The sequence below is a fragment of the Vibrio sp. 10N.261.54.A5 genome (genome assembly GCF_041471145.1).
In the GTDB taxonomy this organism is placed as follows: domain Bacteria; phylum Pseudomonadota; class Gammaproteobacteria; order Enterobacterales; family Vibrionaceae; genus Vibrio; species Vibrio crassostreae_C.
In genome coordinates, this window is sequence record NZ_JBFRNU010000019.1 from 1 (window position 1) to 57,671 (window position 57,671).

Genomic DNA, 57,671 nt, shown 5'->3' on the forward strand with positions numbered 1-57,671 from the left:
AAAGATCAACACGCCCTAGTCAATCACCCGAATAAAAAAAGGCTCACATTTCTGTGAGCCTTTGTCGTATTTAGGAGGGTCCAAATCAATGGACTGTGTCATGGCTAATGTCAAGCAAGCGGTAAGTCTGCAACCACCTGGTTGAACGTGATACGAGCATTCTGAGCTTGCTCAGATAACTCGATCTTTTTCGCTTGTGCGGCACTAAGATTACTCTCGGCCTGCTCAAGTGCTTGTTGTAGATTCTCTGGTAACTCGTGAGTTTCCATTTGTGAACCTTGTTCTAACACATAAGCGCGAATTTCTTTCTTCACTGCGGCAAGTTCTGTGTAAGCAACACGCTCAAGTTCTGCGGCTTCTTGCGCAGCATCTTTTTCTTTCTCAAATTGAGCCAGTGCCATACCTTCAGCAGACCAAGGGTCCATGTCTGGCAGTTCTTCGATGTTGATCGTTGGCTCGATATACGCATCTTGATGGCGTAGGTCGAGGTTAGTCGCACGAACCGCTGAAATCATCAGCATCACAGAGATAGCAAGCAGTGGTAAGCCACCAACAATCGCCGCCGTTTGTAGCGTACTTAGACCGCCTAAGAACATTAGAATCGTTGGTAAGAACGACAGAGTAAATGCCCAGAACATACGGTTCCAGCGCATTGGCTCTTCGGTCACGTTGTTTTGTACAACAGACGCTAGGATGTATGAGATAGAGTCAAATGTTGTTGCCGTGAAAATGATACACAGCATTGTAAATACAGCGATAACCAGCGTGCTCATTGGCAATTGTGCAAGCATCGAGAAGATAGCTTTGGTTGCGCCTTCCGCATTCAAAATGGCAACGACATCTAGCTCACCAGAAAGCTGCAGTGATAGGCCGTAGTTACCTAAGATCATGAAGAACAGGAAACAACCTAGAGAACCAAAGAAGATCGACCCTGACACCATTTGTTTGATGGTTCTGCCGCGAGAGATACGCGCAACAAACAGACCCATACTCGGTGCAAATACTAGCCACCATGCCCAGTAGAAAATCGTCCAGTCTTGTGGGAAGTGAGTGTTTTCGAATGTACCGTAACCACCAAATGGTTCAGCCCACGTTGCCATCACGAAGAAGTTAGACAGTAGACGACCAATTGAGTCTAAGCCTGTTTCTAACATGAAGATTGTTGGACCCGCGATCAGAACGAAAGCCAGTAGACCCATCGCACCCCAGAAGTTGATGTTACTTAGGATCTTGATGCCTTTTTCCAATCCAGCATAAGATGAGTAAGCAAAAATCGCAGTACACACTAAAAGCACCATCACTTGCGTTAGGTTATTTTTAGGTAGACCAAATAGGTGATTTAGACCTTCAGTGATCAGAGGAGCGGCTAAACCTAATGTTGTTGCAGCGCCGCCTAATAGACCGAAAATGAATAGGATATCAACGATCTTTCCTGGTACGCCTTTACTACGGTGTTCACCAAGAACAGGCATTAATGCGCTTGAAATCTTTAGAACAGGTTGTTTACGTACGTAGAAGAAGTAAGCGATAGGAATTGCCGGGATTAGGTAGATAGACCATGCGATTGGTCCCCAGTGGAATAGGCCGTAGGTCGCAGCCCAGCGTACTGCTTCTTCACTGCCAGGTTCTAGTTGGAAAGGCGGTGATTGGTAGTAGTAAGCCCACTCAATACAGCCCCAATACAAGATACTTGCACCGATACCGCCACAAAATAGCATGGCAGCCCATGATGCAGTTTTAAACTCAGGCTCTTCATCAGCTTCGCCCAGTTTAATTTGTCCCATATCACTGAATACTACGTACACCATAAATGCACAGGCTGCGAGACCTAGAGCAAGATACAGGAATCCGAGTTGATCAGTCATGAATGTTTTCGCAACCGCAATCCAGTCTGCGCCCTGTGCAGGGAACAAAATGAGCGGGAAAACTATCGTGAGTAGGAGTGCTATAGCACCAAAAAAGGTTGGCTTATCGATAAGCTCAAAAGTGTTTTTCACGAGTATTATTCCATTAAAATGAGAGCGGAATTATGGAATGAACTCGTTTTTTAGACCTAATCGGGTCTATTGTCGTAACGATAAATCGCTTTTATTCTAGAGAATGCGATAGGTTGGCAAGGCTAAATGAGTGCGAGAAGAATACCGCCTACGGTTGCCGCTGCGGACAGGTATTGCCCCGCTGAATAAGAACTATCATCTTCTTCTTCAATCTTATCTGGGTGATCCATACCCAAGGCACCATGAGCGAATGACTCAACTTTATCGGTAACTGTCGCGTTTTCTGCTTCGACTTTCTTCGCTTCTTTATCAATTTCTTTTAGGGCAGATAAGAGTGCTTTGCCTTCATCAGAAAGCCTAACCGTATTTTGCTCAACCTTAAGCGGTGTAGGCTTTTCAGCTTCGTTAGCTGAACTCTTAGCGTTCATCTGCGAAGGCGAATACAGCTGAGTATTACTCGTTCCTACTGGCGTCATATAGCTCTCCTTACCTATCCTTAAATATAGTATCGGCAGAGGTGTGAAAAACTTGTGCAATTAATCATCGATAGTGATGTTTTTTTATTCGCACATTACATTTTCGTCTGCTTGGTTAAATCGTCTATTTACTAAGCAAGTCTTGTGCCGATAAGAATGTTTGATTTTAGATAGAGTTAGGATGAATGACGGGAACGTGATCAAGTTGTGACGATGGGCTAATTATCTAGGATTAGCCCATCGACTCTTTAGCTTAGAAGAGTGGATCAACAGATCCTACTCACACTCTAGGCTAGCGCTACGTTTTGACAGATGCTTGTATGCCTTCATTCGGTTCTCTTTCTTTACAAAGCGAGCCGGCGGCGAAAGCACTTCAAGCTGATAATCACCGCTATCCGATGACATCGCTTCAACCGGGCTGATGATGGCGATTTTTAAATCAGGGTTACGACGTAGAATTGATGCCGCCGTCCCTAAACCACCCTCGGTGTGGAACTTGCCAGCCACGTGAATCACTTGTTTATCAGGGTTTGATGCTAGGTAATCCACAATCGACTCAGCCATGGTTTCGTCCCAGGTAACCTGAGCGGCAAACTGCTTTTCTGTTTGCTCTGGCGTACCGTGATGCATAGAAGCCATGAACTTTTCTTTGTAAGGGCTATCGCCAGTATCCACTTCGGCAGCAATCCATTGGCGTTGCTCGGTCGATAATTGGTCTAGGTAAGGCAATCCTTTACGGCCAATACACTGCACGAATGGCTTTGGTGCATTTGCCGCAATAACATCGACGTCGTTGGCTTTTGCGAACTCAACTAACGCGCGGTAATCACTTTCGTAATTTGGCCAAGCTGCCGCTTGAGACATGAGAATTTGTTCGCCAATTTCGCCGTTTAAGTATTGGTCAAGTGTGGCTTGGTGCTCTCGAGTGAACTGTTCCATTGAAAGCGCAATGTTTGATGTTGCGTTGCGGCGCGCTTTTAAGAAGTCGGTTTGGAAGCGGTGAATGGCAGAATGCGTGTGCCATTCGCCAATTAGAACCACATCAGCGTCAATCAGCTGCTCGGGTAATGCATCGAGAGAAAGTGTTTCGCCTTGTGGAGAAGCGAACTGGTAGTCATAGAATGTGGAAACGGATTCCGTTTGAGCCACTTTTTGAGAAGTGTCTTTTGCAGGTTGACTAGCACAAGCCGTGAGAAGAGTAGCTAATCCGATAAGAATAATACGTTGCATGAAATGCCTCCTTGAAGAACACGCATACTAAAGGAGGCAAGATAAGATTTCAATGCAAACGATAATCAATATCAATTAAATTTGTTTGCGGTACACTCGCAGCATAAAGTCAGCTTCACAGTTGAATTGCTCTACCTCGGTGAGTTGTAGTTTAAACTCTTCACTCGCCTTCCAAGCAAACGGCGTCATCTGTAGCAGGTCGAATGCATCTGACCCCGATAGTTCCATCATATAGTTTAGTTGCTCTTGATGCTCAAGCGTAAAACCTTCGATCACTTCTGGATCTTCGTCGTGCAAGCGAACGCCATCATAAATTGCATCACGCAGTTGATACAGGTGTCGGCTAGCTGGTGTCACGGTGATCACCACACCATTATCTTTGATGGTGCGTTGTAACTCTTCAGCCTTGCAAGGCGCGTAAATGCGTAGAATTCCGTCTAAGCTGTTTTCAGCAAAGGGTAGGCGATGGCTTGATGCAACTGAGAAGTCGACAGCAGGGTAGCGTTTAGCGGCGTATTTGATAGCAATCTTAGAAATGTCTAGGCCAAAAGTAGCCCCTTTCTTTTCTTGAAGATTCACAGCAATTTCGTTGGTGTAATAACCTTCGCCACAACCAATATCCAATAGGCTAGGCGTCTCTTCTGGTAGATAGCGAGAACACAACGTCACCACCGCTTGGCGCATTGGGTCATAGTGGTTACCTTCAAGGAAGCGACGACGTGCCTGCATCATCTCTTTGTTGTCACCTGGATCTTTTGAGCGTTTGTGGTGCGCAGGCATCAAATTGACGTAGCCTTCTTTCGCTAGGTCGAACTGATGGTTCTTTTCACACTTAAACGTACGATCGTTTTGAGATAAAGGTTGGTGACACAAAGGGCATTGGTAAGTCATGGAGACCTCTAAAGGAGAATAGACAGCGCAAGTGTAACGAGCTAAAACCAAAAAGTAAAAGAGCGACATAAAGCCGCTCAAAAATCGTTTTTTATAACTGTATTTATACGGTTATTGGGCACTAATCACCGTAATCAGTTGGTGGCTTTCGCCAGGCTGTAGCGTTTTGCCTGCTTCTAGGCTTGGTGCGTGCAGTGTTGATTCTACACACATCATGGTTAGGTAACCGTCGTCTTGCATGTCGCCCATAGCTGTTGCGCCTTCCGCCCACGGGTTCCACAATACTGCAGAGTTATGACCGTGGTTTTCAACGGTTAGCGTGCGATCCAGCTTTTTGTCAGCAACAAAGATTTGCGCTTCTGGTTGCGTGTAAACGCGGTCAATTGTGTCAGTCAGTGCTAGCTCAGAACCACCTTGGCAGATCTTGCCACCTTGCAGGCTATCAATGTACTCAGCACCCATACCGGTTGTGGTTGTGTTGTGAATATCGCCAACATTTAGGTAAGTGTGTAGTGCACCAGAGAAAGTCCATGGCTGAGAATCAGTGTTCTTCACGTCCAGCGTTACTTTTAGTTGTTCGCCGATCTCAACATTCAAGCGAGCATCAAACTGATGAGGCCATACTGCTAGCGTCTCTTCGCTTGGCTTCAGACCTAAGCTAACAATCACGCCAGCTTCGCTTTCACGGTGTTCAACCAATTGCCATTCACTTGAACGGGCAAAACCATGTGCTGGTGCTGCAATGCGACCAAACCAAGGCCAACATACTGGAATACCACCACGCAGAGCCGTTTTACCATCGAACTTAGCTTGTTGGCTCATCCAAATTAGGTCTTCTTGACCTTGCGGTTGGAATGACACCACATGGCCGCCAAACAGTGAAATCGCTGCGTTTGCTTTATCGTGGATAACGCGAACCAGTTTTACACCTTCGTGTTCAACGATAGTGACGTTGTCAGAAAGTACCGCCAGTGCAGGTAGAGTAGATAAATCCATTACATGATCCTTCTAAGGAAATTGAATTCAAATGCTGACTAGAGTGATGCTTGTGTTTTCATGAGTAACAAGCAGAGTCAGTATTAGAATTGAATTTTGCGTTTGGGCTATCTTGATGAGCTTAGACAGACGCGGTTTAAAAGATAGCAGGCATTAAAAAGGCGACACTAAGGTCGCCTTTTTCAAAGTCTGCTCAAAACAGTCTTCGCTAATGCTTATCTAAAGCGATTTCTAAAAAGAAATTACTTAGAGATGTGAGCGATTAGGTCAAGAACTTTGTTTGAGTAACCGATTTCGTTGTCGTACCAAGATACAACTTTAACGAATTTGTCAGTTAGAGCAACACCAGCTTTAGCATCGAATACTGAAGTTTGAACTTCACCGATGAAATCTTGTGATACTACTTGGTCTTCAGTGTAACCAAGAACGCCAGCCATTTCGCCTTCAGAAGCTTCTTTCATTGCAGCACAAATTTCTTCGTAAGATGCAGCTTCTTTTAGGTTAACTGTTAGGTCAACTACAGATACGTTAGCAGTTGGTACACGGAAAGCCATACCAGTTAGAAGGCCGTTTAGTTCTGGAAGAACAACGCCTACAGCTTTAGCAGCACCAGTTGAAGATGGGATGATGTTTTGAGAAGCACCACGGCCACCGCGCCAGTCTTTAGCAGAAGGGCCATCTACAGTTTTTTGAGTTGCTGTAGTAGCGTGAACTGTAGTCATAAGACCAGACTCAATGCCCCACTTATCGTTAAGTACTTTAGCGATAGGTGCAAGACAGTTAGTAGTACAAGAAGCGTTAGAAACGATGTCTTGACCAGCGTAAGATGCTTGGTTAACGCCCATTACGAACATTGGAGTTGCATCTTTAGAAGGACCAGTAAGAACTACTTTCTTAGCGCCAGCAGTGATGTGCTTACGTGCAGTCTCGTCAGTTAGGAAAAGACCAGTTGCTTCAGCAACTACGTCTACGTCGATAGCATCCCACTTAAGGTCTTCTGGGTTACGCTCAGCTGTAACACGTACAGTTTTACCGTTAACGATTAGGTTACCGCCTTCAACTTCAACAGTACCGTTGAAACGGCCGTGAGTTGAGTCGTACTTAAGCATGTATGCCATGTACTCTACGTCGATTAGATCGTTAATACCTACTACTTCGATGTCTGCACGCTCTTGAGCTGCGCGGAATACGAAACGGCCGATACGGCCAAAACCGTTAATACCTACTTTGATAGTCATTGTAGTTGCTCCACAACTTAATTTCTGATTAAAGATAACTGGTAGTAAAATTACAGAATCCAGTATACATCTGCAATAGATAATCCGACTTAACTTGTTTAATGTCAAAAAAAAGCGACGCTTTTCTTAACAATTGGGTGTAAGTGATTGAAAATTGACCATTGCAAGTGGCTCTGTACCCTTCCAGTTGGGTAAAATACCCCTAAATGATGATTCACTTATGAGTGTATATGTACAATGTTTCCTGGTGAGAAAGTATGTGCTACAAAACGACTCATATGCAAGCCTTTATAGAAAAAAGTAAATATAATAACTGAGAATGTGGAGAGATATTAACGTGATTCAAAAGGGAGGAAATATGATAAAGCCTGATGAATACTGGCGTGAGCGCCTAACGGACGACGAATTTTCAGTGTGTCGTGAGCGTGGTACTGAAGCCCCATATAGCGGCAAGTTACTGCACAACCATAAGACTGGCGTCTATAGCTGCACATGCTGTGAAAGCCCTTTGTTTCTGTCGGATAACAAATATGACTCTGGGTGTGGTTGGCCAAGCTTTGATGCCCCAGTGAATGATGAAGCAGTACGCTATATAGAAGATCTAAGTCACGGAATGAAGCGTGTAGAGATCCGTTGTACCGCCTGTGATAGCCATTTAGGTCACGTTTTTCCAGATGGCCCGAAGACCACAGGTGAACGGTTCTGTGTTAATTCAGTGTCGTTAATTTTCAACAAAAATGACGAAAGTACGAAATAACTTGTAACTATTGTCTAATCCTTACAGGTCGCATTTGTCGATTTAGGAATGCTGAAACGCCCAAGATTTCAGATTTAACTCTAGTACAAATAAAAACAGCTACCAAAAAGGTAGCTGTTTTTATTTGAAAGCAGGTGAATAAGAAGCTTAAGTAAGAACACTATAAATGAAGCGATCAGTAACTCGGGACGATTGAAGGGCTGTAAATTCCATCCTCAATCGCTTCGACGATGTTATCTGCGTCTTTATTTAGCTTCTTATAGGTTGCCTTGTCGAAATGGTACAACACCGTGAGCTCGGCTTCAGAAGCAATCGGCACGTCAAAGTCTTTGGCAACCATTGCCCAAACGTACGCTTTTTCCATATGTCCCAGGCTGTGGTTGATACTGGCCATCGACTTGAAGATTTCAGTGTTGGCTACCGAGCCATTAGAAAGCGTTAGCGCATTATTGAGTAGCTTAAGTGTCTTTATATGATTGCGGGTGGTATAGAAGGTTGCCAAGGCATATTGCATCTCAGCTGTGTTTAACGCTTCAGAGCCTTCTAGTTGTAGGAAACTGCGTCTGGCATTGGTGTCCCCAGTTTGCGACCACAAGAAGTAAAGCGTTTCCGGTGTATCAGATTTCGATAGCTCATCAACAATGCGCTCAGACTCTTCGATACTGTGCATTAAAGAGGTAAAGCGACGCTCTTGCAGCTTAGATTGATCGATCGTTTCGATCTGTGCCGCGAGCTCTAGGCACTTTTTGTAGGCAGTGACTAATTCGAATTCTTTAATTTTGTTGATTTCGGTGGGTTGCTTCTGAACTTCAAATCGATGCCAGATGAGGTCGGTACGTGCGACACGACATTGCCCATCGCTCATGTTCAATTGTTCACACTGAAGACCCGGATTGCTTTGGCACAGTTGATCGGTATTTTTGTTCCCTTCAAGACACCCAACCAGAGTGAAAGGCAATAGGCTAATCGCCAACCATTTCATAATTTTCATATTCCTTCACTTGTGATCAGATGCACTTATTATCGGTCAGGTTCTTGACTCAATTCTGTTACGGGTTATTTTCTGGTGAAAATTGTTAAAACTAAGGCTTTACCATGGATGCAGAACAACTTCTTAGCGCAATGACACCCGAGGTCTACGAACGTTTAACCTACGCAGTTGAAACGGGTAAATGGCCAGAAGGTACGGCGCTCTCAAAAGAACAGCGCGACTCGTGTATGCAAGCGGTTATGTTATACCAATCTAAACATAACTCTGAAGCTCAACATATGACAATTGCAGCTGGTGGTGAGATTAGCTTTAAATCTAAGTCTGAACTAAAGAAACAGTTTAAGTCAGATCAAGAAGACATTGTGAGAGTTAACCCGAATCATTAAGCTTAAATTACAACAAAGGGGTGGCAATGTGCCACCCCTTTTAGTTTAACTCGTTTATTTATAAGCAATAAAACGATTTAGTTCACGTTAAGCCGCCGTTACTTTCATAGAATAACTGGCTTTAACGTGAATCCTTGAACAGGTTATAAGCTCATCTCACCGCGCAATACTTGTTGCATCTGAGCCTTCACTTCTTCGTAGCCTAGGTTTTGGCTTAATAGATAATGCAACTTCGCCAGTGCCGCTTCTGGTGTCATATCGTAACCACTCACCACGCCCGCTTCTGCTAGTGCACAACCTGTCGCGTAACCACCCATGTTGACTTTACCAGCCAAACATTGAGTTAGGTTCACCACAATAACACCGCGCTCTGAGGCATCTTTCAGGTGCTGAAGCAGTTCTGGGTTTTGTGGTGCGTTACCCACACCGAAAGTAAGCAGAATCATCGCGTTAACAGGTTGTAATAGCGTGTTACGGATAACTTCGTGTGAGATGCCTGGGTACATTGTGATTACGCCGATAGGTTGCGGAGTAATGTTATGAACCTTGAAAGCACCTTTAGGTTGTTCGTTTACCTTTACGTTATTGCTAAGTTGGATATTGATACCCGCTTCTAGCAATGGATTCAGGTTTGGAGACGTAAACGCATTGAAGCCATCTGCGTGTGATTTTGTGCTGCGGTTACCACGCATCAACTTGTTGTTGAAGAACAGTGTCACTTCGTTGATAGGGTAGTTTGCGGCAATGTGTAGCGCATTCAGCAGGTTTGCTTGTCCGTCTGAACGAAGCTCTGCTAGTGGGATCTGAGAGCCCGTAACAATCACAGGTTTGCCGAGGTTTTCAAGCATGAAAGACAGTGCAGAAGCAGTGTAAGCCATAGTGTCTGTGCCATGCAGGATAACGAAACCATCGTACTTATCGTAGTTCGCGCGAATGTCATCAGCGATAGTCTGCCAATCAAGTGGCGTCATATCTGAAGAGTCCATTAATGGAGAGTATTCGTGAATGGTGTACTTAGGCATCTCTGGGCGATGGAATTCAGGCATGCCAGCTAGCTGCTTATCCATGAAACCTGCGACTGGAACATAGCCGTGGTCAATAGACTTCTGCATGCCAATTGTGCCGCCGGTGTACGCGATATAGATGTGTTTTCTTTCCATGGCGATTAATACTTAGTGTGATGTAGGGAACAGGGGGGCGATTATAGCGAATTATCATGCAATAAAAAGAGGCACCTCACACAGAGGTACCCCTTAGTCATTGAGTTATTGGCTCAACTTATTGAACTTGGCAATTTAAGCAGAAAGCGTATCGGCCTTGTGGGTCGTTAAAGCTGCCTAACAGCTGGCTATCTTGAGCTAACTGCTGAGTAACAGGCTGTAAACTGCTTGGTATCATCGATTGAATATCTAGGCCTATCGACATCTGAACTTGGTTCATAAATTCTTGAATAAATTGTTCAGTGGCCGAAAGTGGCTCTTCTACCCAGTAGATGTTGTAGCTTTCAAGCTCTGCAAGTGAAGCCGCAGCTGCAACCGCATCATCGAAATCACCAATCTCATCGACTAAGCCTTTCTGAATCGCATCTTGACCTGTCCAAACTCGACCTTGAGCAATCTTGTCGACAGCATCGACTTCCAGACCGCGATTTTCTCCAACTAGGCTGATGAATCGGCGGTATCCGTTTTCAATGCCCATTTGGAACGCGTCTTTCGCGCCATCGCTAAGTCCAGTTGTAATACCAAGACCTGAGAAAGGTGAGGTGCCAACGCCATCAGTGTAAACACCAATATCGTTCAACCCTTTTTCGAAGGTGGTGATAACACTGAAGATACCAATTGAACCCGTTAGTGTGGTTGGCTGAGCTAGGATCTTATCCGCACCCATCGAGATCCAGTAACCACCCGAAGCAGCAAGGCTCGACATCGACACAACAACCGGTTTACCCGCTTGCTTGATCGCTTCTATTTCATTACGGATAACTTCAGAAGCAAAGGCACTGCCACCTGGGCTATCGACACGAAGTACAACCGCTTTCACTTTATCGTCGTTACGTGCTTGGCGCAGTAGGGCTGCTGTGGTATCGCCGCCAACGGTGCCACGTGGTTGCTTGCCATCCATAATTGCGCCGCTCGCTACAATCACGGCAACGTCGTGTGATTCACTAGTCATGTTTGGAAGCATGGTTGTACGGTATTCGTAGTAACCAAACGCGTTGTAGCTGTCTTGGCCGTCACTGCCGAAAACATCGGCAAGCTCTAGTCGAACTTGCTGGCGTGTCGCTAGCTCATCCACTAAGCCAAGTTTCTCGGCCAGTTTTGCAATGTCACCGTCCACAGACTCAAGTTCTTTCAAGAAGGTGTCCATGCTTGGGTTCAGTGTCTTAGCGTCTATTTGACGGTTGTTGCTGACGTCATCAACGTACGCACCCCATAGTTGGCTTAACCAACGAGAAGCGGACTCTTTCGCTGCGTCTGACATGTCATCACGAATGAAAGGCTCAATAGCTGACTTATAAGTGCCCACACGGAACACGTGCGTGTTTACGTCTAGTTTCTCTAACAACGTTTTGTAGTAAAGCGAGTAAGCGCTATAGCCTTTAAGAAGAACCCCACCATCTGGTGATAGGAAGACCTTAGTTGCGTAGCTGGCTAGGTAGTATTGGCTTTGGTTGTAAAAGTCACCCACCGCATAAATCGGTTTGCCTGTTGCTTTGAACTCATTCAATGCTTTAGCAATGTAGCGTAGCTTGGTCAGGTTGGTTTCTGGCAGCTCTTTGAGAGCTAAAACGATACCAGTAACCTTGTCATCGTCTTTTGCGTAGCGAATCGTTTCAACGATATCAAACAGGATGTTCTCTTTTGGAAGGTCTTTGCCAAGTAGTGAACCTGTGACCGAATCCATCGGATTGATATAGCGGCTTTGTTCCACAATAGGGCCAGACAGATTAAGCACTAAAGCCGAATCCTGAGGAACCGTCGGTTGAGCCGTATCTGAATGGAAGTACACAAAGTAGATGATGGCGATACTGAGTAAAAAGACTAGGTTAACCAGCGCAAGACGTACAAACGTAATGAGCTTCCAAATCCCTTTAAAGAACATGCCTATAAATTTGAATATTTTTTTCATTCTGTCTCCGCAGTGAGATCACGTCGCTTTAACAAGCCGTAGTACCATTAATCTCAATAATATGAACTGCTTAGTATCCTACGATAATTCCCAAGCTCAAACTACACCAAGAATTGTTAATCGATATATATTCTCATTAAGTGTAGTCAAATTAAGGGCTTCTGAACGATTAATACGTGCAGCATTATGATCGGTGTTACAAAAATGTAAACGGTTGTTTGAACTTTTGGTAATTGAACTATACTGTGGTCAGACCACAAGGATAAAATAATAGAAGTGATGTCTGCCATGTACCCACATTTACTTGAACCACTCGATCTTGGATTTACCCAGTTACGTAACCGTGTATTGATGGGATCAATGCATACAGGTTTAGAAGAAAATAAAGAAGGTCTCCACAAACTCGCCGCGTTTTATGAAGAGCGAGCAAAAGGAGGCGTTGGCCTTATTGTTACTGGTGGTTTCTCTCCTAATTTACGTGGCAGATTAACCCCATTCAGTGCTGAATTCAGTAAAGTAAAGCACGCTAAAGCGCACCAAGTTGTTACCGAAGCCGTCCACAAGCACGGCGGTAAAATTGCGCTTCAATTGTTGCATGCAGGTCGTTATGCGATGCACCCATTTGCGCAAAGTGCGTCTGGCATTAAAGCGCCTATCGCTAAGTTCGCTCCAAGTGAGATGAGCCCTCGTCAGATTAAAAAGACCATTGGTGCCTTTGCCAACAGTGCCGAACTCGCCCAAGTCGCGGGTTACGACGGCATTGAGATTATGGGATCTGAAGGTTACTTGATTAACCAATTCATCTGTAAACGTACCAATATGCGTTACGACGAATGGGGCGGTTCTTATGAGAAGCGCATGCGTTTCCCGCTGGAGATTGTTAAATCGATTCGCGAAGCAGTGGGTGACGACTTCATTATTATTTTCCGACTGTCGATGCTGGATTTGGTTGAGCAAGGCAGCACCTTTGAAGATGTTGTTCTATTGGCTCAAAAGCTAGAAGAAGCAGGCGTGACTATTATCAATACCGGCATCGGTTGGCATGAAGCGCGTGTTCCGACTATCGCGACACAAGTACCACGTGGTGCATTCTCTTGGGTGACGGAAAAAGTGAAACCATACGTGTCGATCCCAGTGGTGACATGTAACCGAATTAATACGCCAGAAGAGGCCGAACGTATTCTTAGCTCTGGGCAGGCTGATATGGTGTCTATGGCGCGTCCATTCTTGGCAGACCCGGATTTTGTTAATAAAGCAGCTCAAGACCAAGCTCAGTTCATCAATACCTGTATCGGTTGTAACCAAGCTTGCCTTGATAACGTGTTTAAAGGTAAACGTGCGAGCTGTTTGGTGAACCCACGCGCTTGTTACGAGACTGAAATTGTTGTTCAGCCAGCGCAAGCGACTAAGACCATTGCGGTTGTCGGCGCAGGCCCAGCCGGTTTAGCCTGTGCAACGACTTTAGCTCAGCGTGGGCATAAGGTTGACTTGATTGAGAAAAATGACCGTATCGGCGGTCAGTTTAGATTGGCAATGCAGATTCCGGGTAAAGAAGAATTCAGAGAAACGATTCGCTACTTTGCTAACCAAATCGACGCATCAGGCGTGAACCTGAAACTGGATACTGAGGCAACGTTTGAGATGTTGTTGAAGTACGATGAAGTCGTGATGGCGGCTGGCGTAGAGCCAAGAAAGCTCGATATTGAGGGCATTGACCAAGAAAACGTGGTCGATTACCAAACCTTGATTCGCGAAAAGACACCAGTAGGCGAAAAGGTCGCGATTGTTGGTGCTGGTGGTATCGGTGTCGATGTGGCAACCATGCTGACTGAGCCAACTTCACACAGCTTAGACGATTGGCTGCATGAGTGGGGCATTGATAAGAATATGGAACACCCAGGCGGACTTTACCCTTACCCTGATTCATTCAGCGATAAAACGGTTTGGGTGATGCAGCGTAAAGCGGGTCGTGTTGGTAAAGGTCCGGGCAAAACTACGGGCTGGATTCACAAACGCACACTAGAAAAACGCGGTGTTAATCTACTGGGTGGCGTGAGCTACAACAAGATTGATGACCAAGGTCTACATATCAGCGTTGGTAAGCAAGATCAGGTACTTGATGCCGATTCTGTAATTGTGTGTGCAGGCCAAGTGTCCGTTCGTCCATTCGAAGACATGTGGCAAGAGTTTGGTGGCAAACTGCATGTGATAGGCGGCGCCGATTACGCGGGTGAATTGGATGCAGTACGCGCAATTCGTCAAGGTGTTGAGCTAGCGATTAAGTTATAGAATCAGCTATCAAACTGTAATCTTATCAGTAGATATTGTTACTTAATTTGCTGAGTTAGATTTTGAACAAGGCTCCTAAGTCATAGATTTAGGAGCCTTTATTGTTTCTAATCTAGCCTAAATGGACAGCCGTTGAGATTTATTATCGTTTGTATTCTGTGCTAAAGTTCAAGTATACAAATAATAAAGAAATAGTAAGGACTTCAAATGGATGCTTTGGATCTATTGCTCAACAGACGCTCAATCGCAAAACTCTCTGATCCGGCACCTGAAGGTGTGGCGTTAGAAAACATCATCAAAGCAGGGCTGCGTGCTCCAGACCACGGTGCACTAACACCATGGCGCTTTGTTATCGCGCAAGGTTCAGGCCTACAAAAGCTTTCAGACATCTTGGTGCGCGCCGCTGAAGCGGATGACAGCGAAGAAGCGGTTATCGAGAAAGTAAAAAAAGCGCCGTTCCGAGCTCCGATGGTGATTACTGTGATTGCCAAAGTAACTGAGCACGAGAAAGTGCCTGCTATCGAACAACATCTGTCTGCGGGTTGTGCTGCACAGGCGATGCAAATGGCCGCAGTCGCACAAGGTTTCCAAGGCTTTTGGCGCTCAGGTAAATGGATGTTCCACCCAGAAGTACACCAAGCATTTGGCCTAGAAGGCGACGATGAAATTGTTGGCTTCCTATACCTAGGCACTCCAGGCTGTACACCAATGAAAGTGCCAGAGCGCGACTTCTCTAAGTTCGTTGAGTTTTTATAAGTGAGCAAAAGCAGCCCAAGATAGGGCTGCCCAACTAAATCTAAAAACTAAATCTGGTGATAAAAGCCATAATAGCTGTAGGTAGTTGAAAGTCTTCAGCAACTAAGAAGTCGATAATCGCTAAAACTGATTCTATTACATCTAGTAAAGAGTTTAACTTTTGAAACATGCCCATATACTCGTTTAAGTAAGTTTAGCACGTTGTTTTTTACATAGACTTTGATATGATTCGCCGTGAAACAAGCCATCATAATCGTTGTCTTAAAGTTTAAAGTCTTCTCCTACAAAGACTTTGAACTCTGCTTATTACAACGTGAGTGATACAGATAAATTAGCCCGCTTTGAGTGGGCTTTTTTATTGCTTAGAATAAGTCATGTTACCTCCCTAAATTCGATTTGTCCTTAGACTACATATAGCCTTAACTTGCACTTCTAATACAACATATTGTGCCCAATTAAACGAGAACCACCAACTTTGAGTATTGATTTAGGTCAATAAAAGCCCCAAGCTGACTAAGATCAATTCATTATTATTACGTTAGTTCTCTCTTTAGGAAAAAATAAACAAAACCAATTATATAGTGTCAAAATCGTTGCTTTTTCTAGAGCCATTGCAGGCAGTGGCCGCGTAGTTATTGGGAGATACAAAACAAGGCAGCTAGTTACGAAAGCTTGTATCAGGCATGTTTTAGTCGTGCATATTTAGTAGTCAGTAGTTTTTTGAATGCTAACTGTATAAACAACCAGTTTTTCTTGATTTATTAGAGCCACATTAGATAATGTGGCTCTAATTGTTTGTAGCATCTGGAAAAACATGTCTCGCCTTATTATTGCTGAAAAACCAAGCCTCGGCCGCGCGATCGCCGCTGCACTACCTAATCCACAAAAGAAAGACCAAGGGTTTATCAAATGTGGCAATGGGGATGTGGTGACTTGGTGTATTGGACACTTATTGGAGCAGGTTGAGCCGGATGCTTATGACGACCGTTATAAGAAGTGGAATTTAGCCGATCTTCCTATCGTGCCGGAGCAATGGCAGCTAAGACCGCGTAAGACTTCAAGCAAACAGCTCACGGTGATCCGAAAGCTATTGAAGGACGCCACTCAAATTGTTCACGCCGGAGACCCGGATAGAGAAGGGCAGTTGCTGGTTGATGAAGTGATTGATTACTGCAAAGTCTCTAAGGCTAAGAAAGAGTCGATGGACAGGCTACTGATCAGCGACTTGAACTTACCTGCCGTAAAACGTGCACTTTCTCAAATGCGCAGCAACCGTGACTTTATTCCGCTTTCTATTTCCGCATTAGCGCGCTCTAGAGCCGATTGGCTGTATGGCATGAACATGACTCGTGCTTATACCTTACTCGGTCAAAAGGCTGGCTACCAAGGTGTGTTGTCGGTCGGGCGAGTACAAACGCCTGTACTTGGTTTGGTGGTAAGGCGCGATGAAGAGATCGAAAACTTTATTCCGAAAGATTACTTCACTTTGCACGCTTTGATCCCTTATCAAAATCACGGCCAGAGCTTTGATATTCGTGCGCGTTGGAAGCCAAGCGAAGCATGTAAACCATGGCAAGATGAAGAAGGGCGCGTGCTCAATCGAAAGCTGGTTGAGAATGTGGCTAACCGAATTGCGAATCAACCCGCGACGGTGACGGAATCAGAGCAAAAGCAAAGTAAACAAGCTGCGCCACTGCCTTACTCGCTGTCAGCCTTGCAGATTGATGCGTCTAAGCGTTTTGGTATGAGTGCTCAACAGGTGTTAGATACGTGTCAGTCATTGTACGAGAAACACAAACTCATCACTTACCCACGTTCTGATAGCCGCTATCTACCTAAAGAGCACTACTCGCAGCGAGAATCGATCGTTGATGCTATCGCTAACAATGCGAAAGAGCTGCAAAGTGGCGCTCAAGGTGCGGACCTTTCTCTTAAATCAAAAGCATGGAACGACAGTAAGGTCGATGCTCACCACGCGATTATTCCTACTCCGAAGAAGTCATCGGTGAACGGCCTGTCTGCCAACGAGATGAAAATCTATCAGCAAATCGCTCGTCAGTATCTAATGCAGTTTTACCCACCTGCGGTTTTTGCTGATGCTAAGCTGGTCTTTGATATCGCTGGTGGCGTGTTCATCGCAAAAGGGCGTCAGCTTATCAACCCGGGTTGGAAGGTGTTGATGGGTAAAACGGATACCGAAGAAAAAGGGGATGGCACGGATACGGTTCCTCCATTGGATAAAGGTACGGTGTTTACGTGCCGTGAAGGCGTGATTGGTGATAAGAAAACTGAGCCACCAAAACACTTCACGGAAGCGACATTGCTTCAAGCGATGACAGGTATCGCGCGTTTTGTTGCGAACAAAGATCTCAAAGCCATTTTGAAAGAAACCGATGGCATTGGCACAGAAGCAACCCGTGCGGGTATTCTAGATACTCTATTCAAAAGGCAGCTGCTAACGCGCCAAGGTAAGAGTATTCACAGTAGCCCTGCGGGCAGAGGCTTGATTCATGCATTACCTGAGGATTCTACCTTCCCAGACATGACGGCACATTGGGAGCACCAGCTGCAAGGCATGGCAGAACGAAATCAAGCGTATCAGCCTTTCATGCAAGCGTTAGAAAGCAAGATTGATGGTTTAATGGGTAAAGTAAAAACGGGAGAAGTTCCTGAATCACTCCGCCACCTTCCTAAAGTCGAGAGACCTGCCTTCAAACGCCGTAAAGGCGGTGGGGCGAAGAAGTCTTATGCCAAGACAGGTTCGTATGCTAAGAATGGTTCGTACGCTAAGAAAGGTACTTCCGCTAAAAAGAGCACTAAAAGCTAAGACTTATTGAGGTTAGGATTAGCGACCGACTTTACGGCCACAACGTTTAAACAGTTGCTGCCAATAGTCAACATGGCGACGAGTGGATGATCGAAAGGCTTGATGTGCATCTTGGATGGGAAAGTAATAACTGTGCAGTTCAGGTTGCGCGTCAAACATTCCTAGTTGCGGGGCTATGTGCTGATAGTAGCCATCCAGTTGCGCCATGTAAGGCTGAACCTTACCTATGTATTGTTGCTCGAACACATTGTTGAGATAGCGGAACTTAGTGGTGTCTCGTTGTTTACCACAGATGATCTTGTCATCAAAAGTTGTCAGCTGTTTGGTGATGGTATCAAGCTCAACTGACGCCCGAGCGAGCGAGTAGTATAAATCCCCAAGGGTCGAACTCTTCTCTAATACTTCTTGAACCTCAGTGGTTTTGCCGGAAACGAGCGATGTGTTTAACGCTTGATTGATGTGTTCTAACGCATCACTGATTTGTCGTACCTGATCGCCTATATCAGCGCGTAACCACTGACTACCCCGCATTTGTGACTGCATAGCATCGCTGGCATAGATGAGATTCCATTGATGCAGTGGAAACTGTGCGAGTTTCTGTTGCTCAATTTCTCTTAGTAATTCTACGATCTCTGGGTCTAATTCATTACTGGATAAACATTTACCCACGCCTTCAAGTAGCGCGACTTGATAATCGTAATTACGAAACTCATCCGCGACCTTGCCCAGAACCGAATTTCTTTCTGCAATCAGATTGAACAATCCACACTGACGAAGCTGGTAGCTGTCGATGAGGCCGATAGAGAGTGAGGGCACGTCAAGCAGCAGTTCTCGTTTTCTCGGTAGGCTTTCAAATTCCCATTCCTCGATTATCTCGTCAGCATCTTGTACTCTGGCTATCTTTGTTTGATAGTCGTCGAACAAGTCGCCGGGGCCATCACTGAAACAGCCAGCTAGCATCACTGTTAGACAAAACAGCGTTGAGTGCTTAACTAGGTTTGAGAGATGCCCTGCATTCATCTGTGGATTACCAGTCAATTTCGCTGCCATCGAAATTGAAGAAGTGACCACTCACTTCGGTATTCGCTGACTCGATGACTTCAATCAGGCCGGAAGCTGAAGTGTCGGTGTCGATCAGAGCATTAGGGCCACCCATTTCAGTCTGCACCCAACCTGGATGCAGTGCTAACACCGTAAAGCCATCATCGGTTAAGTCGTTGCTTAGGCTCTTCACCACGGAGTTTAGAGCGGCTTTAGAGGAGCGATAGATGTAACCGCCGCCTGAGGTGTTCTCTGACATACTGCCGACTCTAGAGGATAAACAAGCGACCTTTTTGATATCGCTGTCTTTGAGTAAAGGCAATAGCGTTTCGACAAGCTTTAGTGGAGCGATGGTGTTGACTTCGAATACACGACGCCACTCTTCAACATCGGTATTACCCAGCCCGTAGCCTTTAGGGCCATAGTAGCCAGCGTTGTTGATCAAGATATCAATCGACTTTATTTGCGAAGGGAGTTGGCTTACTGCTTGGTAATCGGTTATCTCTAATTGAATACAGGTAAGGTTGGTGTTGTGGTCTGCGAGTGAGAGCAGTTCTTTTGCTGAATTGTCATCACGATAAGTCGCGTACACCTTGTGATTACTTTCCAAGTATTGTCGAGTCAGGCTTAAGCCAATGCCGCGGTTCGCTCCAGTAATAAAAATAACGCTCATGGTGATTCCTTTTCAGTTCAATTAGTTAAGTTTGATGGCTTAACACGAGAAAATCAACGCTCCACCAACTGGCCATTAGCATTCCTACAAAAATCATTACTGCTGCCGCTGAGCCGCAGATCACCCCAAAGATGAGTATTACGTTTTTCATTATGGTCTCTACTTTATAATTAATAACAATGATAACCATTATCATTAATTAAGGTTGTCGCCAAGTTTGAGGCTGTTATGATTTTGAGAAAGATACGCAATTAGCCTGATTATGATTCCTTTAATTTACCACCCAATCTATTCACAGTTACCTTTACCAGAAGGCCATCGCTACCCAATCAACAAATATCAGTTGTTGCATAGTGCTGTTGAGGCGCTGATGAATAGCGAACCTCGATGGAAGTGCAAGTTTGAAGTGTGCCAACCAACGCCGGTTTCGGTTGAGCAAGTAAAACAGGTACATGATAGCGAATATGTTGATTTGCTCGTGTCTGGTAAGTTACCTGCAGCAAAGATGAGACGTATCGGTTTCCCGTGGAGCGAGCAACTTATCGAAAGAACACTCTACTCAAGTGGTGGAACCTGCTTGGCCGCTGAAATGGCAATAGAGACTGGTTTAGCGATTCATTTGAGTGGTGGTTATCATCATGCGCATCATGATTTTGGCAGTGGCTTTTGTTTGTTGAACGATTTGGTTTTAGCGGCAAAACACGCGCTGACCTTTGAACATATCGATAAAGTGCTGATCGTTGATAGCGACGTTCATCATGGTGATGGCACAGCAACTCTTTGCCAAGACAACGACGACATCATTACTCTGTCGTTCCACTGCGATAAAAACTTCCCTGCACGAAAGCCGCTATCCGATTTAGATGTGCCATTAAGTCGTGAAACAGAAGATGAAGAGTTCCTACGTTGTTTTGAACAAGTCACTAAGTTAGCGATTGCTCACCATCAACCTGATCTGATTATTTATGATGCGGGGATAGATATTCATCAAGACGATGAACTGGGTTATTTGAATGTCTCGACACAAGGGATATTTGAGCGCGACTGTTTCATGATTGAATTAGCGAAATCAGAGTCTATTCCGATGGCTTGCGTAGTCGGTGGCGGGTACCGCACTAAACACCAAGACCTGGTGCCGATTCACATGCAGCTGTTAAAAGCGGCCTATCATGTTCACGGTTAACCTCTCAAATTAGCGGCTGATAGTTCATTGAAATGATGGTGTGAAATAAGGCCTCTTGCACCATAAAAGACACGATTGCACCATTGTGATTCATATAAAGTACTTTTTTATTAATTAGTTACGTATTTGTGTGATTAATTGTGGTCTGTAAATTGCTTTACCCATGTGTCTATAAAAACACAAGGGATAAAAATGAACCTGACGGACAAGGAACGCAGTTGGCTTAATTGGTTTGGCGCAACAGGAAAACTGGCTATGCGCAGAGCTTGTTTCCTCAATCGAAGTAGGACGGAAGAGCTTGAACAAGCTTTTGAAAGCATTGCTCACACGCGAGTTCAACTTCTGCATAATTGGGTCAAGAATCAATGGGATTTTTTAGAAGACTCTGCGGTTTATTTAGCAAGTCGAACGGAAGAGCAAGCACAGGGGACGTTAGCTAGCCTTCTTAAACGCAGTACGGATTTTTCTGAGTTAGCGATCGTTGATGTTAAGGGGATCGCACAAGCATCGAGTTATCATGAACATGTAGGGGTTAATCTTGGAGACAAGAAGGCTTTAGTTGAAGGAGCTTCAAAGCGTTATCTTCATGGGCCGTATATGGATCCACGCACGTTGAACGTAGGGGCGTCGAGTTCATCGTTTCATGACCAAGTGACGCTGATGTTTTATGTCCCCTTTTCTCGGGATGAAGGTGCCCAGCAATTCCTATGTGGTCGTGTTCCTAATGATGTTATTGGTGACATTATTCAGAGAGAAGCGGGGCATATTTATAGCGAGTCGGGTGATAACTATATCTTTATGGTCGACTCCATTCATGATCCTCATACTCAGCCGGGGGTTGCGCTCTCTCGTTCTCGCTTTGAAGATAATACCTTTTCACACGGAGAGAACTTAAAGCAAGGGATTCATACTGATTGGGGAACGGTTAAGATTCAGCACCACACCGAATTTGAGATTCGCTTTACAGACCCAGCCACTAATCAGCTTCACCCAGGCGTAAGAGAAACCATTAAAAATGGCAGTAACCTGTTTATAGGTTATCCGGGGTATTCCGACTATCGCCACATACCGGTTATTGGTAAAGGTATCACCTTTCAATTGGATGGTTCACCAGATACCTTTGGCATGATGTGTGAGTCCGATTTAGAAGAGGTCTACAGAGACCGAAGCCTAAGTTATACCTTATCTAAACACTTCATCAGCTGCATGCTACTGCCTCTATTTATTCCATTACTGTTTGCCAACCTTTATACACTCACACCTTTTATGCAGAGTGGCATTATGTTCGCTTGCGCGTTGATCTCATTGGGCTTATTCCGTTTAGTTAGCGCCAAACCACTAGCGAAGAAGATTCACGAAATGACCGGGGTAATGCAGACCTTAGCCGAAGGTGATGGCAACTTAAGTCGGAGGCTTGATCCCACAACATTCAGTCATAATGAACTTGGCAACCTAGGGCGTTGGACTAATAGTTTTATCGACAATTTAGATAACACGGTGAGTGAGTTGATCCATGCGAGTCACGAAGTTAGAGAGGTTTCGGAATCGATGTTTCGTCGCAGTGTCGTGATGAAGCAAACCAGTGATGATGCATCACAAGCGTTAAGCAATATGCTTCAGTTGAGTCAGTATCAACAGAGCGAAATTACTCATGCGAGTGTCTCAGCAACGCAAATGGACACGGTGATGAAACAAGCCGTTCTGAGTGCGGAGAAGGAATACAATCAGTCCGTCGAAGGCATGGAGATTGTTCGCAATATCGTAGAAAGCTCGGCGCATAGCGTGAATGAGGTGAATAATGAAATGACTAAGGTGTCTGACATTATAGATATCATTACTGACATTACCGCGCAGACTAACCTTTTGGCCTTGAATGCCGCCATTGAGTCGGCAAGAGCAGGTGAACACGGGAGAGGGTTCTCTGTCGTCGCTTCTGAAGTAAGAACTCTGGCTGACCGAACTTCACAAGCTGCTAACCATATTAGTGACCTAATGAAAGAGCTGCATAGTAAGTCTCGCAGTGCTGTTGAGTCCATGGAGCGAGGTGTCGAGAATGTGAGTAAAGGAAACTTAACAGTCGACTCAAATGCTCGCAGTGAGCAAATTCAATCAGCGGTGAGTGACCTCTTTACCACGATGTCTAACTTAGATGAAAACAGTCAGAAAAATGGACAAACGGCAGATAAAGCCCAACGTTCAATATCTGACTTACAACTGTCTACTAAGCAACTCGCACGTCGAGTGTCCTTGATGGGCAATGCATTGAGCCGTTTAGACCAATTGATTGGGCGTTTTGAAGTGAGCCGAAAGGTGGCGTAGTGGAAAATACGTAAGTTCTTTACGCAAACGCCAGATACAAAAAAGCCGCTGATTTCTCAGCGGCTTTCTTTAATGTGGTGGAGGGATAGGGATTTGAACCCTAGAACCGCTATTAACGGTTGCCGGTTTTCAAGACCGGTGCTTTCGACCACTCAGCCATCCCTCCAATGGCGCGTATAATATAAGGGTGGCTTTCGCTTGTAAATACCCTTATTAACTGACTGCTTTTTTTATGAACGCTTTTTGGTGTTTTTGTTCTGAATGATTATTTATTGTTCGGTTTATTAAGAAGCCGACAAAATCTAATATTCAATAAGCCAAGTATTCCCAACTTTTGTTATACGTGAAGTGTTTCTGTGCTATTAAAAAAGAAAGTATCTAATTGGCTTGCAGGTAAAGTTATGAGGGGAGTGGCTTAGGCGCATGAACTTTTAGTTTAGAACGGTGAGATCGGAATTTAAAACTAGGTATAAAGTGAATGGGTTTGAAACTGGGACTGTAGAGAGTTTTGTTAGATGAGCTTTATATTTTAAAAAGCTTCAGATGCAAAAAAGCCGCTGATTTCTCAGCGGCTTTCTTTAAAGTGGTGGAGGGATAGGGATTTGAACCCTAGAACCGCTATTAACGGTTGCCGGTTTTCAAGACCGGTGCTTTCGACCACTCAGCCATCCCTCCAGTGGCGTGAATAATATAAGGGGTGGAGGATCTTGTAAACCCTTAATTTTCATAATTTTGTTTTGTTGCTTGTTTTCTAATCATTCACGGCAATAAAAAAGGGAAGCCATTGGCTTCCCTTTGCTGTTTGCTGATTATTTAGTCATTTTTTGTGTAGAAACGCTGTAGCTCTGTCAGGCCTTGCATCAACACAGGTAAGCGAGGGCTTACGTTTTTCAGGCGCTTGTAATTTTGGTCGTACAATTTGTAGTTACCAAATTTATCCAACACCGTTGTTTGCTGGTCAGTAACAAGAGCAAGTTCACGAGAGTCGCCCGCGAGAATCCACTTTCTGTTACGTTCATTAAACAGGCTGCGACCACTACTGAAATCTGTTGGGTTCGAAGATACACCCAATAGCTCTTGCATCAGTGTTACTGACACGTCTAGATGACTAGAACGGTGGGTGTATTCAGAAGCAGACTTGCCAGGCCAGCTGATAAACAGTGGTACTTGTAACTGATAACGACTGTAGTTGGAGTTTGCACCCCAGCTGTTGGTTTTGGTTTCGTTAAACTCAGTACCGTGGTTAGAGGTAATGATAACCACCGTGTTATCGGCAAGCTCTAAGCGTTCCAGTTCAGCGTAGATAGTTGCTAGCTGAGCATCGGCCGCTGTCGCCGACTTTTGATAGTCTGCTGCAAAACGCTCTGCTGTCGTTAGCGTAGAGTCCGACTCTGAACTTGAATCGTAGCTGGCGAAGTTATCCAGTGTGGTTAATTCAATAAAGTTAAACCAAGGGCGTTTAGCTTGCGGTGATTGAATCCAGTTAGACCAAGCTTTTATGGCACTCTGGTCATCATAAGTTGCTTGCTCTGGCATCACATCACGGCCTCGGAAGATGATATCCGAGTAAAGTGCATCGCTAAAGTTGTCGCCACTGAAAGCAGCGAACTTGTAATCGTGATTCTCTAAAACATCGAGCAATACTGCGCTTGACCCCTGAGCTTCAATGCTGCTTGCGTAGCTGCTCGGTAGGCCGTAGAACAAGCCGAAAATACCAAACATATCGTTACTTGAACTGTAGTGGTTGGTGAAGTTGATCGACTGTTGTGCGTAGGCATAGCTGTTTGGCATAGCTGTCGCATTAAGTGCGTCAGAGCGAAGGTTGTTCACACTCACCATCAGGATATTAAGATCATCACTGCGGCGGTTGTATTGAATTTTTTCTAGCGGGTAGCTAACTAGGTTTACGTTCTCTTTGTTCGCTTCTAAACGCTCAAGGTACTCTTCACGGTCTAATAGGCCATGTTTTTCCATAAAGCTTTTCGCTGTCATTGGATAAGACAGTGGGAAGTTCGCTTTCTGGCTAGTAATTGGGTTATAGAAGTACGCATCAGCCCACATGTAGGTCAAGTGGCTGCTGATGAAACACAAGAAGAAGACGGCAGTAATCGGACGGCCAATGTGTTTATGAGACAGTTTACGCTGCTTACGCCAAACCCACTCAGACAGACCAAGCTGTAGTAAGAAGATAAATGGCATAACAATGAAGAGGTGCTGCAAATCAGACGTGAATGCAGATTCCTCTCCACTGAATAAAACCTCCCACACGACAGGCGTCAGGTGGAGGTTTATATTTTGATACGTTTGGGTATCAATCAGTAGGACAGTTAAACCTATGGTCGCGAAGATAACGGCAACCAAACGTAATAACTTCCTCGACGGAAGAATAAAAGTGAGCGGGAACAGCACTAATAGATAGAGCGCGAACACTAAAAAACCAAAATGACCAACCCACGATGCAGCCAAATAGAATTGGCCTAGCAAGGTTTCTGGCCAAGCAGATTGAGTAATATAACGAGTACCAATCAACATCGCAGCAATGATGTTGAAAAATGCAAACCAGTGACCCCAACCAACCAGTCGAGATACACGATCGCTATATGAGTTTGCGCTGTCTACCATTTATAATTCTTTTATCCGTCAATCAAATTTAGTGAGACTTTTTATCTTCAAGAGAAGAAATTAAAGCCTCGGCAAATTTTTCAGCAATTCCTTTGCGTTGTGAAGCAGCAACATTCTGATTTAAGACATTGGTTGCGATATTTCCAGCGATCATCAGTGAAAGTTCTGGCGAAGCTTTGTGCTTAGTTAGTACAGCACCTACTTCAGCTAGGATTTTTTCAACTTGATCATCTGTGTATTTAGATATAATCGGCATAAGGACTCTAATAATGATAGTAAAAGCGGCTTATGATAACCTACTATGCACGACAACTGAAACCTGAACGGTAATATTTTCACTATGAGCCTTCACCTTTCCAACGTAATTTTACACCAGCTGAGCAAGAACGATCAGGATGAGCTGATTGTTAACTATCGTGCTGAATCTCTAGAAAACGATGCTTCATCTGAAAGCCTAGTTGCTGAACTTCACCGTGTTTTTAATTCAAAAGCAGGCAAAGGGTTTGGTTCTTTCAAATCTGACAGCGAATTCCAGCAGTGGTTGCATCAACTTCGTGCTGGTGAGACAAACTTTTACGATTTTTCTCAAAAGAGTGCGCAACGTCTAAAAGACGAACTATCAAAGTACCCATTCGCTGACGAAGGTATCTTGGTAATGGCTGAATATCAGTCACTTGCAACAGATTACCTTTTCATTGGTTTATTGCCTTCAAACCAAAGCCTAAAGGTAACTGAAGGGCTTGATATTAGTGCGACTGACTACCTTGATATCTCAAAAATGGATATCGCGGCTCGCCTAGACCTTTCTACTTATGAGACTGATAAAGAGTCAAACCGTTACTTAACTTATATTAAAGGACGTGTTGGCCGTAAAGTCGCGGATTTCTTCTTAGATTTCTTACAAGCTGAAGTCGGTTTGGATGCGAAACAGCAGAACCAAGTACTGATGCAAGCGGTAGAAGACTTCGTTTCTGACTCTAAATTAGAGAAAGAAGAAGCGATCAGCTACAAAAAGCAGGTTGCGGATTACTGTAACGAGCAGCTTAAAGCGGGCGATGAAGTACAAGTTCGTGAACTTTCTGGTGAGTTGCCAGCAAGCACAGATGGCACAAGCTTCTTTGACTATACTAGTGAGCAAGGCTACGAGTTAGAAGACAGCTTCCCAGCCGATCGCGCAACTATGCGTAAACTAACAAAATTTGTTGGTGCTGGTGGCGGTTTGAATGTTAGTTTTGATAGTCTGCTTCTAGGCGAACGTATCTTTTACGATCCGGAGACAGACACGCTAACGATTAAAGGCACTCCACCGAACTTACGTGACCAACTGACTCGCAATAAGTCATAGTCCGAAGTTAACGGATAAAAGCGGCAGCAGGACGTTGTCGCTTATTTTGTGCTTAATCTTTTAGCTACGGTCATGGCTTCAAGTTAACACGCACAAGGAATATAGATGGAACAATCAGTAGCAAAGCCCAAACGCTTTAAAAAACCAGCCACCTTTTTGGTTGTGCTCTTGGCTCTGTGGTTACTTCCTTCATTGGCTCTTCTTAATCTAAGCCGTTCCTACACCAATTCTCTAGCTCAAATCGAAGAGCTCGGTATTCGAGTCAACGAATTGAGGCAATCGCTTTATTTCTCAGAACCGCTTCGAGTCTCTCGTATCAATGATCTCGCACTCGATGCTCAGTTGGTTTATTCGATCCGACTGCAGATTGAATCTGATTTCCAACACGCCTTGTTTCGTCCTGATGTCAACCAACTGTTGTACGTAGCTGATCAGTTCCTAGAAAAGTTCGATGAGTTCATTCCAATAGAAAGCCAAGTTCAAGACATCGTTGATAACATTAAGATCTTGCGTGCTGATAAAGAGCTTTCCCCTCAGCTAAAACCGCTCCTCAACGAATTCGGTGTTGTGGTATTTGAAGCCATGTATTCTGAAAATCAAAGTTCGTCAGCGACTTATCGCGCCTTTGATTCCATTCTAGAAAAATCTTATTCCTTAGAAAACGAAGAACAAGATGCACTCCAACAACTACTGGCTGATGCGTCAGCATTGTTGAGTGATTACGCTCAGCTTAACTATTTGGTTGATAAGATTAAGAAAAACTCAGTAAATGAACAGATCATAAAACTCGAAGCTGAGTTCCATGATCGTCAATTCAACCTATTGTTGGTGATGCTAGGCTTAAGCTTGGTGGCGATGAGCGGGATAGTGTTTTGGGGCGTTAGGTCCACAAAAACGATGAAAGAAGCAGACCAAGAACTCAGCTCTGAACTAGAAATTAATTCAAGTAAGGAAGACGCTTCTTATAGCGATGTTGTTTCCTCAGCAGTGAAACAAGCAGATATTGACGCTTATGTATCCGAGAACAGGCCAACGCGCCAGTCTTCCGACTCTCAACCTCCGCAGAGCGTTAACGTTACAAGCCAACCCGTTGTACCGCAATACTCTATTCAGCAAGTCCCTGAACAGGCGCCAGTAGTAGAGAAACACGTTGCCAGTGTCACAGATTCAAAGCCTGCGATTGATATCGAAGACATGTTAGAAACGCTCGATGGTGATGCTGAGTCTGTCGAACTCTTGCTTGGTGTGTTTGTACAAGACCACGCAGGTGACTACGAGAAGTTTAAGTCTTTGTTGACCAAAGATGAAACCTCCGCGGCTCGCATTGTACATAGCTTAAAAGGCGTGGCTGGCAGTATTAAAGCGTCTCGGTTAGCCATCATTGCCGCAACCATTGAAATGACAATGAAGCAGTCCAGTGCGATCAGTGAACATGATTTAGCTGAACTAGAGCAGGCTATAAAAGCCTCTGTGGATTCTGCTCATGAATATTTAGACAGTCAGCGTTAACTTTTACAGGATTTTTGACAATACTCTGACGAAGCGCTCATACAATCAGCGCCCTTAGTCTTTGTCAGAGGTTTATATGTTACGAGTTTCGAGTCGAAGTTGGATGGTGTTGGTGCTTAGCATTGTGCTAAGTGGTTGTTCTCTCTTAGAAGTTAAGTTAGATAGTCAAACGACGCCTCTCACTCAACAAGAGTTAAATGCTCGGCTCATGACGCGTGAATACGCCAAGATGTTTTTTACACGAGTAGAAGACTCGGCTGATTTAATCGCGCAATTTTATCCTGCTGATGACACTTTACATCAATCTTATGTGTTGCTTTGGAAGATCCATGCAGAGCAGGGATTACAACAAGCGGCTTACCAAACTTCCCCTATGTCTGCGTTAATTGACTCGTGGGTTTTCACTGCCCAAATGAATCAGTTTTATAGCCAAGGCGACGGCGCGGATCTGTTCGCGACGGATGATGCAGTAGAGACCGCTCGTTTTCTTGATCAAGAAGCCGAGAAGCTGGCAAAGGGTGTATTGAGCTCGAGTGATTTCAAAAACAGCAAAGCGTTCGTTGCGCAGTTTTCTGCTAGCCACCCATTTAAAGACCTCACATTCAGAAGCACACCTGCTTACCGTGAATGGCTAAATTACCTTGGTAAAGACGAATCGCAAATCGTCCAGAGTTTAGGCACCATGCCAGAAGCAATGAGTGACGCATCTGATCGTTTAAGCCTTATGGCTGACCAGACACCAAAACTGATGTCGTGGAAGGCGGAGTTGGTTGCATTGAATAGCTCACTAACGGGTGAAGACCTATCGATGACGCTGGAAAGCCTTCGTCAAACATCAGCAAGCATGCAAGACTTCATTGAGAACAATCCGGAGTACATGCAAACACTGGCTTCTATTATGTCGACAGAAATGCAACCATTGCTCAACGACCTCAGTGATAAAACCGACCAAAAATTAGCGATGCTGAGTGATGAACGTGTGGCATTAGAAAAAATGGTGACACGTGAGAGAGAAGCTCTAGTAGAGATGATTGCGAAAGAGCGCATCGAGATTGCCGGCATTGTGACTTCAGAAAGAGAACTGTTCACGCAAGACCTTGATCGCGTCTCTCAAGAGGTGGTGGTACTGGCGATTGATAAGCTAATGGAGTTAATCAAAGGTGTGATTATCTACTTCATCCTGTTTATCTTAGTAGTGTTCTTTGCACCGTTAGGCATCGGTTACTGGTTGGGTAAACGAACCGCCAATAAATAGATAAATAAGTAAATCAGCAGATCAAAAAAGAGCGCTCTAGGGCGCTCTTTTTGCATTTATTCATTAACGTTTTGAGTTACGTTCGAAAGCGTTAGCTCCTGAACTTAAGCTTGTTGCTTGCTTAACTCTGTTGCTTCTTCAGCTTCAAACGCTGGTGCTGTTGGTTCACACTTATCAACGAACCAACCCATGTAAGATGTCACGATAGTCACGATGATACAGATGAAGCTTAACCACATGAAGGGTGCGTAAGACAGCGTCGCAACACCAAGAATACTCGCCATGTAGATACCGTTATCACTCCAGGGAACCATACCCGACGTTAGCGTGCCACCAAACTCAGCATTACGAGATAGGTTCTTACGCTTGTAGCCTAAACGGTCGTAGTTTTTCGCACAGATTTTTGGTGTAAGGATTAACGATACGTACATTGCAGAACCGAATACGTTACCCATGAAAGCCGTACCAATTGTGCTCGTCGCTAGTGAACCTGCGCTGTTTACGCGGCGCTCAAACACCTTAGCGATTGTCTCTAGTACGCCCACTTTATCCAGTAAGCCACCAAAACCTAGACCAAATACGATAACCGCCACTGAACCCAGCATTGAAGACATGCCGCCACGGTTAAGAATCGAATCAATAAACTCTACGCCAGATGAGATTGAGAACGGTGCCCAAGCCGTGTTGAATGCCGTTAGGAAGTCGATATCTTGGATCATGACTGCCCAGATAATACCCAGCAGAGAACCAAAACTGATGACCGGGAATGAAGGCATACGGAAAGCCAACAGACCAAGCACGATAAGTACCGGAACGAATGAGTAAGGCGTGATGTAGAACTGAACTTCCATTGCTTTGATTACAGAGTCTACTTGGCTCATGTCAACGTTGCCCGCGTAGTGGAAACCAAACGCAGTAAACATGATGCCTGTAATCACGTAGCTGATTAACGCAACTGGAAGCATGCCCTTGATGTGTTCAACCACTTCAACCCCAGACATTGAAGAAGCCAGAATCACTGAATCAGAAAGAGGAGACATCTTGTCACCGAAGTAACAGCCTGACAGCACGGCACCTGCAGTAATCGGTGCTGGAACACCTAGGCCTTGGCCGATACCCATCATCGCGATACCTGCTGTACCCGCAGCACCCCAAGAAGTACCGGTCGCCAATGCAGTTAGAGAACAGATGATCATGGTCGCTAAAAGGAAGATAGAAGGGTGGATAGCTTTCAGACCATAGTAAATGATAGTAGGTACGATCCCGCCTGAGATCCAAGTACCAACAAGAGCGCCAACGGCTAAAAGTATTAAAACCGCGCCTAAGCCATTGGATATTCCTTTGAGTGCTGCTTTTTCTAAGTCTTTGTATTGGTGTCCAAGACGAATACCAAGAACCATGATAATGAACCAGCCAATATACAAGGCAAGTTGAATTGGAAGGTCAAGCTTTGCAGTAAAGGAAAAAGCAAGGGATAGAAATAGTCCTAACGCGATGAATACCTGCAATAGGTTCGGTAGGCGAGTTTTACTCTGCTTCATAAAAGCCTCTTGTGATTTCGAGCATTTATAGTGCTTCGTTATAGTGTGTGGTGCAAAACGGACACTACAGTAATTAGTTTATTATATCGAAAAAATACGCCCAAGTTGTGATATTTGACTGTTAACTCAATCAATTGTGGTTTCATAATCTAAATTTTTGTTACATTCATGATTGTTACATGTTGAAATCTGTCGCACGTTGTTTTCGTTTTGTAAAATAAAACTCTGATTAACCTTGGTTTAAAAGAGGGATTTACTGTTTGTGATGAGCGTCGATTGAATCGACTTTGGCGATGTGAATGTTTGAATTTGACGATAATGGACGCTTAATCAATGAGGTGGAGATGGAATGTCGATACAGAGATAACTGCACGATTCATTACGTTCACTTAAAAGAAACGAAAAAGTTACACTTTTTGACAAAAAGCACTTGAGTTCTGTTTCTGAAAAACTTATAGATGGGGGAGAGCAATTTTTAATTTATACATGGAGAGTGAGCGATGAGAGTAGGTCTAGTTGGTTGGCGCGGTATGGTTGGTTCTGTACTGATGCAACGTATGGTTGAAGAGAAAGACTTCGACTTGATTGAGCCTGTTTATTACAGCACATCTCAGATTGGTATTCCTGCCCCTGTTTTAGGTGGTAAAGATGCGGGTCTACTTCAAGACGCTTTTGATATTGATAGCCTAAAACAGCTTGATGCTGTGATTACCTGTCAAGGCGGCGATTACACATCAAAAGTATACCCAGCACTGCGTCAAGCAGGTTGGAAAGGTTACTGGATTGATGCAGCATCTACTCTGCGTATGGATGCTGATTCAATCATCACTCTTGATCCTGTTAACTTGGCTCAAATCCAGCAAGGCATTCACAGCGGCACCAACACGTTCGTTGGCGGTAACTGTACTGTGAGCTTAATGCTTATGGCTCTAGGTGGTCTGTACGAGAAAGGCATGGTTGAGTGGATGAGTGCCATGACTTACCAAGCAGCTTCTGGTGCGGGTGCTAAGAACATGCGTGAGCTGATCTCACAAATGGGTGTGATCAACGACAGCGTAAGTTCTGAGTTAGCAAACCCTTCAAGCTCAATTCTTGATATCGATAAGAAAGTGGCTGATACGATTCGTTCATCTTCATTCCCAACAAACCAATTTGGTGCTCCGCTTGCAGGCTCACTGATTCCTTGGATCGATGTGAAGCGTGAAAACGGTCAGAGTAAAGAAGAGTGGAAAGCCGGTGTTGAAGCGAACAAGATTCTTGGTCTAGATGGTCAGCCAATCCCAATTGATGGTACTTGTGTACGAATCGGTGCAATGCGTTGTCACGCTCAAGCACTAACGATCAAGCTTAAGCAAGACGTGCCAATGGACGAGATCGAAGAGATCATCGCAACGCACAATGATTGGGTTAAAGTGATTCCTAATGACCGCGACATCACGGCACAGGAGCTAACACCAGCGAAAGTAACAGGCACAATGTCTGTACCTGTCGGTCGTCTGCGTAAGATGTCGATGGGTAACGACTTCCTAAACGCCTTCACGGTTGGTGACCAACTACTTTGGGGTGCTGCAGAACCACTACGTCGTACTCTGCGCATTATCCTTGCTGAGAAATCGTAATAGGCAAGATTGCTTAAATTCTATTAGCTGATAAACCGAAAGGGTTGACGACAAACGTCAACCCTTTTTAGTTTATTGCTACCTCGTTATTCGGCCCTCGAAACTGCCCTTAAATCTCTTCGCATCTCGCTACTCGAATCTCGTGTCTGCTTTTATTTCTCGTCGGTGACGACACGCTTGTCTGGATCCGCTAATTCGCTAGCACAGTGCTTGCAATACATGGCGTCTGAATCATGACCCGCTCGGTTACAGTTCGGGCACTTAACCAATTCTTTGTGCGAGTTCATCTCATTACTGAGTTCTGCAGTAATGATCCCGGTTGGCACTGCTAAGATAGAGTAACCCAATAGCATGGTCAGTGATGCTATGGCTTTACCAAGCGCGGTCTGCGGCACCATGTCACCATAACCTACCGTAGTGATAGTCACGATGGCCCAATAGATACTGTGAGGAATACTGGTGAAGCCATTGTCAGGACCTTCAATAACAAAGATCAAGGCGCCAAAGATAACCACCAAGATGCCGACGGTGCTAAAGAAGATCAGTATCTTTCGTCGTGCCATTAATAGTGAGCGCAACAGAATATTGGAATCTTGCAGGTAGCGAACCAGCTTTAGAATTCGGAAGATACGCATCACACGCAGCAGTCTCACCACACCCATAAATGAAGCGCCTGGGAAGATGATTGCTAGGTAGGTCGGAAGAATCGCCAATAGGTCAACGACACCATAAAAACTGGTGGCGTAAGATTTTGGCTTTGGGGAGCAATAGAGCCTTAACAAATACTCAAGAGTGAAGAGTGCAGTGAAGGTGTATTCGATATAACGCAGCTGTTGTGACCATTCGGTCATCACATTAGGGATGGATTCTAAGATCAGAACCAACAGCGAAGCCAAGATTGCAACGATCAGAGTTATATCAAATGCACGTCCGGCTGGCGTGTGAGTACCAAAGATAATGACGTACAAATGATGCTTGAGTGGCTTGCGTGACATAAGGAGAGGTTCGTCTTCTGTTAAATGCATTAACAGTCATTATACAAGCTTCATAATAACGAGGCGAGTGAAAGCCCAATTGCTTTACTCGCCTCATCTATATTTCAATATTGTTGCCCTTTATAGAGCAACCGAAATGTTGTTAAACGTTATGCCAAGCCTGGGAACAGATTACGTAGGCCATTGGCGATGAACTCGATGCCCAATGCGCCAAGAATCAGACCCATGATACGAGTGATCACGTTGATACCCGTTTGACCTAAAAAGCGAACGATAACCGGCGCTGAACGGAACAAAAGCCAAGAGCACGTTGCGAATGCGATGATGCTAATGCCGATGCCGACCGTATCAATAGCAGCAGGGTAGCGAGAACCATAAACAATGGTCGAGCTGATTGCACCTGGGCCTGCCATTAGCGGCATAGCAAGTGGAACAACGCCGATCTGCTCTTTGCTGATGTATTCAGACTTCTCTTGTTTGTTCTGCTTATCTTCACCGAGCTTACCGCTCATCATCGAAAATGCGATGCTCAATAACAGTAAGCCACCAGCAACGCGGAATGAATCCAACGAGATGCTAAACATATCAAGAAGCATTTGCCCGGCAACAAGTGACATAATCAAGATCACGGCAACAGCAATATTTGCTTGTAAGGCTGTCCTGTTCCTCTCTTCTGGCGGCATATGAGCAGTAAGAGAAACAAAAACAGGCATGATGCCGATTGGGTTTACGGCAGCAACAAGCCCAAGGAAGAATTGCATAAAAATTGCGAGTTCTAAGCCTTGCATGAGAGCGATCTCCAGTTAGCGTACTTAAGGTTGAAGGGTTGATCTGTGAATAGTTTAGGCGCGTAATGTAAGGGACAAACTCAATTTACGCGAATGAAAAAAACTAACTTGAAATGGGTGATTCTTTTTAGAAAAACTAATTGAATCTCACTTTTGTTTTAAGCCTGTTGCAAGCTAGCTGGTAGTGTTTCATTTTGTAATTTATTATTGAGTAACTGTTAACCGACGCACGAAATTAATAAAAATTATGTCAGAATCTAGCCCGTACAACGCTATGGATATACTCTCAGTAGCACGAATATAGCTGTATACATGTAATTTAACGGACTAAAAATGAAACTTTTTTACAGTTTATTACGCTATGTAGAAAAAAGTTGTCTGTTTGCTTGTTTTTTGCGCGAACGAAAAGTGTGAGTTTAATCTATATAAATCATGCTCTTAAGTTCATTTTTGCGATTGCCTTACTACTTTCTGGTTAATTCTTTTTGGGTAACTGATCTGGGTCAATTTTTTTCACACAGTGAAATAATATACTCAGCCCTGAAAGCAATTTACTAAGAACGCTGGTGTTTAAGGTTAACGGCAAGCAGCGAATTTAATAAAAAGTTTTTAATATTTATTATTTTAGGAGATCCACCATGCCTGTAACTAACTTAGCGGAACTTGATGCTCTAGTAGCTCGCGTTAAAGCAGCACAAGAAGAGTTTGCAACATTCTCTCAAGAGAAAGTAGACGCAATCTTCCGCGCAGCTTCTCTTGCTGCTAACCACGCTCGTATTCCACTTGCTCAACAAGCAGTTGCTGAATCTGGAATGGGTATTGTTGAAGATAAGGTTATCAAAAACCACTTTGCATCTGAATTTATCTACAACAAATACAAAGACGAAAAAACATGTGGCATCTTAGAAGAAGATGACAACCTAGGCACAATGACTATCGCTGAGCCTGTAGGTATCATCTGTGGTATCGTTCCAACAACGAACCCAACTTCTACAGCAATCTTCAAATCTCTAATTTCTCTTAAGACACGTAACGGCATCATCTTCTCGCCACACCCACGTGCAAAGAACTCAACTAACGACGCAGCGAAACTAGTTCTAGACGCAGCTGTTGCAGCTGGTGCTCCAAGAGACATCATCGGTTGGATCGACCAACCATCTGTAGAGCTTTCTAACGCGCTTATGAAGCACGACGGTATCGCACTTATCCTTGCTACTGGTGGTCCAGGCATGGTTAAAGCAGCATACTCTTCAGGTAAGCCTGCTATCGGTGTTGGTGCTGGTAACGTTCCTGTCGTTATCGATGAAACAGCTGACATCAAACGTGCTGTAGCATCTATCCTTATGTCTAAGACTTTCGATAACGGCGTAGTATGTGCTTCTGAGCAAGCTGCAATCGTAGTTAGCGAAGTATATGACGAAGTTAAAGAGCGTTTCGCTTCTCACAAAGCTCACGTTCTATCTAAAGCTGACGCTGATAAAGTACGTAAAGTTCTGCTTATCGACGGCAACCTAAACGCTAAAATCGTAGGTCAACCTGCTCCAGCAATCGCTGAAATGGCTGGTGTTAAAGTTCCTGCTGATACAAAAGTACTTGTAGGTGAAGGTCTTGGTAAAGTTTCTTACGATGACGAATTCGCTCACGAGAAACTATCTCCAACTCTAGGTCTATTCCGCGCAGATGACTTCGAAGACGCAGTTGCTCAAGCGGTAACTATGGTTGAAATCGGTGGTATCGGTCACACATCTGGTCTTTACACTAACCAAGATACTAACGCAGACCGCATCCGTTACTTCGGTGACAAGATGAAGACTGCTCGTATCCTAATCAACATCCCGACTACTCACGGTGGTATCGGTGACCTGTACAACTTCAACGTTGCACCTTCTCTAACTCTAGGTTGTGGTTCATGGGGTGGTAACTCTATCTCTGAGAACGTAGGTCCTAAGCACCTTATCAACAAGAAAACTGTAGCGAAGCGAGCTGAAAACATGTTGTGGCACAAACTACCTAAGTCTATCTACTTCCGTCGTGGTAGCCTTCCAATCGCAATGAGCGACCTAGAAGGTAAGAAACGCGCATTCCTAGTAACTGACCGTTTCCTATTCAACAACGGTTACGCAGATGACGTAGTTAGCTTGCTTAAAGCACAAGGCATCGAAGTTCAAACTTTCTTCGACGTAGAAGCGGATCCAACGCTATCTGTTGTTGAGAAAGGCGCTGAAGCAATGAAGAGCTTCCAACCTGACGTAATCCTTGCTCTAGGTGGCGGTTCTCCAATGGATGCTGCTAAGATCATGTGGGTTATGTACGAGCACCCAGAAACTCACTTCGAAGAACTAGCAATGCGCTTTATGGACATCCGTAAACGTATCTACAAGTTCCCTAAAATGGGTCAAAAAGCTGAGCTTGTATGTATCACTACAACTTCAGGTACAGGTTCAGAGGTTACTCCATTCGCTGTTGTTACTGACGACAAGACTGGTGCTAAATACCCACTAGCTGATTACGAAATCACGCCAAACATGGCTATCGTTGATGCGAACCTAGTAATGAACATGCCTAAGTCTCTAACAGCGTTCGGTGGTTACGATGCAGTAACTCACGCTCTTGAAGCTTACGTATCTGTTCTAGCGAACGAGTACTCAGACGGTCAAGCTCTTCAAGCTCTTAAGATGCTTAAAGAATACCTACCATCAAGCTACAAAAATGGTGCGGCTGACCCAATAGCTCGTGAGAAAGTACACAACGCAGCAACTATCGCTGGTGTAGCATTTGCGAACGCATTCCTAGGTGTGTGTCACTCAATGGCTCACAAAATTGGTGCTGAGTTCCACCTACCACACGGTCTTGCTAACGCACTACTTATCTCAAACGTTGTACGTTACAACGCGAACGATAACCCAACTAAGCAGACTGCATTCTCTCAGTACGACCGTCCACAAGCACGTCGTCGTTACGCTGAAGTTGCTGACCACCTAGGCCTAAGCCAAGCTGGTGACCGTACAGCTCAGAAGATTGAACGTCTACTGACTTGGTTAGAAGAGCTTAAAGTTGACCTAGACATCCCACTATCTATCCAAGCTGCGGGTGTTAACGAGTCTGACTTCATCGCTAAACTAGACGAGCTAGCTGTTGAAGCGTTCGATGACCAGTGTACAGGTGCTAACCCACGTTACCCTCTAATCACTGAGCTAAAAGAAGTTCTAACAACTTCTTACTTCGGCCAACCATACGTTGAAGGCGAAACTTTCGAAGGTACTACAGTTATCCTTAAGAAAGCAGACCAAAAGCCAGCTGAAGCGAAAGCGCCAAAAGCTAAAAAAGAAAAAGCTAACGCATAATAAGTAAGCATTAGTTTTGAGATAAGTTTTCGCTAGCACGATACTTATCTATCGGGAAAAGATGAAAGCCCCAGTCGAGAGACTGGGGCTTTTTTTATGTTTGGTTCGTTTGTAAAACGGATTGAGAGGTAATAGCTCTGCTACTTAATATGAGCTGAGCCAGTCATGTTCAATTGGAATAGGGAGTTAAACCTCTGCCGCGACAACTCGCCCACTGAAGTAGTCATTCGAGACAATGTATTCGGTTGTTCTGGTCAGCTCGTCTTGCAGCTGCGCCCAGTGACATCGGTTGAGCTTGCCATCGGAGTTATGAACGGCGGGAACAACGCCACCGACTCGAATGCCAAAGGGAGTCAGCTCTTTCGCCCAACTATGGGTAAAGCCAGTGATCATTGAGTTTGCGCTCTCTAAGCCAGACACATCGTGAAAGTCATCATGAGATATCACATTCACAATCACGCCTTCCTTATCTTCCTCTCGCAATCTCTCAGCACTGATTTGCCCAAATGCGAACAGGGTCGATGCCATCGATGAGAGATCATTAATAAAGCTGCTCACAGGCTGATCGCCAATTAGGCTAGGCATTGGGGAGCTTATCCAGTTATTGACCAGCACATCGGGTGTCGTGTTGAAGGTGGTTTGAATAAAATCATATACGCTGAGAATCGCTTGGCTGTCATTGCCTTTGAGCGTGTAGTGGTAAACAGAGTCAGAAAACCGGGCACACTGTAGATACGTCGCTTTAAGTGCTTCCGTGTCTTTATCACAAAGGATGACGGTGGCTCCAAGGTTAACAAAGTGGTTCGCAATCGCCCCCCCCAGTCGCGAGCCGGCAGATGTCACCAATATGATTGAGCTTTTTATTTCCATCCCAGTACCTAAACAAATCGTCCATGTCGGATAAGGATGGGTTAAAATTTATACAACGGGTGTGAATTGGTTCAAACTAAGGTGTGCCAATTAATAAGTTTTTATGAACTTAGTGGCACGTCACATTTTGTAGTAACTTCAAGCGGTAACCGACATCAGGTGTTTTTAGGTTGCCTAAGGCTAGTGGTTCATATCATTCGTGTGAATACTTTGAAGTGTGCGAGTTAGTCGAAGAAGAGCTATGGATAGACAGCGAAAAAGGGAAAGGTAGGTGATCGCTATACTTGAGCTTGAATTTGATACCGACGTTGCGCGGTGGTTAGCTCATTGTAGAGCGTGGCATGTGGCAAATCAGGTAAATGCTTGTTTGCGAGTTTGCGTCGGTCATGACCAGAAAGGTTTTGGTAAACCTCTTCGGGTAAGTCGGCTGTATCTTCAGGCATGAAGGCAAGCGCTTCAGGTTTCAAGTAATGGCTGAGTTTGGCGCTGGCAAGGCTAGCTTGATGAAAATGATTAGATTGCTGAGCTGAAATCTCATATGAAGACTGGTTTGAACGCAGTTGTTGAGGTTCTGCTACGCCAAATTGTTTGCGCAGGCGATCTTCATTTGTCTCTGTGATTTCAATGGTGTCAATTGGCGTGCAATCACGGACATCATTAGAAAACATAGATAACAGCAACGCGAAATCTGCACGGCGACCTTGCTCAACCGCTTGGCTGATCCCGATGCCGAACTTCAGTTCGTTGATGATTCCTGCTTTGTCTAAAGTATGTATTTGCATGTCGCCTCTCATTGGATACACCTTTAACGGCATGGAGTCGGCAAACTTTAGTGTTTAATTACAGGCAAATAGAGAATTTATGTAGGGTTGGGAAGAAGGCTATCAATAGTTCGAGAAGTAAGCGCTATTGGCGGGTTTATTACGAAATGTTTAGATTTTGTGGAACACGACAGATACAAAAAAGCTCACGCCGAGGCATGAGCTTTCAATAGATAACTCGCTATAAATAGCGCAGCGTAAGCAATAATTACTTAGCTAGGTTCTCTTCTACGAAAGACCAGTTTACTAGGTTCCAGAATGCAGCCATGTAGTCAGGGCGAACATTGCGGAAATCGATGTAGTAAGCGTGTTCCCATAGGTCAACAGTTAGAAGTGGAGTAACACCTTCTTCTGTTAGAGGAGTAGCAGCGTTAGAAGTGTTAACGATGTCTAGAGAACCGTCAGCTTTCTTAACTAACCAAGTCCAAGAAGAACCGAAGTTGTTGATTGCTGAATCAGTGAATTTCGCTTTGAATTCTTCGAAAGAACCGAATGCAGCGTTGATAGCTTCTGCAACAGCGCCAGTTGGTTCGCCGCCCGCTTTAGGAGCAAGACAGTGCCAGTAGAACGTGTGGTTCCAGATTTGAGCAGCGTTATTGAAAACACCACCAGTAGAAGTCTTAACGATCTCTTCTAGTGTTTTGCCTTCAAACTCAGTACCTGGGATAAGGCCGTTTAGCTTAACAACGTAAGTGTTGTGGTGCTTACCGTGGTGGAAATCTAGCGTTTCTGCTGAGATGTGTGGTTCTAGCGCGTCTTTCGCGTAAGGAAGAGCCGGTAGTTCAAATGCCATTGCTCAATTCTCCATTGATATGAAAGAGTTAACTCTTTCGATTGCTTCCAGTGATATTATTATTCATGGCTCGCTATACTGCCAACCATGGTCAATTTGCTGACTTGCGATATAGTTTAGCAAGTTTTTACTTTATTAAAAGCTTATTTCATTACTTTTGTGTGAATTGTTAGCTTAGCTTGTTAACCGCTTTTTTTATATGGTTTTTATTCTTTTAGTTTGGGGTAGAATAAAGGCAATAAAAGCCGTAATCCATTAACGAGGAAGCAATGGAAACTATCGATAAAATCAAACAGCAAATTGAAGAAAACACTATTCTACTGTACATGAAAGGTTCTCCTAAGCTACCTAGCTGTGGTTTCTCTTCTCAAGCGTCTCAAGCTCTAATGGCATGTGGCGAAAAATTTGCTTACGTAGATATCCTACAAAACCCTGATATCCGTGCAGAGCTTCCTGCTTACGCACAGTGGCCAACTTTCCCACAACTTTGGGTTGAAGGTGAGCTAATCGGTGGTTGTGACATCATTCTTGAGATGTTCCAAAAAGGCGAACTTCAGCCAATCATCAAAGAAGCAGCGGCTAAAGTTGCTGGCGATGACGCTGAATAAGTTCTAGCCTTTGCGCTGAATAGTTAAAATGAGGGGCCTTAATCAGGCTCCTTTTTTGTTTGAATTGATCGAATCATTGACTCGATAAGGAATGAACAATGAACGTAAAACTTCATTATGTGCATGATCCAATGTGCAGCTGGTGTTGGGGTTACAAGCCAACACTTGAGTTATTGAAACAACAATTGCCTGCGAGCATTGAGTTTAACTATGTAGTGGGTGGTTTGGCCCCGGATTCTGATGAGCCAATGTCAGAAGAGATGAAAGGCAAGCTGCAAGCGATTTGGAAGCAGATCGAAGCTAAGTTGGGTACTGAGTTTAACCATGATTTTTGGACAGAGTGCCAACCTGTTCGCAGTACTTACCCTGCGTGCCGTGCCGTGATTGCTGCAGGTTTTCAAGACCACTACGAAGCGATGCTTGAAGCGATTCAACATGCTTACTACCTTCGTGCGATGTTGCCACATAGCCAAGACACACATTTGCAGTTGGCTGAAGAGCTAGGTATGAATGTTCAACAGTTTGAAAATGACCTTTCTAGCAAGTTATTGGAAAGTGAGTTAGATGACCAGCTAGGCTTTAAAGAAGCGATGGGTGTATTTTCTTACCCGACCTTAATGCTTGAAGTGAACGGCATCTTTAGTGAAGTTGAATTGGATTATCATTCAACGGAAGCGACGCTTAAGTCTATTCGCGAAATTTTAGTGAGTAATGCTCCCGCTGCGTAATTCAGCGAGAGTCATCTGTATTCGCAATGATTTCTAAGGCTTACTCATCAGAGTAAGCCTTTTTTGTTTGGTGTCGCTAGTTCAATGAGAGTGAACGGAAGGAAGAGTAGAATGAATCTCAGAGACAAAAAAGACCGCACGAGGCGGTCTTTATAAAAGTGAGCGTAGGACTGTTTAACTACAGAACCTAATTACAGAACCATGGCTGCAATCCAACCGAATACGATCAGTGGGATGTTGTAGTGCAGGAACGTCGGTACTACGGTTTCCCATACGTGCTCGTGTTGACCATCAGCATTTAGACCAGACGTTGGACCTAATGTTGAGTCAGAAGCCGGAGAGCCCGCATCACCAAGTGCAGCAGCTGTACCTACTAGAGCGATTGTTGCCATTGGCGAGAAGCCAAATGCAGCTGCTAGTGGAACGTAGATAGTTGCAAGGATTGGAATCGTAGAGAACGAAGAACCAATGCCCATAGTAACCAATAGACCAACAATTAGCATAAGTAGTGCTGCTAAAGGCTTGTTGTCGCCGATGCTTGTTGAAAGTGCTTCAACCAAAGATTCAACGCCACCTGTTTGCTTCATAACTGCCGCGAAACCTGCTGCTGCAATCATGATGAAACCGATCATTGCCATCATGTGAACGCCCTTGGTGAAGACATCTTGTGTCTCTTTCCAAGCAATAACGCCACCGAAGGTAAATACCATGAAACCCGCTAGAGCACCGATGATCATAGAGCCAGTCGATAGTTGAACTGTTAGCGCTGCTACGATACCAGCTGCTGCTACTAGGATGTGCTTCTTGTTGATCTCTTTCACTTCTGTTGAAACAACAGTGTGAGAGGTTTCTTTGTATTGGCGAGGCTTACGGTAAGTAAAGAATACTGCAGTAAGGAGACCGAAGATCATGCCTGCTGCTGGTAACAACATTGCCATAGGTACTTGGCTTGCTACAACGTTTTCAAGACCATTGTCGTGAAGGTTTTTAAGCAGGATGTTGTTTAGGAAGATGCCACCAAAACCAATCGGTAACACCATGTAAGGTGTAATCAGACCAAAAGTCAGCACACACGCAACTAGACGACGGTCTAGGTTCATTTTTGCGAATACGCCTAGTAGAGGTGGGATTAAGATTGGGATGAAGGCGATATGTACCGGAATCACGTTTTGCGAAGACATGGTCACTAAGATCAACGACGCAAGCATGCCGTATTTAAGACCAGTCGATGCTGCACTGTTCTCTTTGCCGTGAATGCGTTTGATAACACTTTGAGCAAGGAGATCTGTGATACCAGAACGTGAGATAGCTACAGCGAATGTACCAAGCATAGCGTAGCTAAGTGCAATCGTTGCACCGCCGCCTAATCCACTTTCGAAAGCCGCGACTGCGTCGTTCAAGCTCATACCAGAGGCTACGCCACCGATAATTGCACTGAACGTCAGAGCAACGACTACGTTTACACGCATCAAAGCTAAAACAAGCATGATGCAAACTGAAATTACAACAGGATTCATATTATTCTCGGGATGTTGTGTTTTTTATGAAGGCAATACGAAAAAACGTTTACCGACTCTATTTTTTATTCTTCGTCAACAAGAGGCCAACCACCAAGGGCTTTCCATTTGTTTACAATGCCGCAAAATAACTCTGTGGTTTTTTGCGTATCATACAAAGCAGAGTGTGCTTCTTTGTTGTCAAATTCCATCCCTGCAGTGCGGCAAGCTTTAGCCAAAACGGTTTGACCGTAGGCAAGACCACTAAGAGCTGCAGTGTCAAAAGTAGCAAATGGATGGAAAGGGACGCGTTTAAGCTTACAGCGCTCACTTGCCGCATTAACGAAGTTCAAATCGAATGTAGCGTTGTGAGCAACCATGATTGCGCGACTGCAATCTGAAGCTTTTTGTTCTTTTCTCACTAGCTTGTAGATTTCTTTAAGGGCTTCTTGTTCCGACACAGCACCACGTAATGGGCTAAATGGGTCTTTAATTCCGTTAAAGTCTAATGCTGCCTGCTCTATATTTGCGCCTTCAAAAGGCTCAATGTGAAAATGAAGCGTTGATGCAGGGTGCAGATCTCCGTTCTCATCCATTTTTAATGTAATGGCACAGATTTCTAATAATGCATCGGTTTCAGCGTTAAACCCTGCGGTTTCCACGTCGATGACCACTGGAAAATAGCCGCGAAAGCGTTTTTTTAGGGTCAGAGCTTCGTTTTCTACAGTCATGTTAGCCCAAATAAGTGTGATTAAGGCTGCATTATTGCAGATAATAGCAGTGATAAAAACTAGGGAAGGGCAATAAATCATAAATTACCTAACCCATTACGGCTTGATAATTGCATATTTAAACGTGAGAGAAAAATGCGGCAATTGGCTGCATTGTTAAACGAATTGCTTAAGAGATACTCCACTTTATGAAGAAACAACTCATAACAGGTTCAATGCTATTTTCGCTACTTGTGTCGTCATCGGTCATGGCACAAGAAAAGCGTTACGGAGCATCTCCTCAACAGTCGACATGGGAGATGGTGGCCAACACGCCACTAGAATGTCGCTTGGTTCACCCAATTCCAAACTTTGGTGATGCTGAGTTCTCATCTCGCGCGAGTAAAAAAATCATTTTGGACTTTGAGCTTAAAATGCGTCGCCCAATGGGTGCTACGCGTAATGTCAGCTTGATTTCGATGCCGCCACCTTGGCGTCCGGGTGAAAGTGCTGATCGCATGACAACCATTAAGTTCTTCCAACAATTTGATGGCTATGTCGGTGGTCAAACAGCTTGGGGCATCTTGAGTGAGTTGGAGAAAGGGCGTTATCCGACATTCAGCTACCAAGAGTGGCAGAGCCGAGATCAACGTATCGAAGTGTCGTTGTCGTCAGTGCTATTCCAAGAAAAATACAATGTGTTCAGTGACTGTGTTGCTAATCTGCTGCCTTACAGCTTTGAAGATATCTCTTTCACTATTTTGCATTACGACCGCAACAGCGATCAGCTGAATAAATCGTCGCGTAAAAGGCTGAGCCAGATTGCTGATTACGTTCGCTATAATCAAGACATCGACCTTGTGCTGGTGGCAACGTACACCGACTCTGTCGACAGCAAAGGGATTAGCCAAAACCTTTCAGAGCGCAGAGCGGAATCGTTAAGAGAGTACTTCAAATCTCTAGGCTTGCCAGAAGATCGTATTCAAGTACAAGGCTATGGTAAGCGTCGTCCGATTGCAGACAATAACTCGCCAATTGGTAAAGACAAGAACCGACGTGTTGTGATCTCTTTAGGTCGTACACAGGTTTAAGCTAAACAATAGCTTGTTTTGAAATGACAAAGCCCGTCTTGATGACGGGCTTTTTTATGTTTTAGATTTGGAGTCGTTGTTTGGACGTAACTTGTTTAGTTCAAGCGGAAGCGGGCGATCATTTCACAGTTGGTCGCGGTATCGATCTTCTCCACCATAGAGGCAATTTTAGGGTTTGGGTGGCGTTTCATGAAATCGATCAGCGCTTTCTTACAGCAACCAATAGAATCGATAAAGCTTGAACATTGAGTATTAGGGCACTGAGGGATCAGTGTGAGTACCTTTTCGGAAGCCAGTTGAAGATACTTGAGCTCGTATTCAGTGTCGCCAGCCCAACGCCAGAATTGAGCAAGATTGTGGCAAGAAATCACCGAGATCAGTAACCGCTCATCGGCTTGAATATCGGTGCGTTCTGTAATTTCTTCACTTAAGTTCAAAGCCTGCTGATAATGAAGAATACTTCGTACAGGATCGTCGAGCTGCAATGCAGTATCGGCAAGTAACGTGTGTTTTTCCCATTCGCTAATCATTGTATTACCTCATTAATCAATAGGTGGTTAATTTAAATAATAATTATTATCATGTAAAGTTTCATCAATGAGATTGTTAAGAATAATTGGTGAAGCATATCGATTATGGGGAGAGTGATAAAAAAGAAGCGAGCATAGTGCTCGCTTCTTTTTTATTTCATCAGGCGTTCAAACTCAACTTCTCAAAGAGGTTAAGGAATTAACCTTCTAGACCTGCGCTTGCTTGTTTGTTCTGAATCAGCTCAATCATGTAGCCATCAGGATCTTTAACGAACGCAATGTGTGTAGAGCCGCCTTTAACCGGACCCGCTTCTCGCGTTACGTTGCCGCCAGCTGCTTTAATCGCATCACACGTTGTGTAGATGTCATCAACACCGATAGCAACGTGACCAAAAGCAGAGCCAAGATCGTATTCCGTGGTGCCCCAGTTGTAAGTCAGCTCAATCACTGCGCCTTGAGATTCGTCGCCAAAGCCAACGAAAGCCAGTGTGTATTCGTACTCTTTGTTTTCGTTCTTACGTAATAGCTGCATGCCCATTACATTGGTGTAGAACTCGATAGACTTGTCTAGATCACCCACGCGTAGCATGGTGTGTAAAATACGACCGTTTGACATGATTTGCTCCTAGCTTGTTATTGGTTGTTTCTTTTATAGCACTATATATGAGCAAGCTCATAAGCAACACCAAAGAGATGATGAGTTTGGTCATATTTTCTTATTCTCATCATCTATCTTACTCTCCCTCTCTAGATTTTTCTTATTTGTATTACAATAAAATGAAAGTAGACGGCCTTCTTGATTTGTCAGTCACTATTGATTAATTCGAAGTTTTGCATAAATAGTAAGTTTGAGTATTGGTCTTTTTTGTAATGGCCTTGGTTATTGAATTGTGATTTATATCTCCATCTTGTTGCTGATTTCCTTTCGTTTTTACAATTGGCATCTAACTTTCCATTTTATCAATTTATGATTACGCCAACATCTCCCTGTTTATAGAAAGGTTATTCCGATGTTTTACTTCGTTATTAAGGAATTTTCGATAAAATACGCCGATAACCAATGGTTTTTACGAAAGTGCAAAGGGTGTCTATTTTTTGTGCTTATCTTTTTTAAACAATAGTTTGGGCTTGTATTGTTTGTTTTATGTTTGATGTTTGATGTGGTTGTGTTTTCAAAGTAGTTGTCAAGTGTGTATCAAGTGTATCTTTTGCGATCTTTGCTAAATAGACAATCCTTACTATATAGTTTTTCAAGCGCACCAAATCGACTAAATATTCACTTTTGATTTGTGCGATTTTTCTATCACATAAGAATAAGTATTATTTTATTACATTAGCCTCGGCGTGAGGCATTGATGTGGAGTACTCAAATGACGAGTAAATGGTTTACACAACAAAGTTCAGATGTTTTAAACGAACTGAACGCAGATCAAACGACAGGTTTATCAACTTCTGAAGCGGATGCACGCTTAGAGAAGCACGGCACTAACGAACTGACTGCACAAGAGTCAGCTTCTGCGTGGGAACTGTATATTCATCAATATAAAAACCCACTGATTTTTATTCTAGCTGTTGGTGCAATCGTTTCTTGGTCTACTGGCCACGCGATTGATGCTATTGCTATTGCAGTGATTATCCTTATCAATACTGGTATCGCGTTCTGGCAAGAATTTAAAGCTCAGAAAGGGATGGAAGCGCTAAAAGAAATGGCAGCTCCAGAAGCCGAAGTGATGCGCGATGGTAAATGGATCAGTGTTCCAGCTAAAACCCTCGTTCCTGGTGACATCATCAAAATTAATACTGGCGATATTCTGCCTGCTGATGTTCGTATTCTTGAGTCAAACCGTCTGACGGTAGATGAGGCTGCACTGACCGGTGAATCTGAGCCAGTGAATAAGCAGTCTGAACGCCTTGAAGATGAGACCCTTGGTCTTGGCGATCAGAAGAACATGGGCTTCATGACAACAATCGTGACTACAGGTACAGGCCTTGCTGTGGTAACAAGCACAGGTATGCAAACTGAAGTTGGTCACATCGCTGATATGATGAACCAAACGGAAGAGACGAAAACACCAATGCAAGAGCGTATGGACACCATCGCACTCGCATTATTGGTTGTTGCTCTTGTGGTTGTTGCTATTGTTTGTGCTATCGGTGTTTACCACGGTATGCCATGGTTAGAAATCCTAACAACAGGTATCTCTTTATCGGTTGCCGCTATTCCTGAAGGTTTACCAACGGTGGTTACTATCGTATTAACGATGGGCTCGACTAAGATGGTTAAGAATAATGCTTTGGCTAAACAGCTAGCAGCAATCGAAACGCTTGGTTCTACAACCGTTATCTGTTCAGATAAAACCGGTACGCTAACACAAAACCAAATGCAGGTGATGAAAGCGTACGATGTGTCTGGTCGTTACTGGGATGTGTCAGGTAAAGGTTTTGATCCTAAGGGTGAATTCATTACCAAAGGTCACAATGTCGAAGCGACAAACAGCCCTGCAATGATGAAAGGTCTTGTTGTTGCAACGCTTTGTAACGATGCTGAATATGTAAATGCTGATGGTAAATGGACGGTTCGTGGCAACCCGACAGAAGGTGCACTAATTGTTGCAGCTGCAAAAGCAGGTCTTAAACAAGATGAAATGCTATCAACGGGTGGCTACTCAATCGTTAAGAAGTTCCCGTTCGATTCTGGTCGTAAGATGGCTTCTGTTATCGTTCGTGACCCACAAGGTAAGCACTTCCTAGCATTGAAAGGTGCGCCAGATGTTGTTCTTGGTAAATCAACCAGCTTCATGGTTGACGGTGGTTTCGTACCAACGGTTGGCTGTGAAGTTTCAGGCAACTTGGCTCTCGATACCGCACCGTCTCAAGAGCTTCATTTAAACTTTGAAGCGGCAATCCAAACCTTTGGTGGTGATGCTCTGCGTACACTTGCCGTTGGTTTCCGTGAATTAAAAGAAGAAGAGCTTGAGTTAGATTTCCCTGAGCTTGAAAAAGACGTCAGCATCCTGGGTATCTATGGCATCATGGATCCACCACGCCCAGAAGTACGCGATGCAGTAAATAGCTGTTATAGCGCTGGTGTTCGTACGGTAATGATTACCGGTGACCACGCAGTCACGGCAGCAGCGATTGCTCGTGAAATCGGAATCATCCGTAGCGAAGACGATCTAGTGGTAACGGGTGCTGAGCTTGACCAAATGGATGACGAGAAGCTGTTGTCTATCTGTTCTCAGGTTGCAGTATTTGCCCGTGTTACTCCAGAGCACAAGCTGCGTATCGTAAAAGCGCAGCAAGAGAACAATGAAGTTGCCTCTATGACCGGTGACGGCGTGAACGATGCGCCAGCACTGCGTCGTGCAGACATTGGTGTTGCGATGGGTATTACAGGTACGTCTGTTGCGAAAGACTCAGGTGACCTTATCCTGTTGGATGACAACTTCAGTACTATCGTGAAGGCGGTACGTCAGGGTCGTCAAATTTTCGATAACCTACGTAAGTTTATCCGCCAAGCACTTACAGCGAACGTGGGTGAGGTTTCGGTAATCCTATTTGCATTCCTACTCATGGGACCAGATGTAGTACTTCCGCTAACTCCACTAATGATTTTATGGGTTAACCTCGTTTCTGATGGTCTACCAGCACTCGCACTCGGTGTTGAGCCAGAAGAGAAAGATCTCATGGAGCGTAAGCCAGGCAAACGTGACCAAGGCTTCTTCTCTAATGGTCTAGGCGCTCGTATCCTAACTCGTGGTCTCGCATTAGGTGGTCTAAGCTTTGTGACATTCTCTTACGCACTCGACGGTGGTTACAGTGCTCAATACGCACAAACCGTTGCGTTTTTAACACTGATCTTTGCTCAACTTTGGAGCTTGTTCGATGCACGTACGTTTACAACGATTTATCGTAAGAATCCGTTCACTAACCACTACCTACTTGGTGCGGTGGCAGTATCGGCTATCTTGTCTTTAAGCGTTGTGTACACAAGCTTCGGTCAGTTGGTATTCAGCACAGAAGCGCTAGAGTTTAATCACTTAATATCGTTAATCTTCATTGCAGCAGTACCAACATTTGTTCTATCTGCTATCAAAGAAGTGACTAAAGTGGAGTTTATCTAAGACAGACTTCTTAGCTAAATAATTGAATCCCGCCATAAAAGGCGGGATTTTTTATGCCTGTTGTCTTGGGAACGCAGAATTAGAAGTGAAAACTTATGTAGAGGCGGATTCTAGAGAGTGGCAATAAAAAAGCAGCGCTTTAAGCGCTGCCGTATTGATTAATCGTTGTGAACGGAAAGACTAATCTTCGCTCTTTTCTTTGAATTCACAGAGGTCTTCAATGATACAGCTGCCACAGCGTGGTTTACGTGCGACACAGGTGTAACGTCCATGAAGAATGAGCCAATGGTGGACATCCAGTTTGAATTCTTTTGGGATAACTTTAAGTAGTTTTGCTTCGACATCGTCGACGGTTTTACCCATCGCTAGCTTAGTGCGGTTTGATACACGATAGATGTGAGTATCAACGGCAATGGTTGGCCAACCGAATGCGGTATTTAACACTACGTTTGCTGTTTTACGACCGACACCTGGAAGGGCTTCTAATGCAGCGCGATCTTCCGGTACTTCACCATTATGTAGGTCAAGCAGCATACGACACGTTTTGATGGTGTTTTCTGCTTTTGAGTTAAATAGGCCGATGGTCTTGATATACTCTTTTAAGCCATCAACACCTAGGTCGAAAATTGCTTGCGGAGTGTTGGCTAAAGGGTACAGCTTATCCGTCGCCTTGTTCACGCTGACATCGGTTGCTTGTGCAGACAATAGAACGGCAATCAGCAGCTCGAATGGGCTGTTCCAGTTAAGCTCAGTCTCTGGCTTTGGATTGTTTTCTCTTAAACGCTCAAGTATTTCTACTCGTTTTACATTGTTCATAGCGACATTACTTTCAAATAGTTAGGGCATGAAGCTTGGATTGCTTCTGCTTTATCATCGGTTACGCGCTCTTATGAGCGTCATTATTATATGTACTGTTTAGATCTGATTTCCCCCGCTGAGTGGTTGAGCTAACTCAGCGAGGTTTAAGCTAATTTAACTTATTAGGCATTGGTAACGCGAGCGCGTTCAATGACTGGTTTTTCTTGTTTTGGTTGTCTAGATTTTGCTTGGTTATCGATGATATTTTTCAAAGCAATTAAGAAACCAACACCAATGAAGGCACCCGGTGGAAGCAGGGCTAACAAGAAGCTGTTATCAAATTGGAATATCTGGATTCGTAACACCGAAGCCCAGTCACCAAGCAGCAGGTCTGCGCCATCAAATAGGGTCCCGTTACCAATAATCTCACGCATCGCACCTAACACGACCAATACTGATGTCATGCCTAGACCCATCCAGAAACCATCTTGAGCCGCTGGTAGCACTTCATTTTTTGAAGCGAAGGCTTCCGCACGACCAATGATGATGCAGTTGGTTACGATCAGCGGGATGAAGATACCCAAAGAGAGGTAAAGCCCATAGGCGTAAGCGTTCATCAGCAATTGAACACAGGTTACTAGCGAGGCAATGATCATTACGAATACTGGGATACGTACTTCTTTTGGCACATGATTACGAACCAAAGAAACAGAAACGTTTGAGCCGACCAGTACAAGCAAGGTAGCAATGCCTAGCCCAAGTGCGTTAGTGACTGTTGACGATACAGCCAGCAGCGGACATAACCCAAGAAGTTGCACTAGGGCAGGGTTATTGGCCCACATGCCATTTTTGATCAATGTTTTATGGTCACTCATTATTCACCACCACAATTTAGAGGTTGAGCAAGCAATGCTTGGTTGTTTTGGTTAACGTACTGGACCGCTTGTTTGACTGACTTCACGACTGCTCTTGGCGTGATAGTAGCGCCAGTAAACTGGTCAAAATCACCACCGTCTTTACGAACCTTCCAACGGTCTAGATTAGAATCCGTCACTTGCTTACCTGCAAACGAAAGAATCCAATCACTCACACGCAGATCAATCTTATCACCCAAGCCCGGAGTCTCTTGGTGAGAAAGCACGCGAGTACCTAAAATAGTACCGTCAGTTTTCATTCCAACAATGACTTTAATCGCGCCATTGTAGCCGTCTGGTGCAATCGCTTCGATCGCAATCGCGCTAGGCTCACCATTAAGCTTAGCAATGTAAGCCGGCATCGCTTGCTCAGTACCAAGCTCTTCTGCTTGAACCAAAGTACAAGACGAAAACAGCTCGTTGTCGTGCTGATCGTGTGGGATCACTTGGTTAAGAACAGACAGTAACTGAGCCTGTTCTTGTTGTTTGATCTGATCTTTGGTCAGGTAGTGAGTTACCGCGACCAAACCCGTCGAAGCACACGCAAAAATCGCGAGTACAAGGCCGTTTTTCTTAATTGCATTTAGCATGGTATCCGCTCCCTTAGTGACCGTATGTGCGAGGTTTGGTGTAGTAGTCAATCAGTGGAACACACATGTTGGCTAACAATACAGCAAACGCCACGCCATCAGGGAAACCACCCCAACTGCGGATGATAAAGACTAAACCGCCGATCAGAGCGCCAAACACTAAGCGACCTTTGACTGTCGTGGATGCTGAAACTGGGTCGGTTGCAATAAAGAATGCACCAAGCATAGTCGCGCCAGACAGAAGGTGAATGGTTGGAGAAGCGGTTTCACCAGGAGTGAGCACTAAGAACACTAAGCTAAACAGAGTAAGACTGCCGATGAAAGCCACAGGGATATACCATTGAATAACACGTTGCTTAATCAGCACTAAACCGCCGATTAGGTAAGCAAGGTTTACCCACTCCCAGCCTACGCCAGCTAACCAACTAAATTGAGGTTGAGATAGTGCTTCTGAGGCAGTATTGCCTGCCGTTAATGCCGTTTTGAATGCATCAAGCGGCGTCGCCATTGTGGTGCCATCAATGCCAAGGCGTGCTTGTTGCAGAGACAAACCTTCGTTATTGAAGCCAGTAAAGATCATCAAGAATGAGTCAATAAAGCTTGTTGCTTCTGCTGTCAGGCTCGCGGGAGCATTCCAACTGGTCATTTGAACTGGGAATGAAATCAGCAAAACAACGTAAGCGACCATCGCAGGGTTAAATGGGTTCTGCCCTAGGCCGCCGTATAAGTGTTTCGCGATAATAATAGCGAAGAACATACCAATGACGAGGATCCACCACGGAGAGTGTGGGGGAATCGCGACACTCAGTAGCCAAGCGGTTACAACAGCACTGTAATCACGCAGTGCCATTACTGGCGGGCGTTTTCTCAATAGCATGACGGCTGCTTCAAAGGTAACAGCAAGTGCAATAGCAAATACTAACTGGATGAGGGTACCCCATCCAAAGAAGTAGGTTTGAGCTAGTAGACCTGGCAATGCACAAATAGCCACCCATTTCATTAGATCTGGGGTGCTTCTACGGCTATGCGCGTGCGGTGAGCTGGCGATAAAGAAGGCCACTACTCTTTCTCCTCATTGTTCTTTTTATCTAGCTCTTGCTGGGCTTTTTTCGCTTTAGCACGAGCGATAGCTGCAGCAACAGCAGCTTTCTTCGGATCGACCTGTTCAGATTGAGTATCAGTTTCTACTTCAACTACTGGTTCAGATGTTTCTGCTTGCTTAGCTTGCTGTGCTTTTTTTGCTTTAGCACGGGCTATAGCGGCAGCAACGGCGTCTTTCTTAGCATCGCCAGAACTTCCAGCTTCAGTTTCAACTGCAGGTTCAGGAGCTTCGGTTGTTTCTTGTGTCGCTTGCTGTGCTTTCTTAGCCTTAGCGCGAGCGATGGCCGCAGCAACAGCAGCTTTCTTAGGGTCGACTTGCTCCGATTGAGTCTCGGTTTCAACTTCAACCACTGGTTCAGATGTTTCTGCTTGCTTCGCTTGCTGGGCTTTTTTGGCTTTAGCACGAGCGATAGCTGCAGCAACGGCGTCTTTTTTAGCATCACCAGTACTTTTAGCCGGAGCCTCGGAAGCTGAACCTGCTTGTTGTGCTTTCTTGGCTTTAGCGCGAGCTATTGCTGCAGCGACTGCATCTTTCTTAGCGTCACCTGATTTTTCAGCCGGAGCGTCAGAAGCCGATTCCGCTTGTTGAGCTTTCTTCGCTTTAGCGCGAGCGATGGCTGCAGCGACAGCATCTTTCTTAGCATCGCCAGAGCTTTCAACAGGAGCATCCGAAGCAGATTCCGCTTGCTGTGCTTTCTTCGCTTTAGCGCGAGCAATCGCAGCAGCAACGGCGTCTTTCTTCGTATCGCCTGAGCTTTCTGCAGGAGTATCGGCTGCTGCTTGTTGTGCCTTGCGCTCTCTCGCTTGACGCTTGCGCTCTTCACGCAGTTTAGACATTTCAGAGTTGTCTGGTTCAGCGCCTTCCGCTTTTTGAGCTGCAGCTTGTTTCGCTTTTGCCTTCGCAATAGCGGCAGCAACCGCAGGTTTCACTGCTGGTTCTTCATTCGGAACCTGATCCGCAGCGGCTTTTTGTGCTTTAACACGAGCAATCGCAGCAGCAATAGCATCATCACCGCCGGATGTTTTCATATCTTTACGGCGGTTATCTGCGGCTTTTTTAAAGCGGTTTTCACGTTCGGCTTTATCACGCTCCATACGAGCGTTCTTCTCTTCAAAACGAATCTTGGCGCGTTCTGCAGCAGCGGCTTCATCTTTTCGAGTTTTGATTTCAGCTTTTGCTTGGCGATAGTACTGAACAAGAGGGATTTCGCTTGGGCAGACAAATGCACATGCACCACATTCAATACAGTCTTTAATATTTAGCTCTTCACACTTATCCAACTCGTTGGCTTTGGCGTGCCATTGCAGTTGTTGAGGAAGTAGAGACGCAGGGCAAGCTTCAGCACATGCGCTGCAACGGATACATTCCATCTCGTAAGTGCTTGGTGAGATCTCACGACGCGTTGGCGCCAAAATACAGTTCGACGTTTTGGTGATTGGCACATTGGCATGCGGCAAGGTAAAGCCCATCATCGGGCCGCCCAAAATTAAACGCGGCAGTTTTTTATCTGCTTTGTAGCCAAACTCTTCAAGTAACTCATGTACTGGTGTGCCTAATAGCGCCCAAACGTTACGAGGTTGCTTAAAGGTTTTACCGGTTAATGTCACAACGCGGTTAACCACAGGTTCGCCGTCAATTACCGCTCGCTTAATCGAGTAAAGAGAGCCGACGTTCTGAACCAAAACACCAATGTCTGCAGGAATGCCGCCAGCTGGAACCTCTTTGTTGGTGAGGATCTTGATAAGTTGCTTCTCACCACCAGAAGGGTATTTGGTTGGGATAACGCGAATGACGATATCTTTGTCTTTCGCTGCAATCTCAAGTGCTTTTATCGCATCTGGTTTGTTGTCTTCAATGCCGATAACCGTCAGCTTTGGTTGAAGAATGTGTTCAACCACTTCGATGCCTTTTAATACTTCGTCGGCATGTTCTTGAAGCAACTTGTCATCAGAGGTGATGTAAGGTTCACATTCCGCAGCGTTGACGATCAAAATGTCGGTACGACCTAAGCCTGATTGAAGCTTCTTAGCCGTAGGGAAACCTGCGCCGCCCATGCCTGAAATACCAGCTTGGCGAATCACATCAAGCAGTTCGTCAGAAGTCTTTGTCGAAAAATCTTCAACTGGATTTTTTTCAATCCAAGTGTCTAGGCCATCAGGTTTAATAACCACGCATATTTCGCTCAAGCCTGAAGGGTGAGCGGTAGTTCGCGGTTCGATAGCGGTAATCACACCCGATGTTGGTGCGTGTACTGGCAAAGTAAAACCTGTGTCTAAGGCCGTAAGTTGCTGACCTTTTAACACAGTGTCGCCAGCAGCAACCAATAGGTTCCCCGGCTTACCGATGTGCTGTTTCACAGGAAGAACGATTTCTTCTGGAAGCCTTGCATGGACGATATCAGTAGTATTCGACTGTTTCTTGTTTTCAGCAGGGTGCACGCCACCAGGGAAGTTCCAAATAGAGCCCGTGCGAATTTGTTCAATTAAAGAGATCATACTAACCCTATGCTTTAGGCTCTGACGCAGTCGCATCAGTCGCTTGGTTAGTGATATCAGTAACAGGGATGATGTTCATCTGCCATTTCCAATTTTCAGTCGTTGTTGCCACTGGAATCATTTCAATACAGTCAGTAGGGCACGGTGCGACACATAGATCACAACCTGTACATTCATCTTTAATTACTGTGTGCAGTGCCTTGGTGCCACCAACAATGGCGTCAACAGGGCAGGCTTGAATACACTTGGTACAGCCGATACACATATCTTCGTGAATGAAGGCAACGGTTTTTACTTTGTTATCTAAGTCATGAGCGGAGTCTTCAACTTCTACGCCCATTAAATCTGCTAGCTTCTCAATGGTTGCTTGGCCGCCCGGAGGACATTTGTTGATCTTGTCTCCGTTAGCGATCGCCTCTGCGTATGGGCGACAGCCAGGGTAGCCACACTGGCCACATTGAGTTTGCGGTAAAATGGTGTCGATTTGATCGACGATAGGATCAGCTTCAACTTTAAAACGGATAGAAGCAAAGCCCAAAATAGCGCCAAAAACAGCGGCTAAAACGGCTAGCGCAATGATCGCAATTAAAATGGTACTCATGTTTATTTCACCAACCCAGTAAAGCCCATGAATGCCAGAGACATTAGGCCTGCTGTGATCATCGCAATCGATGCGCCTTTGAATGGCATTGGAACATCAGCAACCGCAATACGTTCACGCATTGCAGCAAATAAGATCAATACAAGAGAGAAACCCACCGCTGCGCCGAAACCATAGATGATCGACTGAATGAAGTTGTGGTTTTCATTGATGTTCAGAAGTGCCACACCTAATACCGCACAGTTGGTGGTGATAAGAGGCAGAAAGATACCCAGCAGGCGATAAAGAGTCGGGCTGGTTTTGTGAACGACCATTTCCGTAAATTGAACAACCACCGCGATAACCAAGATGAAACTCATGGTACGCAGGTATTCAATACCCAGAGGGGTAAGGATGTAGGTTTCTACTAGGTATGCAGAGACCGACGCTAACGTTAGAACGAAAGTCGTCGCGAGGCCCATGCCAATCGCAGTCTCCAGTTTCTTGGAGACTCCCATAAATGGACATAGTCCTAAAAACTTCACTAGCACAAAGTTATTGACCAGCACTGTGCCAACCAACAACAAAAGGTATTCGGTCATAATGGATTAATTCTTGAGATTCCGATCCCGATATTATCCTGCTTTGCTCACCTAATAACAACCAAGGATCACTAGGGATTTAGACACTTGGTGAAAAAATCAACGGGTAACCGTTTGATTAAGATGGATCAGGTTAAGTATAGGTGGGTATTTGCGGGGAATGAAAAATAAGATTAACTCAATGATAACTCATCGAATCAATCCTATTTTCTTTGTTGTAAAAAGTGTCGAGGAACGAAATGACTTAGTCTTTATGAACCTGAGCTTTCTCAATTAATGTTTCGAACAGAGGCTCTGCGCACCAAAATTGGCATAAATAGCTTATGTTCCGTGTGTTCTTTTGGCTCGTCACTTGCGAGTTGCAGAGAGAGCTTAACCGCTTGATTAGCCATGACTTGAATTGGGTAACGAATGGTGGTCAATCGAGGGTAGATGAAGCGAGCAATGTGGCCGTCATCAAACCCAATAACTGATATATCTTCTGGAATACGAACGCCATTTTCTTGTAATAACGCCAAACAGCCTGCTGCCATGTAGTCGTTATACGTTGCAATGGCTGTGATATCTGTGTTTTTTGCCATTAAGTTAACCATGGCTTGCTCACCGCCTAGCTCGTCAGGTT

Annotated in this window: 47 protein-coding genes and 2 tRNA genes (1 of these 49 running past the window's edge); 16 read left to right on the top strand and 33 right to left on the bottom strand. The window is 44.6% G+C overall.

Going from position 1 to position 57,671, the window contains the following annotated elements; translation table 11 throughout:
• Nucleotides 1-110 precede the first annotated feature (110 nt).
• The 6 genes from AB4329_RS05100 to gap form a co-directional block, all read right to left on the bottom strand.
• Nucleotides 111-1,997 (bottom strand): BCCT family transporter, encoded by a 1,887-nt coding sequence (locus tag AB4329_RS05100; RefSeq protein ID WP_372137762.1) that lies wholly within the window; start codon nt 1,995-1,997, stop codon nt 111-113.
• Nucleotides 1,998-2,119: 122 nt separating this feature from the next.
• Nucleotides 2,120-2,473, bottom strand: a complete 354-nt coding sequence (locus AB4329_RS05105) for a hypothetical protein (RefSeq protein WP_372110572.1) — start codon at nt 2,471-2,473, stop codon at nt 2,120-2,122.
• Between the two features lie 276 nt (nt 2,474-2,749).
• Complete coding sequence (locus AB4329_RS05110; protein ID WP_372137764.1) at nt 2,750-3,703, bottom strand: ChaN family lipoprotein; 954 nt, start codon at nt 3,701-3,703, stop codon at nt 2,750-2,752.
• A 75-nt stretch (nt 3,704-3,778) separates the two neighbouring features.
• Nucleotides 3,779-4,594 carry a 23S rRNA (guanine(745)-N(1))-methyltransferase gene (rlmA, locus tag AB4329_RS05115; protein WP_372137766.1) on the bottom strand — a complete coding sequence of 272 codons (816 nt, stop codon included), beginning with the start codon at nt 4,592-4,594 and terminating at the stop codon, nt 3,779-3,781.
• Nucleotides 4,595-4,705: 111 nt separating this feature from the next.
• Nucleotides 4,706-5,590, bottom strand: a complete 885-nt coding sequence (locus AB4329_RS05120; protein ID WP_372137768.1) for a D-hexose-6-phosphate mutarotase — start codon at nt 5,588-5,590, stop codon at nt 4,706-4,708.
• 242 nt (nt 5,591-5,832) lie between these two features.
• Nucleotides 5,833-6,828 carry a type I glyceraldehyde-3-phosphate dehydrogenase gene (gene gap / locus AB4329_RS05125; protein WP_017059382.1) on the bottom strand — a complete coding sequence of 332 codons (996 nt, stop codon included), beginning with the start codon at nt 6,826-6,828 and terminating at the stop codon, nt 5,833-5,835.
• 319 nt (nt 6,829-7,147) lie between these two features.
• On the opposite strand from gap, the gene msrB reads away from it, so the two are divergent.
• Entirely contained in the window at nt 7,148-7,585 is a 438-nt protein-coding gene (gene msrB / locus AB4329_RS05130; RefSeq protein ID WP_080582205.1) for a peptide-methionine (R)-S-oxide reductase MsrB, read from the top strand.
• Nucleotides 7,586-7,760: 175 nt separating this feature from the next.
• On the opposite strand, the gene AB4329_RS05135 is transcribed toward msrB, so the two are convergent.
• Complete coding sequence (locus tag AB4329_RS05135) at nt 7,761-8,567, bottom strand: DUF2989 domain-containing protein (protein WP_372137788.1); 807 nt, start codon at nt 8,565-8,567, stop codon at nt 7,761-7,763.
• A gap of 113 nt (nt 8,568-8,680) precedes the next feature.
• Between AB4329_RS05135 and AB4329_RS05140 the strand changes: the two genes are divergently transcribed.
• A complete protein-coding gene (locus tag AB4329_RS05140) occupies nt 8,681-8,962 on the top strand; it encodes a YeaC family protein (RefSeq protein WP_010437067.1) in 282 nt (93 codons plus the stop codon).
• 143 nt (nt 8,963-9,105) lie between these two features.
• Here AB4329_RS05140 and ansA read toward each other — a convergent pair whose 3' ends face one another.
• On the bottom strand, nt 9,106-10,122 hold the full coding sequence (ansA, locus tag AB4329_RS05145; RefSeq protein ID WP_017063439.1) for an asparaginase: 1,017 nt from the start codon (nt 10,120-10,122) through the stop codon (nt 9,106-9,108).
• Between the two features lie 118 nt (nt 10,123-10,240).
• A complete protein-coding gene (gene sppA / locus AB4329_RS05150) occupies nt 10,241-12,091 on the bottom strand; it encodes a signal peptide peptidase SppA (RefSeq protein WP_029235699.1) in 1,851 nt (616 codons plus the stop codon).
• A gap of 279 nt (nt 12,092-12,370) precedes the next feature.
• Between sppA and AB4329_RS05155 the strand changes: the two genes are divergently transcribed.
• From AB4329_RS05155 to AB4329_RS05165, 3 genes are all read left to right on the top strand, one after another.
• Nucleotides 12,371-14,380, top strand: coding sequence for an NADPH-dependent 2,4-dienoyl-CoA reductase (locus AB4329_RS05155; protein WP_017070754.1), 2,010 nt, complete (start codon nt 12,371-12,373; stop codon nt 14,378-14,380).
• A 207-nt stretch (nt 14,381-14,587) separates the two neighbouring features.
• Entirely contained in the window at nt 14,588-15,136 is a 549-nt protein-coding gene (locus AB4329_RS05160) for an NAD(P)H nitroreductase (RefSeq protein ID WP_017059376.1), read from the top strand.
• 814 nt (nt 15,137-15,950) lie between these two features.
• The gene (locus tag AB4329_RS05165) at nt 15,951-17,963 is read left to right on the top strand and encodes a DNA topoisomerase III (RefSeq protein WP_372137770.1); all 2,013 of its coding nucleotides are present in this window, start codon (nt 15,951-15,953) and stop codon (nt 17,961-17,963) included.
• A gap of 18 nt (nt 17,964-17,981) precedes the next feature.
• Here AB4329_RS05165 and AB4329_RS05170 read toward each other — a convergent pair whose 3' ends face one another.
• Together AB4329_RS05170 and AB4329_RS05175 are read right to left on the bottom strand one after the other, a co-directional pair.
• Nucleotides 17,982-19,013 (bottom strand): DUF3080 domain-containing protein, encoded by a 1,032-nt coding sequence (locus AB4329_RS05170; protein ID WP_372137772.1) that lies wholly within the window; start codon nt 19,011-19,013, stop codon nt 17,982-17,984.
• Nucleotides 18,991-19,677 carry an SDR family oxidoreductase gene (locus tag AB4329_RS05175; RefSeq protein WP_017063446.1) on the bottom strand — a complete coding sequence of 229 codons (687 nt, stop codon included), beginning with the start codon at nt 19,675-19,677 and terminating at the stop codon, nt 18,991-18,993. The genes AB4329_RS05170 and AB4329_RS05175 overlap by 23 nt, the downstream gene beginning before the upstream one ends.
• A 262-nt stretch (nt 19,678-19,939) precedes the next feature.
• Between AB4329_RS05175 and AB4329_RS05180 the strand changes: the two genes are divergently transcribed.
• Together AB4329_RS05180 and AB4329_RS05185 are read left to right on the top strand one after the other, a co-directional pair.
• Complete coding sequence (locus tag AB4329_RS05180) at nt 19,940-20,860, top strand: histone deacetylase (protein WP_136973525.1); 921 nt, start codon at nt 19,940-19,942, stop codon at nt 20,858-20,860.
• A 192-nt stretch (nt 20,861-21,052) separates the two neighbouring features.
• Complete coding sequence (locus AB4329_RS05185) at nt 21,053-23,179, top strand: methyl-accepting chemotaxis protein (protein WP_372137773.1); 2,127 nt, start codon at nt 21,053-21,055, stop codon at nt 23,177-23,179.
• A gap of 75 nt (nt 23,180-23,254) precedes the next feature.
• Here AB4329_RS05185 and AB4329_RS05190 read toward each other — a convergent pair.
• The 4 genes from AB4329_RS05190 to AB4329_RS05205 all read right to left on the bottom strand — a co-directional run bounded on the left by AB4329_RS05190 (nt 23,255) and on the right by AB4329_RS05205 (nt 26,057).
• Nucleotides 23,255-23,345: transfer RNA gene (locus AB4329_RS05190), tRNA-Ser, on the bottom strand.
• Nucleotides 23,346-23,763: 418 nt separating this feature from the next.
• A tRNA-Ser gene (locus AB4329_RS05195) sits at nt 23,764-23,854 on the bottom strand.
• Between the two features lie 138 nt (nt 23,855-23,992).
• A complete protein-coding gene (locus AB4329_RS05200) occupies nt 23,993-25,801 on the bottom strand; it encodes a DUF3413 domain-containing protein (protein WP_017063450.1) in 1,809 nt (602 codons plus the stop codon).
• Between the two features lie 28 nt (nt 25,802-25,829).
• Entirely contained in the window at nt 25,830-26,057 is a 228-nt protein-coding gene (locus tag AB4329_RS05205) for a YejL family protein (RefSeq protein WP_004734063.1), read from the bottom strand.
• 84 nt (nt 26,058-26,141) lie between these two features.
• Between AB4329_RS05205 and yejK the strand changes: the two genes are divergently transcribed.
• The 3 genes from yejK (at nt 26,142) to AB4329_RS05220 (ending at nt 29,910) form a co-directional block, all read left to right on the top strand.
• On the top strand, nt 26,142-27,146 hold the full coding sequence (gene yejK, locus AB4329_RS05210) for a nucleoid-associated protein YejK (protein WP_017061190.1): 1,005 nt from the start codon (nt 26,142-26,144) through the stop codon (nt 27,144-27,146).
• A 105-nt stretch (nt 27,147-27,251) separates the two neighbouring features.
• A complete protein-coding gene (locus AB4329_RS05215) occupies nt 27,252-28,655 on the top strand; it encodes an Hpt domain-containing protein (RefSeq protein ID WP_372137775.1) in 1,404 nt (467 codons plus the stop codon).
• Between the two features lie 76 nt (nt 28,656-28,731).
• A complete protein-coding gene (locus AB4329_RS05220) occupies nt 28,732-29,910 on the top strand; it encodes a hypothetical protein (protein WP_017061188.1) in 1,179 nt (392 codons plus the stop codon).
• Nucleotides 29,911-30,014: 104 nt separating this feature from the next.
• On the opposite strand, the gene nhaC is transcribed toward AB4329_RS05220, so the two are convergent.
• Nucleotides 30,015-31,451 carry a Na+/H+ antiporter NhaC gene (nhaC, locus tag AB4329_RS05225; protein ID WP_017063453.1) on the bottom strand — a complete coding sequence of 479 codons (1,437 nt, stop codon included), beginning with the start codon at nt 31,449-31,451 and terminating at the stop codon, nt 30,015-30,017.
• Between the two features lie 500 nt (nt 31,452-31,951).
• On the opposite strand from nhaC, the gene asd reads away from it, so the two are divergent.
• Entirely contained in the window at nt 31,952-33,070 is a 1,119-nt protein-coding gene (gene asd / locus AB4329_RS05230; RefSeq protein ID WP_372137777.1) for an aspartate-semialdehyde dehydrogenase, read from the top strand.
• A gap of 152 nt (nt 33,071-33,222) precedes the next feature.
• On the opposite strand, the gene AB4329_RS05235 is transcribed toward asd, so the two are convergent.
• Both AB4329_RS05235 and AB4329_RS05240 read right to left on the bottom strand, forming a co-directional pair.
• Complete coding sequence (locus AB4329_RS05235; RefSeq protein ID WP_029235134.1) at nt 33,223-34,065, bottom strand: ion transporter; 843 nt, start codon at nt 34,063-34,065, stop codon at nt 33,223-33,225.
• A gap of 149 nt (nt 34,066-34,214) precedes the next feature.
• Nucleotides 34,215-34,853 carry a YchE family NAAT transporter gene (locus AB4329_RS05240; protein ID WP_017061184.1) on the bottom strand — a complete coding sequence of 213 codons (639 nt, stop codon included), beginning with the start codon at nt 34,851-34,853 and terminating at the stop codon, nt 34,215-34,217.
• A gap of 638 nt (nt 34,854-35,491) precedes the next feature.
• Here AB4329_RS05240 and adhE point away from each other — a divergent pair.
• Entirely contained in the window at nt 35,492-38,197 is a 2,706-nt protein-coding gene (gene adhE / locus AB4329_RS05245) for a bifunctional acetaldehyde-CoA/alcohol dehydrogenase (protein WP_017061183.1), read from the top strand.
• 186 nt (nt 38,198-38,383) lie between these two features.
• Here the strand turns inward: adhE and AB4329_RS05250 are convergent, their stop codons facing one another.
• The 3 genes from AB4329_RS05250 to sodB form a co-directional block, all read right to left on the bottom strand.
• On the bottom strand, nt 38,384-39,067 hold the full coding sequence (locus AB4329_RS05250) for an SDR family oxidoreductase (RefSeq protein ID WP_017061182.1): 684 nt from the start codon (nt 39,065-39,067) through the stop codon (nt 38,384-38,386).
• 278 nt (nt 39,068-39,345) lie between these two features.
• Nucleotides 39,346-39,849 carry a VC2046/SO_2500 family protein gene (locus AB4329_RS05255; RefSeq protein WP_276202729.1) on the bottom strand — a complete coding sequence of 168 codons (504 nt, stop codon included), beginning with the start codon at nt 39,847-39,849 and terminating at the stop codon, nt 39,346-39,348.
• A gap of 247 nt (nt 39,850-40,096) precedes the next feature.
• Nucleotides 40,097-40,681 carry a superoxide dismutase [Fe] gene (gene sodB / locus AB4329_RS05260; RefSeq protein WP_004734050.1) on the bottom strand — a complete coding sequence of 195 codons (585 nt, stop codon included), beginning with the start codon at nt 40,679-40,681 and terminating at the stop codon, nt 40,097-40,099.
• Nucleotides 40,682-40,950: 269 nt separating this feature from the next.
• Here sodB and AB4329_RS05265 point away from each other — a divergent pair, with 269 nt between their 5' ends.
• Together AB4329_RS05265 and AB4329_RS05270 are read left to right on the top strand one after the other, a co-directional pair.
• Entirely contained in the window at nt 40,951-41,289 is a 339-nt protein-coding gene (locus AB4329_RS05265; RefSeq protein ID WP_004741702.1) for a Grx4 family monothiol glutaredoxin, read from the top strand.
• Nucleotides 41,290-41,387: 98 nt separating this feature from the next.
• Nucleotides 41,388-42,017, top strand: coding sequence for a DsbA family protein (locus tag AB4329_RS05270; RefSeq protein ID WP_017061180.1), 630 nt, complete (start codon nt 41,388-41,390; stop codon nt 42,015-42,017).
• 191 nt (nt 42,018-42,208) lie between these two features.
• On the opposite strand, the gene AB4329_RS05275 is transcribed toward AB4329_RS05270, so the two are convergent.
• Nucleotides 42,209-43,534 (bottom strand): Na+/H+ antiporter family protein, encoded by a 1,326-nt coding sequence (locus AB4329_RS05275; protein WP_029235135.1) that lies wholly within the window; start codon nt 43,532-43,534, stop codon nt 42,209-42,211.
• A gap of 65 nt (nt 43,535-43,599) precedes the next feature.
• Nucleotides 43,600-44,244: a ribonuclease T gene (gene rnt, locus AB4329_RS05280; RefSeq protein ID WP_017061178.1), complete on the bottom strand. Its 645-nt coding sequence runs from the start codon at nt 44,242-44,244 to the stop codon at nt 43,600-43,602.
• 188 nt (nt 44,245-44,432) lie between these two features.
• On the opposite strand from rnt, the gene motY reads away from it, so the two are divergent.
• Entirely contained in the window at nt 44,433-45,314 is an 882-nt protein-coding gene (gene motY, locus AB4329_RS05285; protein ID WP_017063457.1) for a flagellar protein MotY, read from the top strand.
• 95 nt (nt 45,315-45,409) lie between these two features.
• On the opposite strand, the gene AB4329_RS05290 is transcribed toward motY, so the two are convergent.
• Entirely contained in the window at nt 45,410-45,844 is a 435-nt protein-coding gene (locus tag AB4329_RS05290; RefSeq protein ID WP_004734047.1) for a DUF2753 domain-containing protein, read from the bottom strand.
• Nucleotides 45,845-46,043: 199 nt separating this feature from the next.
• Nucleotides 46,044-46,460: a lactoylglutathione lyase gene (gloA, locus tag AB4329_RS05295; protein WP_004734046.1), complete on the bottom strand. Its 417-nt coding sequence runs from the start codon at nt 46,458-46,460 to the stop codon at nt 46,044-46,046.
• A 754-nt stretch (nt 46,461-47,214) separates the two neighbouring features.
• Here gloA and AB4329_RS05300 point away from each other — a divergent pair.
• Entirely contained in the window at nt 47,215-49,968 is a 2,754-nt protein-coding gene (locus AB4329_RS05300) for a cation-transporting P-type ATPase (RefSeq protein WP_102321073.1), read from the top strand.
• A gap of 180 nt (nt 49,969-50,148) precedes the next feature.
• On the opposite strand, the gene nth is transcribed toward AB4329_RS05300, so the two are convergent.
• The 8 genes from nth to AB4329_RS05340 all read right to left on the bottom strand — a co-directional run.
• Complete coding sequence (nth, locus tag AB4329_RS05305; RefSeq protein WP_017061172.1) at nt 50,149-50,784, bottom strand: endonuclease III; 636 nt, start codon at nt 50,782-50,784, stop codon at nt 50,149-50,151.
• A 164-nt stretch (nt 50,785-50,948) separates the two neighbouring features.
• Entirely contained in the window at nt 50,949-51,641 is a 693-nt protein-coding gene (locus AB4329_RS05310) for an electron transport complex subunit E (RefSeq protein WP_012603531.1), read from the bottom strand.
• Complete coding sequence (gene rsxG, locus AB4329_RS05315; RefSeq protein WP_017061171.1) at nt 51,641-52,270, bottom strand: electron transport complex subunit RsxG; 630 nt, start codon at nt 52,268-52,270, stop codon at nt 51,641-51,643. The genes AB4329_RS05310 and rsxG overlap by 1 nt, the downstream gene beginning before the upstream one ends.
• 13 nt (nt 52,271-52,283) lie before the next feature.
• Nucleotides 52,284-53,330 (bottom strand): electron transport complex subunit RsxD, encoded by a 1,047-nt coding sequence (gene rsxD / locus AB4329_RS05320; RefSeq protein ID WP_017063459.1) that lies wholly within the window; start codon nt 53,328-53,330, stop codon nt 52,284-52,286.
• The gene (gene rsxC / locus AB4329_RS05325) at nt 53,330-55,867 is read right to left on the bottom strand and encodes an electron transport complex subunit RsxC (protein WP_372137778.1); all 2,538 of its coding nucleotides are present in this window, start codon (nt 55,865-55,867) and stop codon (nt 53,330-53,332) included. The genes rsxD and rsxC overlap by 1 nt, the downstream gene beginning before the upstream one ends.
• Before the next feature lie 7 nt (nt 55,868-55,874).
• The gene (gene rsxB / locus AB4329_RS05330; RefSeq protein WP_004734040.1) at nt 55,875-56,468 is read right to left on the bottom strand and encodes an electron transport complex subunit RsxB; all 594 of its coding nucleotides are present in this window, start codon (nt 56,466-56,468) and stop codon (nt 55,875-55,877) included.
• Nucleotides 56,469-56,470: 2 nt separating this feature from the next.
• Nucleotides 56,471-57,049, bottom strand: coding sequence for an electron transport complex subunit RsxA (rsxA, locus tag AB4329_RS05335; RefSeq protein ID WP_004734039.1), 579 nt, complete (start codon nt 57,047-57,049; stop codon nt 56,471-56,473).
• 269 nt (nt 57,050-57,318) lie between these two features.
• Nucleotides 57,319-57,671, bottom strand: the 3' end of a protein-coding gene (locus AB4329_RS05340) for a substrate-binding domain-containing protein (RefSeq protein WP_372137779.1). The gene runs 652 nt beyond the window's last position; only the last 353 of its 1,005 coding nucleotides appear in the window; its start codon lies off the right edge, out of view — the gene reads right to left on this strand; it ends in the stop codon at nt 57,319-57,321.

Excerpts from the sequence above, each read along its gene's own strand:
- AB4329_RS05290 (WP_004734047.1), bottom strand. The coding sequence starts at position 45,844 with ATGATTAGCGAATGGGAAAAACACACGTTACTTGCCGATACTGCATTG.
- AB4329_RS05300 (WP_102321073.1), top strand. The coding sequence starts at position 47,215 with ATGACGAGTAAATGGTTTACACAACAAAGTTCAGATGTTTTAAACGAA.
- AB4329_RS05240 (WP_017061184.1), bottom strand. The coding sequence starts at position 34,853 with ATGCAAGGCTTAGAACTCGCAATTTTTATGCAATTCTTCCTTGGGCTT.
- AB4329_RS05185 (WP_372137773.1), top strand. The coding sequence starts at position 21,053 with ATGAACCTGACGGACAAGGAACGCAGTTGGCTTAATTGGTTTGGCGCA.
- sodB (WP_004734050.1), bottom strand. The coding sequence starts at position 40,681 with ATGGCATTTGAACTACCGGCTCTTCCTTACGCGAAAGACGCGCTAGAA.
- nth (WP_017061172.1), bottom strand. The coding sequence starts at position 50,784 with ATGAACAATGTAAAACGAGTAGAAATACTTGAGCGTTTAAGAGAAAAC.
- AB4329_RS05205 (WP_004734063.1), bottom strand. The coding sequence starts at position 26,057 with ATGCCGATTATATCTAAATACACAGATGATCAAGTTGAAAAAATCCTA.
- AB4329_RS05110 (WP_372137764.1), bottom strand. The coding sequence starts at position 3,703 with ATGCAACGTATTATTCTTATCGGATTAGCTACTCTTCTCACGGCTTGT.
- ansA (WP_017063439.1), bottom strand. The coding sequence starts at position 10,122 with ATGGAAAGAAAACACATCTATATCGCGTACACCGGCGGCACAATTGGC.
- AB4329_RS05135 (WP_372137788.1), bottom strand. The coding sequence starts at position 8,567 with ATGAAATGGTTGGCGATTAGCCTATTGCCTTTCACTCTGGTTGGGTGT.
- gloA (WP_004734046.1), bottom strand. The coding sequence starts at position 46,460 with ATGTCAAACGGTCGTATTTTACACACCATGCTACGCGTGGGTGATCTA.
- motY (WP_017063457.1), top strand. The coding sequence starts at position 44,433 with ATGAAGAAACAACTCATAACAGGTTCAATGCTATTTTCGCTACTTGTG.
- gap (WP_017059382.1), bottom strand. The coding sequence starts at position 6,828 with ATGACTATCAAAGTAGGTATTAACGGTTTTGGCCGTATCGGCCGTTTC.
- rsxA (WP_004734039.1), bottom strand. The coding sequence starts at position 57,049 with ATGACCGAATACCTTTTGTTGTTGGTTGGCACAGTGCTGGTCAATAAC.
- AB4329_RS05140 (WP_010437067.1), top strand. The coding sequence starts at position 8,681 with ATGGATGCAGAACAACTTCTTAGCGCAATGACACCCGAGGTCTACGAA.
- yejK (WP_017061190.1), top strand. The coding sequence starts at position 26,142 with ATGAGCCTTCACCTTTCCAACGTAATTTTACACCAGCTGAGCAAGAAC.
- AB4329_RS05215 (WP_372137775.1), top strand. The coding sequence starts at position 27,252 with ATGGAACAATCAGTAGCAAAGCCCAAACGCTTTAAAAAACCAGCCACC.
- rsxC (WP_372137778.1), bottom strand. The coding sequence starts at position 55,867 with ATGATCTCTTTAATTGAACAAATTCGCACGGGCTCTATTTGGAACTTC.
- rsxB (WP_004734040.1), bottom strand. The coding sequence starts at position 56,468 with ATGAGTACCATTTTAATTGCGATCATTGCGCTAGCCGTTTTAGCCGCT.
- AB4329_RS05155 (WP_017070754.1), top strand. The coding sequence starts at position 12,371 with ATGTCTGCCATGTACCCACATTTACTTGAACCACTCGATCTTGGATTT.
- asd (WP_372137777.1), top strand. The coding sequence starts at position 31,952 with ATGAGAGTAGGTCTAGTTGGTTGGCGCGGTATGGTTGGTTCTGTACTG.
- msrB (WP_080582205.1), top strand. The coding sequence starts at position 7,148 with ATGTGGAGAGATATTAACGTGATTCAAAAGGGAGGAAATATGATAAAG.
- AB4329_RS05275 (WP_029235135.1), bottom strand. The coding sequence starts at position 43,534 with ATGAATCCTGTTGTAATTTCAGTTTGCATCATGCTTGTTTTAGCTTTG.
- AB4329_RS05175 (WP_017063446.1), bottom strand. The coding sequence starts at position 19,677 with ATGAGCGTTATTTTTATTACTGGAGCGAACCGCGGCATTGGCTTAAGC.
- AB4329_RS05235 (WP_029235134.1), bottom strand. The coding sequence starts at position 34,065 with ATGTCACGCAAGCCACTCAAGCATCATTTGTACGTCATTATCTTTGGT.
- AB4329_RS05120 (WP_372137768.1), bottom strand. The coding sequence starts at position 5,590 with ATGGATTTATCTACTCTACCTGCACTGGCGGTACTTTCTGACAACGTC.
- rnt (WP_017061178.1), bottom strand. The coding sequence starts at position 44,244 with ATGACTGTAGAAAACGAAGCTCTGACCCTAAAAAAACGCTTTCGCGGC.
- sppA (WP_029235699.1), bottom strand. The coding sequence starts at position 12,091 with ATGAAAAAAATATTCAAATTTATAGGCATGTTCTTTAAAGGGATTTGG.
- AB4329_RS05220 (WP_017061188.1), top strand. The coding sequence starts at position 28,732 with ATGTTACGAGTTTCGAGTCGAAGTTGGATGGTGTTGGTGCTTAGCATT.
- AB4329_RS05270 (WP_017061180.1), top strand. The coding sequence starts at position 41,388 with ATGAACGTAAAACTTCATTATGTGCATGATCCAATGTGCAGCTGGTGT.
- AB4329_RS05310 (WP_012603531.1), bottom strand. The coding sequence starts at position 51,641 with ATGAGTGACCATAAAACATTGATCAAAAATGGCATGTGGGCCAATAAC.
- AB4329_RS05250 (WP_017061182.1), bottom strand. The coding sequence starts at position 39,067 with ATGGAAATAAAAAGCTCAATCATATTGGTGACATCTGCCGGCTCGCGA.
- AB4329_RS05160 (WP_017059376.1), top strand. The coding sequence starts at position 14,588 with ATGGATGCTTTGGATCTATTGCTCAACAGACGCTCAATCGCAAAACTC.
- adhE (WP_017061183.1), top strand. The coding sequence starts at position 35,492 with ATGCCTGTAACTAACTTAGCGGAACTTGATGCTCTAGTAGCTCGCGTT.
- AB4329_RS05200 (WP_017063450.1), bottom strand. The coding sequence starts at position 25,801 with ATGGTAGACAGCGCAAACTCATATAGCGATCGTGTATCTCGACTGGTT.
- AB4329_RS05180 (WP_136973525.1), top strand. The coding sequence starts at position 19,940 with ATGATTCCTTTAATTTACCACCCAATCTATTCACAGTTACCTTTACCA.
- AB4329_RS05105 (WP_372110572.1), bottom strand. The coding sequence starts at position 2,473 with ATGACGCCAGTAGGAACGAGTAATACTCAGCTGTATTCGCCTTCGCAG.
- AB4329_RS05170 (WP_372137772.1), bottom strand. The coding sequence starts at position 19,013 with ATGGCAGCGAAATTGACTGGTAATCCACAGATGAATGCAGGGCATCTC.
- AB4329_RS05165 (WP_372137770.1), top strand. The coding sequence starts at position 15,951 with ATGTCTCGCCTTATTATTGCTGAAAAACCAAGCCTCGGCCGCGCGATC.
- rlmA (WP_372137766.1), bottom strand. The coding sequence starts at position 4,594 with ATGACTTACCAATGCCCTTTGTGTCACCAACCTTTATCTCAAAACGAT.
- rsxG (WP_017061171.1), bottom strand. The coding sequence starts at position 52,270 with ATGCTAAATGCAATTAAGAAAAACGGCCTTGTACTCGCGATTTTTGCG.
- AB4329_RS05255 (WP_276202729.1), bottom strand. The coding sequence starts at position 39,849 with ATGCAAATACATACTTTAGACAAAGCAGGAATCATCAACGAACTGAAG.
- AB4329_RS05265 (WP_004741702.1), top strand. The coding sequence starts at position 40,951 with ATGGAAACTATCGATAAAATCAAACAGCAAATTGAAGAAAACACTATT.
- nhaC (WP_017063453.1), bottom strand. The coding sequence starts at position 31,451 with ATGAAGCAGAGTAAAACTCGCCTACCGAACCTATTGCAGGTATTCATC.